The 57,671-nt window shown below is 34.0% G+C and carries 54 protein-coding genes and 1 riboswitch; of the genes, 19 read left to right on the forward strand and 35 right to left on the reverse strand.

All coding sequences use genetic code 11. The features are described 5' to 3' along the window. The first annotated feature begins 587 nt into the window (after positions 1 to 587). A complete protein-coding gene (locus tag BTJ66_RS05215; RefSeq protein WP_099089913.1) occupies positions 588 to 2,015 on the forward strand; it encodes an APC family permease in 1,428 nt (475 codons plus the stop codon). A 142-nt stretch (positions 2,016 to 2,157) separates the two neighbouring features. Here the strand turns inward: BTJ66_RS05215 and BTJ66_RS05220 are convergent, their stop codons facing one another. From BTJ66_RS05220 to yut, 8 genes are all read right to left on the reverse strand, one after another. Further along, a complete protein-coding gene (locus BTJ66_RS05220) occupies positions 2,158 to 2,574 on the reverse strand; it encodes a MarR family winged helix-turn-helix transcriptional regulator (RefSeq protein ID WP_099089914.1) in 417 nt (138 codons plus the stop codon). Between the two features lie 323 nt (positions 2,575 to 2,897). Continuing rightward, positions 2,898 to 3,809 carry an ABC transporter substrate-binding protein gene (locus tag BTJ66_RS05225; RefSeq protein WP_099089915.1) on the reverse strand — a complete coding sequence of 304 codons (912 nt, stop codon included), beginning with the start codon at positions 3,807 to 3,809 and terminating at the stop codon, positions 2,898 to 2,900. Positions 3,810 to 3,932: 123 nt separating this feature from the next. Next, the gene (locus BTJ66_RS05230) at positions 3,933 to 4,628 is read right to left on the reverse strand and encodes an ATP-binding cassette domain-containing protein (protein ID WP_099089916.1); all 696 of its coding nucleotides are present in this window, start codon (positions 4,626 to 4,628) and stop codon (positions 3,933 to 3,935) included. After that, entirely contained in the window at positions 4,621 to 5,400 is a 780-nt protein-coding gene (locus BTJ66_RS05235; RefSeq protein ID WP_099089917.1) for an ATP-binding cassette domain-containing protein, read from the reverse strand. The genes BTJ66_RS05230 and BTJ66_RS05235 overlap by 8 nt, the downstream gene beginning before the upstream one ends. Further along, positions 5,393 to 6,214, reverse strand: coding sequence for a nickel transporter permease (nikC, locus tag BTJ66_RS05240; RefSeq protein WP_099089918.1), 822 nt, complete (start codon positions 6,212 to 6,214; stop codon positions 5,393 to 5,395). Before nikC ends, BTJ66_RS05235 begins: the two co-directional genes overlap by 8 nt. Further along, positions 6,211 to 7,191 carry a nickel ABC transporter permease gene (gene nikB, locus BTJ66_RS05245; RefSeq protein WP_099089919.1) on the reverse strand — a complete coding sequence of 327 codons (981 nt, stop codon included), beginning with the start codon at positions 7,189 to 7,191 and terminating at the stop codon, positions 6,211 to 6,213. Before nikB ends, nikC begins: the two co-directional genes overlap by 4 nt. After that, the gene (nikA, locus tag BTJ66_RS05250; RefSeq protein ID WP_099089920.1) at positions 7,188 to 8,666 is read right to left on the reverse strand and encodes a nickel ABC transporter substrate-binding protein; all 1,479 of its coding nucleotides are present in this window, start codon (positions 8,664 to 8,666) and stop codon (positions 7,188 to 7,190) included. Before nikA ends, nikB begins: the two co-directional genes overlap by 4 nt. 106 nt (positions 8,667 to 8,772) lie before the next feature. Beyond that, on the reverse strand, positions 8,773 to 9,678 hold the full coding sequence (gene yut / locus BTJ66_RS05255; RefSeq protein WP_099089921.1) for an urea transporter: 906 nt from the start codon (positions 9,676 to 9,678) through the stop codon (positions 8,773 to 8,775). A 200-nt stretch (positions 9,679 to 9,878) separates the two neighbouring features. On the opposite strand from yut, the gene BTJ66_RS05260 reads away from it, so the two are divergent. From BTJ66_RS05260 to BTJ66_RS05290, 7 genes are read left to right on the forward strand one after another with little or no spacing between them, the layout of a single operon-like run. Beyond that, a complete protein-coding gene (locus tag BTJ66_RS05260) occupies positions 9,879 to 10,181 on the forward strand; it encodes an urease subunit gamma (protein ID WP_099089922.1) in 303 nt (100 codons plus the stop codon). A 14-nt stretch (positions 10,182 to 10,195) separates the two neighbouring features. Beyond that, on the forward strand, positions 10,196 to 10,591 hold the full coding sequence (locus BTJ66_RS05265) for an urease subunit beta (RefSeq protein WP_099089923.1): 396 nt from the start codon (positions 10,196 to 10,198) through the stop codon (positions 10,589 to 10,591). 18 nt (positions 10,592 to 10,609) lie between these two features. Then, positions 10,610 to 12,325 (forward strand): urease subunit alpha, encoded by a 1,716-nt coding sequence (ureC, locus tag BTJ66_RS05270; RefSeq protein ID WP_099089924.1) that lies wholly within the window; start codon positions 10,610 to 10,612, stop codon positions 12,323 to 12,325. A gap of 10 nt (positions 12,326 to 12,335) precedes the next feature. Next, complete coding sequence (gene ureE, locus BTJ66_RS05275) at positions 12,336 to 12,788, forward strand: urease accessory protein UreE (RefSeq protein ID WP_099089925.1); 453 nt, start codon at positions 12,336 to 12,338, stop codon at positions 12,786 to 12,788. Then, positions 12,781 to 13,470 carry an urease accessory protein UreF gene (locus BTJ66_RS05280; RefSeq protein ID WP_099089926.1) on the forward strand — a complete coding sequence of 230 codons (690 nt, stop codon included), beginning with the start codon at positions 12,781 to 12,783 and terminating at the stop codon, positions 13,468 to 13,470. Before ureE ends, BTJ66_RS05280 begins: the two co-directional genes overlap by 8 nt. A 13-nt stretch (positions 13,471 to 13,483) precedes the next feature. Continuing rightward, positions 13,484 to 14,098, forward strand: coding sequence for an urease accessory protein UreG (gene ureG, locus BTJ66_RS05285; protein ID WP_099089927.1), 615 nt, complete (start codon positions 13,484 to 13,486; stop codon positions 14,096 to 14,098). Next, the gene (locus BTJ66_RS05290) at positions 14,099 to 14,941 is read left to right on the forward strand and encodes an urease accessory protein UreD (RefSeq protein ID WP_099089928.1); all 843 of its coding nucleotides are present in this window, start codon (positions 14,099 to 14,101) and stop codon (positions 14,939 to 14,941) included. Between the two features lie 77 nt (positions 14,942 to 15,018). Here the strand turns inward: BTJ66_RS05290 and BTJ66_RS05295 are convergent, their stop codons facing one another. After that, positions 15,019 to 15,225: a hypothetical protein gene (locus BTJ66_RS05295; protein WP_099089929.1), complete on the reverse strand. Its 207-nt coding sequence runs from the start codon at positions 15,223 to 15,225 to the stop codon at positions 15,019 to 15,021. A gap of 179 nt (positions 15,226 to 15,404) precedes the next feature. On the opposite strand from BTJ66_RS05295, the gene BTJ66_RS05300 reads away from it, so the two are divergent. The 3 genes from BTJ66_RS05300 to BTJ66_RS05310 all read left to right on the forward strand — a co-directional run bounded on the left by BTJ66_RS05300 (position 15,405) and on the right by BTJ66_RS05310 (position 18,068). Then, complete coding sequence (locus BTJ66_RS05300; protein WP_099089930.1) at positions 15,405 to 15,875, forward strand: thioesterase family protein; 471 nt, start codon at positions 15,405 to 15,407, stop codon at positions 15,873 to 15,875. 215 nt (positions 15,876 to 16,090) lie between these two features. After that, complete coding sequence (locus BTJ66_RS05305; RefSeq protein ID WP_099089931.1) at positions 16,091 to 16,645, forward strand: TetR/AcrR family transcriptional regulator; 555 nt, start codon at positions 16,091 to 16,093, stop codon at positions 16,643 to 16,645. 142 nt (positions 16,646 to 16,787) lie between these two features. Next, positions 16,788 to 18,068, forward strand: coding sequence for an MFS transporter (locus tag BTJ66_RS05310; protein WP_099089932.1), 1,281 nt, complete (start codon positions 16,788 to 16,790; stop codon positions 18,066 to 18,068). Positions 18,069 to 18,153: 85 nt separating this feature from the next. Here BTJ66_RS05310 and BTJ66_RS05315 read toward each other — a convergent pair whose 3' ends face one another. Together BTJ66_RS05315 and BTJ66_RS05320 are read right to left on the reverse strand one after the other, a co-directional pair. Beyond that, positions 18,154 to 19,302 (reverse strand): bifunctional cystathionine gamma-lyase/homocysteine desulfhydrase, encoded by a 1,149-nt coding sequence (locus BTJ66_RS05315; protein ID WP_099089933.1) that lies wholly within the window; start codon positions 19,300 to 19,302, stop codon positions 18,154 to 18,156. Then, positions 19,299 to 20,201, reverse strand: a complete 903-nt coding sequence (locus BTJ66_RS05320) for a PLP-dependent cysteine synthase family protein (protein ID WP_099089934.1) — start codon at positions 20,199 to 20,201, stop codon at positions 19,299 to 19,301. Before BTJ66_RS05320 ends, BTJ66_RS05315 begins: the two co-directional genes overlap by 4 nt. 215 nt (positions 20,202 to 20,416) lie before the next feature. Here BTJ66_RS05320 and BTJ66_RS05325 point away from each other — a divergent pair, with 215 nt between their 5' ends. The 3 genes from BTJ66_RS05325 to BTJ66_RS05335 all read left to right on the forward strand — a co-directional run bounded on the left by BTJ66_RS05325 (position 20,417) and on the right by BTJ66_RS05335 (position 23,278). Beyond that, entirely contained in the window at positions 20,417 to 21,706 is a 1,290-nt protein-coding gene (locus tag BTJ66_RS05325) for a homocysteine synthase (RefSeq protein WP_099089935.1), read from the forward strand. A gap of 348 nt (positions 21,707 to 22,054) precedes the next feature. Beyond that, the gene (locus tag BTJ66_RS05330) at positions 22,055 to 22,807 is read left to right on the forward strand and encodes a threonine/serine exporter family protein (RefSeq protein WP_099089936.1); all 753 of its coding nucleotides are present in this window, start codon (positions 22,055 to 22,057) and stop codon (positions 22,805 to 22,807) included. A gap of 12 nt (positions 22,808 to 22,819) precedes the next feature. Continuing rightward, positions 22,820 to 23,278, forward strand: coding sequence for a threonine/serine exporter family protein (locus tag BTJ66_RS05335; protein WP_099089937.1), 459 nt, complete (start codon positions 22,820 to 22,822; stop codon positions 23,276 to 23,278). Between the two features lie 59 nt (positions 23,279 to 23,337). On the opposite strand, the gene BTJ66_RS05340 is transcribed toward BTJ66_RS05335, so the two are convergent. The 7 genes from BTJ66_RS05340 to BTJ66_RS05370 form a co-directional block, all read right to left on the reverse strand. Next, positions 23,338 to 24,231: an ROK family protein gene (locus BTJ66_RS05340; protein WP_099089938.1), complete on the reverse strand. Its 894-nt coding sequence runs from the start codon at positions 24,229 to 24,231 to the stop codon at positions 23,338 to 23,340. A gap of 191 nt (positions 24,232 to 24,422) precedes the next feature. After that, on the reverse strand, positions 24,423 to 25,358 hold the full coding sequence (gene manA / locus BTJ66_RS05345) for a mannose-6-phosphate isomerase, class I (RefSeq protein WP_099089939.1): 936 nt from the start codon (positions 25,356 to 25,358) through the stop codon (positions 24,423 to 24,425). A gap of 15 nt (positions 25,359 to 25,373) precedes the next feature. Further along, the gene (locus BTJ66_RS05350; protein WP_099089940.1) at positions 25,374 to 27,344 is read right to left on the reverse strand and encodes a fructose-specific PTS transporter subunit EIIC; all 1,971 of its coding nucleotides are present in this window, start codon (positions 27,342 to 27,344) and stop codon (positions 25,374 to 25,376) included. A gap of 81 nt (positions 27,345 to 27,425) precedes the next feature. Then, entirely contained in the window at positions 27,426 to 29,291 is a 1,866-nt protein-coding gene (locus BTJ66_RS05355; protein WP_099089941.1) for a BglG family transcription antiterminator, read from the reverse strand. Between the two features lie 167 nt (positions 29,292 to 29,458). After that, complete coding sequence (locus BTJ66_RS05360; protein WP_099089942.1) at positions 29,459 to 30,391, reverse strand: lactate/malate family dehydrogenase; 933 nt, start codon at positions 30,389 to 30,391, stop codon at positions 29,459 to 29,461. Between the two features lie 42 nt (positions 30,392 to 30,433). After that, positions 30,434 to 31,252 carry a MetQ/NlpA family ABC transporter substrate-binding protein gene (locus BTJ66_RS05365; protein ID WP_099089943.1) on the reverse strand — a complete coding sequence of 273 codons (819 nt, stop codon included), beginning with the start codon at positions 31,250 to 31,252 and terminating at the stop codon, positions 30,434 to 30,436. 90 nt (positions 31,253 to 31,342) lie between these two features. After that, positions 31,343 to 31,448, reverse strand: a riboswitch (SAM riboswitch). A gap of 157 nt (positions 31,449 to 31,605) precedes the next feature. Continuing rightward, positions 31,606 to 32,361, reverse strand: coding sequence for a CPBP family intramembrane glutamic endopeptidase (locus BTJ66_RS05370; protein ID WP_099089944.1), 756 nt, complete (start codon positions 32,359 to 32,361; stop codon positions 31,606 to 31,608). A gap of 212 nt (positions 32,362 to 32,573) precedes the next feature. On the opposite strand from BTJ66_RS05370, the gene panE reads away from it, so the two are divergent. Then, positions 32,574 to 33,491: a 2-dehydropantoate 2-reductase gene (gene panE / locus BTJ66_RS05375; RefSeq protein WP_099089945.1), complete on the forward strand. Its 918-nt coding sequence runs from the start codon at positions 32,574 to 32,576 to the stop codon at positions 33,489 to 33,491. Between the two features lie 276 nt (positions 33,492 to 33,767). Beyond that, on the forward strand, positions 33,768 to 34,577 hold the full coding sequence (locus tag BTJ66_RS05380; RefSeq protein WP_099089946.1) for an acyl-CoA thioesterase: 810 nt from the start codon (positions 33,768 to 33,770) through the stop codon (positions 34,575 to 34,577). 522 nt (positions 34,578 to 35,099) lie between these two features. Here BTJ66_RS05380 and BTJ66_RS05385 read toward each other — a convergent pair. The 11 genes from BTJ66_RS05385 to BTJ66_RS05435 form a co-directional block, all read right to left on the reverse strand. Then, on the reverse strand, positions 35,100 to 36,458 hold the full coding sequence (locus BTJ66_RS05385) for a PTS ascorbate transporter subunit IIC (RefSeq protein WP_099089947.1): 1,359 nt from the start codon (positions 36,456 to 36,458) through the stop codon (positions 35,100 to 35,102). 23 nt (positions 36,459 to 36,481) lie between these two features. After that, positions 36,482 to 36,766 (reverse strand): PTS sugar transporter subunit IIB, encoded by a 285-nt coding sequence (locus BTJ66_RS05390; RefSeq protein WP_099089948.1) that lies wholly within the window; start codon positions 36,764 to 36,766, stop codon positions 36,482 to 36,484. 5 nt (positions 36,767 to 36,771) lie between these two features. Beyond that, positions 36,772 to 37,212 (reverse strand): PTS sugar transporter subunit IIA, encoded by a 441-nt coding sequence (locus BTJ66_RS05395; RefSeq protein ID WP_099089949.1) that lies wholly within the window; start codon positions 37,210 to 37,212, stop codon positions 36,772 to 36,774. Positions 37,213 to 37,226: 14 nt separating this feature from the next. Then, a complete protein-coding gene (locus BTJ66_RS05400) occupies positions 37,227 to 39,170 on the reverse strand; it encodes a BglG family transcription antiterminator (protein WP_099089950.1) in 1,944 nt (647 codons plus the stop codon). A gap of 426 nt (positions 39,171 to 39,596) precedes the next feature. Then, a complete protein-coding gene (locus BTJ66_RS05405; protein WP_099089951.1) occupies positions 39,597 to 40,328 on the reverse strand; it encodes an amino acid ABC transporter ATP-binding protein in 732 nt (243 codons plus the stop codon). Further along, positions 40,325 to 41,044 (reverse strand): amino acid ABC transporter permease, encoded by a 720-nt coding sequence (locus BTJ66_RS05410; RefSeq protein WP_099089952.1) that lies wholly within the window; start codon positions 41,042 to 41,044, stop codon positions 40,325 to 40,327. The genes BTJ66_RS05405 and BTJ66_RS05410 overlap by 4 nt, the downstream gene beginning before the upstream one ends. Beyond that, the gene (locus tag BTJ66_RS05415; protein ID WP_099089953.1) at positions 41,028 to 41,822 is read right to left on the reverse strand and encodes an amino acid ABC transporter substrate-binding protein; all 795 of its coding nucleotides are present in this window, start codon (positions 41,820 to 41,822) and stop codon (positions 41,028 to 41,030) included. Before BTJ66_RS05415 ends, BTJ66_RS05410 begins: the two co-directional genes overlap by 17 nt. Positions 41,823 to 42,061: 239 nt before the next feature. Further along, on the reverse strand, positions 42,062 to 42,388 hold the full coding sequence (locus BTJ66_RS05420) for a PTS lactose/cellobiose transporter subunit IIA (RefSeq protein WP_099089954.1): 327 nt from the start codon (positions 42,386 to 42,388) through the stop codon (positions 42,062 to 42,064). Positions 42,389 to 42,398: 10 nt separating this feature from the next. Then, positions 42,399 to 42,719, reverse strand: coding sequence for a PTS sugar transporter subunit IIB (locus BTJ66_RS05425; protein ID WP_099089955.1), 321 nt, complete (start codon positions 42,717 to 42,719; stop codon positions 42,399 to 42,401). Positions 42,720 to 42,745: 26 nt separating this feature from the next. Next, entirely contained in the window at positions 42,746 to 43,642 is an 897-nt protein-coding gene (locus tag BTJ66_RS05430) for a DUF7916 family protein (RefSeq protein WP_099089956.1), read from the reverse strand. 23 nt (positions 43,643 to 43,665) lie between these two features. Next, positions 43,666 to 44,976, reverse strand: coding sequence for a PTS sugar transporter subunit IIC (locus BTJ66_RS05435; RefSeq protein WP_099089957.1), 1,311 nt, complete (start codon positions 44,974 to 44,976; stop codon positions 43,666 to 43,668). 434 nt (positions 44,977 to 45,410) lie between these two features. Between BTJ66_RS05435 and BTJ66_RS05440 the strand changes: the two genes are divergently transcribed. From BTJ66_RS05440 to BTJ66_RS05450, 3 genes are read left to right on the forward strand one after another with little or no spacing between them, the layout of a single operon-like run. After that, on the forward strand, positions 45,411 to 46,520 hold the full coding sequence (locus BTJ66_RS05440) for a carbohydrate kinase (RefSeq protein WP_099089958.1): 1,110 nt from the start codon (positions 45,411 to 45,413) through the stop codon (positions 46,518 to 46,520). Then, a complete protein-coding gene (locus tag BTJ66_RS05445) occupies positions 46,504 to 47,415 on the forward strand; it encodes a pseudouridine-5'-phosphate glycosidase (RefSeq protein WP_099089959.1) in 912 nt (303 codons plus the stop codon). The genes BTJ66_RS05440 and BTJ66_RS05445 overlap by 17 nt, the downstream gene beginning before the upstream one ends. Before the next feature lie 9 nt (positions 47,416 to 47,424). Continuing rightward, positions 47,425 to 48,648, forward strand: a complete 1,224-nt coding sequence (locus BTJ66_RS05450) for a NupC/NupG family nucleoside CNT transporter (RefSeq protein WP_099089960.1) — start codon at positions 47,425 to 47,427, stop codon at positions 48,646 to 48,648. Between the two features lie 94 nt (positions 48,649 to 48,742). Here BTJ66_RS05450 and BTJ66_RS05455 read toward each other — a convergent pair whose 3' ends face one another. The 6 genes from BTJ66_RS05455 to BTJ66_RS05485 form a co-directional block, all read right to left on the reverse strand. Further along, positions 48,743 to 49,873 (reverse strand): zinc-dependent alcohol dehydrogenase family protein, encoded by a 1,131-nt coding sequence (locus BTJ66_RS05455; RefSeq protein ID WP_099089961.1) that lies wholly within the window; start codon positions 49,871 to 49,873, stop codon positions 48,743 to 48,745. 55 nt (positions 49,874 to 49,928) lie between these two features. Further along, positions 49,929 to 50,777: an AhlS family quorum-quenching N-acyl homoserine lactonase gene (gene ahlS / locus BTJ66_RS05460; RefSeq protein ID WP_099089962.1), complete on the reverse strand. Its 849-nt coding sequence runs from the start codon at positions 50,775 to 50,777 to the stop codon at positions 49,929 to 49,931. A gap of 310 nt (positions 50,778 to 51,087) precedes the next feature. Then, positions 51,088 to 51,819, reverse strand: coding sequence for a glucosamine-6-phosphate deaminase (gene nagB, locus BTJ66_RS05465; RefSeq protein WP_099089963.1), 732 nt, complete (start codon positions 51,817 to 51,819; stop codon positions 51,088 to 51,090). A 79-nt stretch (positions 51,820 to 51,898) separates the two neighbouring features. Next, the gene (gene ptsG, locus BTJ66_RS05470; protein WP_099089964.1) at positions 51,899 to 53,437 is read right to left on the reverse strand and encodes a glucose-specific PTS transporter subunit IIBC; all 1,539 of its coding nucleotides are present in this window, start codon (positions 53,435 to 53,437) and stop codon (positions 51,899 to 51,901) included. Between the two features lie 862 nt (positions 53,438 to 54,299). Continuing rightward, positions 54,300 to 55,295, reverse strand: a complete 996-nt coding sequence (argF, locus tag BTJ66_RS05480) for an ornithine carbamoyltransferase (RefSeq protein ID WP_193433014.1) — start codon at positions 55,293 to 55,295, stop codon at positions 54,300 to 54,302. Positions 55,296 to 56,117: 822 nt separating this feature from the next. Next, positions 56,118 to 57,371, reverse strand: coding sequence for an MFS transporter (locus tag BTJ66_RS05485; RefSeq protein WP_099089967.1), 1,254 nt, complete (start codon positions 57,369 to 57,371; stop codon positions 56,118 to 56,120). Positions 57,372 to 57,671: the final 300 nt, after the last annotated feature.

Consider the following 57,671-nt stretch of genomic DNA (forward strand, 5'->3'; position numbering starts at 1 on the left):
AACAATCTCATTTACATATCGTGATATATCATTATTAGGTATTAAAATTGAAGTTTCCATTGGTAGTGTAATTTGAGTCATGTTATAATCTTTATACATAAGGCACCTCGTTAATTTAGTTTAGTAGTGTTTATTAAATTATACGAAAGGGCCTTATTTTTTTGAATAACAAAATGTATATTGTACCGATTTTGTAACGTGCTGACGCCTAGGGGAATAGTATGAGTGAGAGACTACAGGCTCGAACCATACCCCAGGCAAGCATGCACGGTCAAAATCGTAAGATTTTAAATATAAAGAGGACTAACCCATAAAGGATTAGCCCTCTTTTTTTGAGATTGGGTATTTATGTCCCGGACTCTTCCCTTTTATATCATTTCGAAAGGCTTTAAATTGGTTATCAAACATTTACATATACATTGAAGATGTGGTATAAGCTAAATAATTACACAATATTCACAAAGTGTAATTATACTTATTTTTATTTAAATTTTTCTGAATATTTAGATATATTTATGCTATGATATACATTATCATAAATTAGTTATAAAGTTTTACGATATAGTATTCATTGGGAGAGGTTCATTATGAAAGATTTTTTTAATAAGATTTTAAAAAGGGAAGACCCTTCAGTTTATCAAGTAAAGGATGCACATTTGAATAGAACATTACGTGTCAAAGATTTCCTAGCTTTAGGTGTTGGTACAATCGTTTCCACTTCTATTTTCACATTACCTGGTGTGGTAGCGGCGCAACATACAGGTCCAGCAGTTGCACTTTCATTTTTATTGGCTGCAGTTGTAGCTGGACTCGTTTCATTTGCTTATGCAGAAATGTCATCGGCAATGCCATTTGCTGGATCAGCCTACTCATGGATAAATGTTGTATTTGGTGAAGTATTTGGCTGGGTTGCAGGATGGGCATTATTAGCCGAATACTTTATAGCTGTAGCCTTTGTTGCATCTGGTTTTTCAGCAAATTTACGCGGGCTCTTTTCACCATTAGGTATTGAATTACCTAAATCTTTATCTAATACCTTAGGTACAGATGGCGGTGTCATTGATATCGTCGCCGCCGTAGTTATTTTACTTACTGCTTGTCTCTTATCTTATGGCGTATCCGCAGCTGCACGTATTGAAAATATCCTCGTTGTAATTAAAGTGCTTGCTGTATTACTATTTATTGTAGTGGGCTTAACAGCTATTGATTTAAGTAATTATGTACCTTTCATACCTGAACATAAAGTTACTGAGACTGGTTCATTTGGGGGTTGGCAAGGTATTTATGCAGGTGTATCAATGATTTTCTTAGCCTATATTGGATTTGACTCAATTGCAGCAAACTCTGCTGAAGCCATTAATCCACAAAAAACAATGCCTCGAGGAATCTTAGGTTCACTAGCGATAGCAGTGATTCTTTTTGTCGCAGTTTCACTTGTGCTTGTCGGTATGTTTACTTATTCAGCATATGCAGATAATGCTGAGCCTGTTGGATGGGCTTTAAGACAAAGTGGATTTGGTGTCATAGCGGCAATTGTTCAAGCCATTTCTGTCATCGGTATGTTCACTGCACTTATTGGTATGATGCTAGCAGGATCACGTCTATTGTATTCCTTTGGTCGTGACGGCTTATTACCTTCTTGGTTAGGTAAACTAAACAAGAAAAATTTACCCAACCGGTCATTAATCATTTTAACAGTCATTGCAGTGATTATTGGTTCCATGTTCCCCTTTGCTTTTCTTGCACAATTAATTTCGGCAGGAACATTGGTTGCCTTTATGTTTGTTTCAATCGGTATCTTTGGCCTACGTCCAAGAGAAGGAAAAGATATTCCACAGCCAGCATTTAAAATGCCATTCTATCCTGTTATGCCAATCATTACATTTATCAGTGTGGTTGTTGTATTTTGGGGATTAGGCGCTGAAGCAAAACTATACACACTTATTTGGTTTATTGTAGGAATACTCATTTACATTCTGTATGGTGTTAAACACTCTAAAAAAAGACATACTTAATATAATAAATAGAGAAATGGCTAAAACATCCTTACTTGTTTTAGCCATTTCTCTATTTATAAAACTGAATATCCCTTATACTTTGTCTTTCATTATCGTCTGCCTTCTTGTTCATAAAATAGTAACTGTTAAACTACCAAATTTATTTTTCTAAACGATCTATTTGAGAAAGTTCACGTATATTAGAAAAACTAACTTTTGAAATAAGACTATCATATGTATTTAAAGCTTGTTCAGTTACGCGCTGTCCCTCTTCAGTTAAATAAATATACATCGCACGTTGGTCTTCAAGACATTCTTGTCTCACGACTAAGGCCTTAGTTGGTTGTTCTATTCTTACAATTAAGCGCGACATCGCACTTTGACTTAAATCGACAATTTTAATTAAATCATTAATTTTATACTTTTTTCCTGTTGCTTTATAGATCTCATACAAAACATAAAACTCTTTCAAACTCAGATTATATGTTTGTTTCAATTTTTTCTCAATCATTGTATCAATATAGTGCACATACTTCGTTAACTGTATCCAATCATCAATTTTTTGTTGTTTTTTCATCATATCCTCCCAAAGATAGAAGCTTTTTTACTGTATTACGATTTTATTTAAGTAAATCATAACATTTATTTAATTAATTCTCTAAACTCATTTTTCTTAACTCCCTATATTATCATTCAATATATCATCACTGATATTTTATCACTAATGAATTAATTTTATAGCATCTTTATTTTTAAAATTATTATTTTTTATTACAATTTTTTCTGTATTTGCTCATTTACACTTGCACGCTCAACCACATAGAAAAACTGCCGCAAAGTGTAAAAAACACTTTGGCGACAGTCCTCTTTTAAGCCTTCTAACGGTATCAAATTAAATTATTAATGCTTTAATAACTTCTCTTTTAAATCTTTACGTTCATAGTCTAATGAGTAAGGATCATTCAACCAATAGATTCCTTCATCTACTTTAAATGTTTTTCCATTTTTAACTGCTTCTGTATTTTTCCAGATATCTTTGTCTTCAAATGATAAGTCTGAACCTTTTGCTACAGGTGTCACTACATAGTCTCCTGACATTTCAGGAATTTGCTCTTCTGATATATCAGCTAAATCATTTTTCTTAGTCGCTTTTTCTACTTTATCTGGCATCTTCAAACCAAATGAATCATATAAAATTTCACTACCATGACCATACGTTTTACCTAAAGCATAGATTTTTTTATCGAAATCTTTAATGATTGATACAGTCGTATCTTCTCCAATGGCATCTTTTATTTCTTTTCCATCATCTTTTGTTTTTTCTTCCCAATCTTTAATCCAATCTTCCGCTTTATCTTCTTTACCTACAATTTTACCCAACTCTTTATGTTGTTCTTTGTAATCATGCTTCATATAGTCAAACGCAACGGTTGGCGCAACTTTGTTTAATTTTTTTAAATTTTTGTCAGTATTATAAGTAATAATTAAATCTGGCTTAAGTTTCGCTACACTTTCAACATTCTCAGCGTCTACTTTATCAACATCTTTAAATTTGTCTTTCAATACTTTACTATCATCTACAATATTCGCTACTCCCACGATATTGGCATCTAATTGTTTCAAACCACCCGCGTATGTTGCACCTAATACAACAATACGTTTAGGTTTTTTTGGTATCTTTACTTTTTCCCCAGAATCTTGTGTATAGGTTGTTTTTTCTTCATCCTTTTTTGAAGCCTTGTCACTTGATCCATTGCCACATGCAGCTAATATTAACACGAACACGAGTAACGGTAATAATAATTTTTTCATTCATTTGTTCCCCTTTTCTCAATATATTCTCAATTATACATGATATTAGGTCAATCTCAATCATATTTCACACATTATTTTGAAGTATCAAAAATATTTAACTTTAGAATATATATAAAAACGTTACTTTCTAATAAATCGAAAGTACGTTTTTGTATATTCATGCCGGCGCTCGTTAAATAAGTCTTCGACCGCAAAATCATCTATGATTTCACCGTCTTTCATCACTATAAATCTATTAACTATTTGATTTAAAAACGCAAGATCATGTGATATAAGTATCATGCCATGATGTGTCGCTTCATAATAATGCTTTAAGATTCCAATCATACGTTGTTCTGCTATAACATCTAAACTCGCTGTTATTTCATCACAGATTAATATGTCTGGTTCCATCATCAATGTACGTATCGTGTTGAACCGCTGTAATTGGCCCCCACTCAATTCGTCGGGAAATCTGTTCATCAGTTTTTTATCTAATTGCATATCCCCCATTAAATCAGCTAAACGTTGTTTTAGCTCTTTTGATTCAAATAATCGTTGAAATTTAATTGGTTCTGACATAGATTTACTAATTTTAAATTTAGGGTTGAAGCTATCATATGCATGTTGAAATATTGGTAATATACGTTCATTATTTGTTGTAAAGTGGCCATGTGTTGGTTGTAGTATACCCAACATTATTTTCGCCAATGTTGTTTTACCGGAACCACTTTCACCAACTATACCAACAATTTCATCTGGTTGTATCGATAATTGAAGATGCTTTAATATAGATGCTTTTTTATAATTAAAGCTTACATCTATTAAATTAAGCATGATTATCCCCTTTCTGTAATTGACTTCGGGACTTAAATAATTTCAAACTATACGCTTTAACATCATTATTTTTAAAAGCATCCACATGCTTCGATTCGAGCATTTCACCATTTTTAATAACATGAATCCAATCACTAAACGCTAATACATGCGAAAGATTATGTGTGATCAATAGCAGCGTAACTTTATGCTCTTCAGTCAGATGTTTAATTAAATTCATAATATTAAAACCTGTTACCGCATCTAACGAAGCCATCGGTTCATCAGCGATAATCACTTTAGGATTAAGCATTAAAACACTAGCAATCTGAACACGTGCTAATTGTCCGCCAGAAAGACTAAAACAGTATCGTGCCATCACTTGATAAGGATTTAAATCTACCCAATTAATTGCTTGTTCCACAATTTTTTGTGCAGTTTCTTTATCTGTCTTATAGTGTTGTCTATATATAGAAATGAGTTGTTTCCCTAGCTTTGTATGATCGTTAAAACTGTGTGTGTAATTCTGCGAAATAAAGCCTATCTCTTTACCTAAAAGTTGGTGCATGTCTGATATATTCTGATTATTATAAGAGATTTGATCATATTGCATAGATAGCGTATTGGGTAACTGTTGAACCAATGCCTTAGCAGTTAAACTCTTACCCGAACCACTCTCGCCTACTAAGACATTCACTTTACTTTTTTTTAATCCTAAATCTACGTGATAAATCAGCCTATTACCGAAACTATCTTCTATTGATAAATTGCTTATTTCTAATATATTAGTCATGCATATCACGCTGTCCTTTCAATAGCTTATCCCTTAAAGCATCGCCGGCTAAGTTAAACAATAAAATTGTCAGTGTTATCAATCCTGCAGGTACAATCATTAATAAAGGATAAGCACTCAGATAATCTCTGCCTGCATTAAGCATAGCTCCCCATTCCGGAGAAGGCGGTTGTGCACCCAATCCTAAAAATGATAATGAAGATATATATAATATAATTTTGCCGAAGTCTACTGTCATCAAGACAATAATAGATGGCATAACTTGTGGCATGAAATGTTTAAACATGATGTTATGTGTCGGCACATTAAATAGTCTGGCCATTTGTACATAAGTTTTATTAATTTCGTTACTTACTACTGCACGCGTCAATCTAGTATAGGTCATCCATTTTATAATTGTAATTGCTATAACAAGATTCCAAATACTTGGTTTAAAAAAGCTTGCTAAAGCAATCATCAATACAAACTCAGGAATACTCAATCCAATATCAATCATACGCATAATGAACGCGTCTAACACACCTTTTTTATAACCAGCTATAAGTCCTAACGGTACCCCAATGAATACCGTAGCTAATAAAGTAATTAAACTTATAATCAACGTATATCTAGCACCAATAATGACCCTTGAGAACAAGTCACGTCCATAGTCATCTGTGCCTAACCAATGTGTTAGATTAGGTCTTTCCAAACTACTATCCAAGTTAACATCATAAGCGCTACCAGATGATACAAAGAACTGTGCAATAACAAGTACAAATAAGTAAACAACAAATATATATATAATAATATGACGTTGGTTTATCTGCTTCATAATGACTCACCATCCTGTCGATGCACTCGCTCAATGTTGTTAGATTTATTATATCGACGTTTGGGATCAATCCATAATAAAAGTAAATCACTCACTGTATTTGCTAATACTACAAAGAAACCAATCATGATTACAGCGCCTTGAACAACAGGATAATCTCGAGCTCTAATACTATCTACAAGGAAATGACCGATTCCCGGTATACCAAACAGATTTTCTATAACTACTGTGCCACCGATAAGACTGCCCACAGACATACCTAACACGGTGACGATAGGAATAATCGCTGGCTTAAACAAATCGTACCAAAGTATATAATGTTCAGACATACCTCTTAGTCTCGAGGCTTCAACTTCTTTAGATTGATAAAGTTCTACTAGATTTGAACGCATTAACCGTACATAATAGGCGCTCATGCCAATGCTTAATGCAATAACTGGCAATATATAACCTGCTATTGTATCTAAACCAGAGGAGGGCAATAGGTTTATTTTTTGAGCAAACACATAAATTAATATCGTTCCTAAGAAAAATGAAGGTATACTCACCGTAAAAGAAGTGACTGTTCTTATTAAAATATCTACCCATGTATGATAGCGTGTTGCTGCAAGTATACCTAAAGGAACAGCAACAACAAATACAACAATAATGGTCAGTACTGCAATCAATAGTGTAGGTGGTGTATAGTAAGCTAACTCATTGATTACTGGTTCACCCGTTTGATAGCTTGTCCCAAAATTCAATTGCACAATTTGTACAAGCCATTGGACATACTGAATAACGATAGGTTGATTCAAACCAAGTTTTGCTTTTGTTGCTTCAATTTGATCACTTGAAACATTCGCAACATCTAAATGCAATATTTTATCTACAGGATCCCCTGGCGTAAGTTTCATTAAAATAAACGTCACAGTAGAAAGAACAAACAATACAATGATCATTTGTCCGATTCTAGAGAGTATGTTTTTTAATATCATCCTTTTTTATCAACCTTATAATCAATTAGATAAATGCCTTCAGGTGTTGCTTTTAAGTTTTCCACTTGTTTATTCATCCCAACAATATTATCCATATATGTGAGATAGCTATTCGCCTTATCCTTATCCGTTATATCTATAATTTCATTTGTTAGACGGTTGCGTTCTTTTTTATCTACCGTTTTATTAAACTGATCTATCATTGCAGTAACTTTTTCATTGTTGTATCCACCAGCATTGATTGCGCCTTTGGGTTTATAAGCTTGGTTAAAGAAGTATCCTGTGTCACCTCGAGGAATCGTACCAAAGCTATACATGGAGGCATCCCACTGGTGCTTATCTTTAAGATATCCCTCAATATCATCCACGTTGCGAATGGTAATATCAATATGCGCTTTTTTAGCATCTGATTGAAAAACTTGAGCCATTTTTGGAAGTTCTGGACGTCCATTATAAGTTGACACTGTCAATTTTAATGGATGGTCCTTAGTGTATCCTTGAGCTTCCATCATTTTTTGGGCTTCATCGATGTCTTGCTTTTGCACCTGTTGCTTATCAATAAAATCTAATTTTGTATTAAACGGCCCTGTCGCAGGCGTAGCATGATGCTTGGAGACATTTTTAGCAATGCTTTCTCTATCTACGACTTTATCAAGTGCTTCACGAACCGGTTTTGTCATTTTTTCACTTGTGTGGTTATACATCACCAATGACGTTCTAAAACCTGAAACCGCCGAAGTTGTCGTTTGGTCACCTTTATTTAACGATTGCTCTTTCTCAACTGGAACATCCGTAATGACGTCTGCTTTGCCTGAACTTAAATCGCTCGTACGTGCGTGACCATCTTCTTGATATGTAACATTGACTTGCTTCAATTTTGGCTTGCCTTGCCAATACTCATTAAAACGATCTAGTTTAATATTCTGAGATTGTTTATAGTCTTTAATTTGATAAGGACCTGTACCAACAGGCGCTTTCGTTACATCCGTATCCGCATTTGTATCATATATAGCTGAAAAAGGACTTGCTAACTCAGATACTAATTCAGGGTATGCTTCTTTAGTAGTGATACTCATATGTTGTCCATTTACTTTAATATCTTTAATCGGCAATGAACCTTTAACCAGATCACTTTTGGCCATACTTTCTTCTAAACTCGCTTTTACAGCTTTACCAGTAACTTTTTTACCATTTTGAAATTTGATATCCTTTTTCAATTTCAAATCTAATTGTGTTGGTGATTTCTGTTTATATGTATCTACTAACAGTTTCTGTACTTTACCATCCGAACCTGCTTTAAATAGTGACTCTGCTGCCCCTATTTTAACAGGCACATCTGTTTCATAAGGTGCGATTGAAGTTGTCTTTAAAGGCAATTCAACATTCAAAGTATTACGCTTTGATTCACTACCTGATCCACTACAGCCTGCCAACACGATCGCTGTTGTTGCCAACAATGCACAGATTTTTTTCATTTATATTCCTTCTTCCTAACAAATTATTAATCAATTAGAAAAATGAACTTATAACTTCATGACAAGTACACTATATTCATTTTTGATAATACATCCAACTTATTTATTAATCAATTTCTTGCGGTTTCATTTGTTTACCTGCAAATAACATAATCCACGTTGCTATAATAAATGGGAGCGTAAAGACAGGTAAACCATAAGGCGTTAATAGCGTCGTCATGCCTGCATGAATTACGACCGTCAGCAATATACCTAATACAATGCTGATAGGTCGCTCTATTCTTGTACGAAACGCTATTCCAAGCGCTAACACGGTCAGTATCACATTATAACCGAACAAACCATCATTTATTTGATCATGGTTTGCACCCAATACGATAACGGCTGAAAACCCAATTAAATTGGCTACAATAGCATAAACACCTGCTTTTTTAGATGCTATAAATATACCAATTAATATTAAACAACCTGCTAAAACACTTTTCAATAAAAACACTTCACTAAATCCAGATAGAAAAGCATTTATAAACTGAATATGTCGTCCTGAATATTGGATTTCATGTATCTTATTAGGGAGAATATTGACATCTGCATTCACAAATTTAAATTGAAATGACATGAGCAATATCAACCAACTGACAAAAACATACGGCATCGTTAACATTGGCACATCAAATGGCTTAAAAAACGCTCTAAATGCTGAACCAATTGGCATAGTAATAACAATTGCGACAAAAATAATTATTAGACTATACCATTGTGGTACTAAAAATAGTGTCAATGCAATTGCGGTCAGTACTGGGTTAAATCCTGACAATCCAGTATTGATTTCTTCTTCTGAATAATTTGTCCTTTTTGCTAATAACAACGCAATGACGCTCGCTATGAATGCCATTACGCCTACTTTCCAGCTACCTATAAATAAGCCTAGCAAAATAAACAACCCTGTCCATGCGTTATTTAATAATAGTACTTGTGAAATATTCTTCAAGATAATTCGAATAGCATCCACATCGTCACCTGATTTCTATATACTCTAACTTATACAATAATATATTAGACTAACAAAAAATCAAAGCAATAAATATCAATTTTTTATAAAATTCGTGAACTACAAAGTGTTATTCTTGTAGTTAGCAATTAATAGTCATATCATAGATATGCACATATTTTTTATGTACATAATTCTATTTGTCGAAAGGTAGTGAGATTGTGCATTTTACACAACGAGAACAAGATAAACTTATGTTAGTGATTGCAGCAGATTTGGCTCGCAGACGTCAACAACGCGGTTTGAAATTAAATTATCCAGAAGCCGTAGCCATTATAAGTTTCGAATTACTAGAAGGTGCAAGAGATGGTAAGACCGTTGCCGAACTTATGAGTTATGGTAAACAAATATTAAATGAAGATGATGTGATGGAAGGTGTTGCCGATATGTTAACTGAAATGGAAGTTGAAGCAACCTTCCCCGATGGTACAAAATTGATTACCGTCCATCACCCAATTGTCTAAAGGAGGATTTAATTATGAAACCTGGTGAAATTATAGTGAAACGTACTGAAATCGAAGTCAATCAAGGACATAATGCGACGATTCTTAACGTTAAAAATACGGGTGATCGCCCAATTCAAGTTGGATCACATTATCATTTTTTCGAAGTGAATCCAGCTCTTCAATTTGATCATGAAAAAGCCTATGGCAAAAGAATAGATATTCCTGCTGGCGCGGCAGTTCGTTTTGAACCCGGTGATGAAAAAGATGTACAACTTGTAGAATTTAGTGGCAAGCGTAAAATTTATGGTTTCCATGGTGCCGTTAATGGATCTATTGATGAGTCCCGTGTTTATAAACCAGAAGATGATCGTACTGCAACAGAAATCATTGCAGAAGAAAACAAAACAAGTAAAAATGCTAATAAATAAAGGAAGAGGGTAAAAAGTATGAGCTTTAAAATGACGCAATCCCAGTATACAAGCCTTTATGGCCCAACTGTTGGTGATTCTGTAAGATTAGGCGATACAAACTTATTTGCTCGCGTAGAACGTGACTATGCTACATATGGAGATGAAGCTGCATTTGGCGGCGGTAAATCTATTCGTGATGGCATGGCCCAAAATCCAAATGTAACACGTGATGATAAACAAGTCGCGGACCTAGTCATCACAAATGCGATGATTATTGATTACAATAAAATTGTTAAAGGTGATATAGGTATTAAAAATGGCTATATTATGAAGATTGGTAAAGCTGGCAACCCAGACATCATGGATAATGTTGACATTATTATTGGTGCCACAACAGATATCATTTCTGCTGAAGGTAAAATTGTCACAGCTGGGGGCATAGACACACATGTCCATTTCATTAACCCTGAACAATCACAAGTAGCATTAGAAAGTGGTATCACTACGCATATTGGTGGCGGTACCGGGGCATCTGAAGGTGCTAAGGCTACAACAGTTACACCTGGACCATGGCACTTACATCGTATGTTGTTAGCTGCTGAATCATTACCTTTAAACATTGGTTTCACTGGTAAAGGACAAGCAGTCAATCATACAGCATTAGTCGAGCAAATTCATGCGGGTGCAATTGGTTTAAAAGTGCACGAAGACTGGGGCGCAACACCTTCCGCGCTCGACCACGCTTTACAAGTTGCGGATGATTATGATGTTCAAATCGCGTTACACGCAGACACATTGAATGAAGCTGGTTTTATGGAAGAAACAATGGCTGCTGTAAAAGATCGTGTCTTGCATATGTATCATACAGAAGGTGCAGGTGGTGGACACGCGCCAGATTTAATTAAATCTGCTGCCTATCCTAATATCCTACCTTCATCAACGAACCCAACCTTACCTTATACAGTCAACACGATTGATGAACATTTGGATATGGTTATGATTACCCACCATTTAAATGCATCAATTCCTGAAGATATCGCTTTTGCCGATTCACGTATTCGTAAAGAAACGATTGCTGCTGAAGACGTCTTACAAGATATGGGTGTATTTAGTATGGTTAGCTCAGATTCACAAGCAATGGGACGTGTTGGTGAAGTAATTACACGAACATGGCAAGTAGCTCATCGTATGAAAGAACAACGTGGCGCATTAGAAGGCGACAGTGAATACAATGACAATAATCGTATTAAGCGTTATATCGCTAAATATACGATTAATCCGGCCATTACACATGGCATTTCAGATTATGTAGGCTCAATTGACGAAGGTAAACTCGCAGATATCATCTTATGGGAACCAGCGTTCTTCGGAGTTAAACCTGATGTAATTGTTAAAGGTGGCATGATTAATACTGCAATTAACGGGGATGCCAATGGTTCTATCCCTACTTCCGAACCTTTAAAATATCGTAGAATGTATGGTCAATTAGGTGGAAATCTTCAAAGTACGTCTATGACATTCGTGTCTACAACTGCCTACGAAAATGATATCGGTAAGCTTTTAGGTTTAAAACGTAAACTAAGACCTGTTCACAACATACGTAAATTAAGTAAAAAAGACATGAAAAATAATAACGCAACCCCAGATTTAGATGTTGATCCGCAAACATATGAAGTATTTGTAGATGGCGAAAAAATCACTAGTGAACCTGCTACAGAACTACCATTAACACAACGCTATTTCTTATTCTAGGAGGTAAAAAATGATCATCGAAGAGATTGTAGGTAATATCGCTAACCTTTCAGATAGCGAAAAAGGTAAACACATGGAAAAGGTATACCTAGAAAATTCAGATTTAGTAAAAAGAATCCAACGTGTAACGACAGATCACGGGAACGAAATCGGTATTCGTTTGAAACAACCTATCGATTTACAATATGGAGATATTTTATATAAAGACGATAAAAACATAATTATCGTTGATGTTAATTCTGAAGATTTACTGGTCATTAAACCACGTACATTACAAGAAATGGGAGATATCGCTCATCAACTTGGAAATAGACATTTGCCAGCACAATTTACAGAAACTGAAATGCTTGTTCAATATGACTACTTGGTAGAATCATTATTACAAGACCTAGGTATACCTTATGAGCACGAAGACCGCAAAGTTAACAAAGCATTCAGACATATAGGACATGCTCATGATTGATCATGCACATTTACGCCTGTTTCAATTCTGTGATTCACAATTTCCAACAGGCGCGTTTAGTCATTCATTTGGACTTGAGACCTATATCCAGCGCGATGCAGTTCATGATGAAGAAAGCTTCCAGCAGTGGCTTGTTTTATTTTTAAACGAGCAGTTAACTTACGCCGATGGTTTAACGATGCGTCTAGTATACGAGGCTCTAAACAACAATGATACAAAAGCAATATTAAAATTAGACCGTATTCTGTTCGTTCAGAATTTGCCAAAAGAAACAAGACAAGGCTCTAAACAAATGGGCAATCGTATGGTCAAACTTGCTTCGGAACTTTATGATAGCGCGTGGATTAATTGGTACCAGACACAAATGAAAAATAAAAAAGCATCCTTGCATCCTGCAATATGCTTTACTATGTTGGGTCACCATCTCGGTGTCGATATCGAAACCATCATTGACTATTATTTATATCAGAATGTGTCAAGTCTTACTCAAAATGCAGTACGTGCAATTCCATTAGGACAAACTGCAGGACAGCGTATTGTTCATAAGATGATTCCAATCATGAAAGAAACACGAGATCACATCATGACAATCGATAAATCTCAACTAGGTATTACCGCTCCAGGTTTGGAAATCAATCAAATGGAACATGAAAACGTTAATGTAAGAATCTTTATATCTTAGGAGGACAAGCTTTATGACAGATACAATTAAAATAGGTGTGGGTGGCCCTGTTGGCGCAGGGAAAACGCAACTTATCGAAAAAATTGTAAAACGATTAGCAAAAGACATGAGTATTGGTGTTATTACTAATGATATCTATACTAAAGAAGATGAAAAAATATTAGTGAATTCAGGTGTCTTACCAGAAGATAGAATCATTGGTGTAGAGACTGGCGGTTGCCCACATACAGCTATACGGGAAGACGCATCTATGAACTTTGCAGCTATTGATGAATTAAAAGACCGCAATGATGATATTGAACTTATCTTCATAGAATCAGGTGGCGACAACTTGGCGGCGACTTTCAGTCCTGAACTTGTTGATTTTTCAATTTATATTATCGATGTTGCCCAAGGGGAAAAAATCCCTCGTAAAGGTGGACAAGGTATGATTAAATCAGACTTTTTCGTTATTAACAAAACAGATTTAGCACCTTACGTTGGCGCATCTTTAGAACGTATGGCAGAAGATACTAAAGCTTTCCGTGGTAATCGACCTTTTACTTTCACTAACCTTAAAACTGACGAAGGCTTGGATGAAGTCATTCATTGGATTGAACAAGATGTATTTCTTAAAGGATTAGCATAGATGTCTAATAACAAATCAGCATGGACAGGTCAATTAGATTTATCCGTTTTTAATAATGGGAAAAAGTCTGTCGCTCGAGATATCTTTTTTGAAAAAGCTTTAAAAGTGATGCGCCCAGTCTATTTAAATCATTCTGATATTCCTACATTCTATATCGTCAATGTAGGCGGTGGTTACTTAGATGGTGACCGCTATACGATGAATTTTAATATAGATTCAGACGCTAAAGTTATTTTAACTTCACAAGGTGCAACAAAAATTTACAAAACATTAAACGATCATGTTGAGCAATATCAAACTTTTAACATAAAAAATAAGGGCTATGCTGAATATGTTGGAGATCCAATTATCGCATTTGAAAATGCAAAGTTTTATCAACACAATGTGTTTAATTTGGAAGCTTCAGCCGCCCTATTCTATACGGATATTTTAACGCCAGGCTATTCCAAATCAGATAAACGCTTTAGTTATACGTATATGCATTTACTCAATGAAATATATGTAGATGAGACGTTAGTCGCCTTCGATAATATGTTACTCGATCCAACAAAGAATAAAGTGGATGGCCTCGGGTATATGGAAGCATACACACATTTAGGTTCTTGCTATTTCATTCATCCTGAGGTGAATCAAAAGTTTATCGATCAAGTTTACGAGGAAATTAAACATTACCAACAAACATTTGACTGTCGCTTTGGTATTACACAATTACCAACACATGGCTTCAGCCTTCGTATCTTATCAAATAAAACACAAGTCATTGAAAAAATCATAACTACCGTACAATGTTATGTCGTTAAAGAAATTTTTAATCGTGATGTAGATTTTTTACGTAAATATTGATGAAAACAAAGGGCCTGGAAAACATTTCCAGACCCTTTTGTGTGTCGATGACAGCTCAGTGTTATTGATTTTAAACTTTAAATCATATTAAGTAACCAAATCAGACTTACTACAAATAATACGATGGTAATAAGATAGATAGTTAACTTTTGAGCTTTGTTTAAAGCTTTTTGTTCTTTTGTAAACAAACTAAACATGGTCCCATCTTTGCCCATTAATAAGGTAATTGAAAAAATAAGTAAGACAATAGAAATAATGAACAATATTAAAGCGATAAATACCATATGTGTACTCCTTTTCCAGTTGTGCATTTTACTAACAAACTAAATATCATACTATCTTACATTATCCATTTTATAAAGAATTATCTGATTTAAGACAAATAAAACAAAAACTTAACTCTGCTTATACTTTATTGATACAATGGTACAAGCTCATATTAAATAAACTAAGGAGTGATTTTGTGACAGAGGAATATATCTACAAAAACACTGTACAACCATCCTGGATAGACAATAACAATCATATGCATGATGCACAATATTATTCCATTTTCAGTGATGCAGTCGTTGGTTTCTTTGAATCTGTTGACTTTTCTACGGATTATCGACACAGTCAAGATGTCACAATGTTCAGCGTAGAAGCACATATTTCATTTTTGAAAGAACTTTTACTTAATGAATCATTTTATATCAAAGTACACATCTACGATTATGATGCCAAAAGAGTTCATTTATTCTTAACAATGTATAATAGTAAAGATGAACGCAACGCAACATATGAAGCCATCATGATGGGTGTTGGCAATGAAACAAGACGAAGTATGGACTTTCCAATGCCTATCCAAGAAAAAATCAAAAATTATTATGACCAACAACAAACATTCGAACCACCACAACAACTTGGACATGTCATCGGTATTCCAAAGAAGTAATTACAATATAGTAGTAACATGGTGCCATAAATATATGATGCCAAACTAACTTCAATTATTATTTTCTACTAAAATATTTTATCAAATTGTAGCAGTAAGTAGTCACACGGTAAATAATTAATTAGCGCGTGGCTACTTACTCTTTTTGACATTCTAGCCACCTATTGCTAAAATCAAAAATAGAATGACCATTCTATTTTGAAAGTGTGAGACACATGTCACAAAAGAAACAAGATATCTTAAGTGTAGCAGAACGATTATTTTATGAACATGGCTTTAAAGGTGTAGGCTTAAAACAAATTATACAAGAAGCCAACGTCGCAACAATGACACTATATAATCATTTTGAATCCAAAGATAATTTAGTGGCTCAAGTGCTAAAACAGCGTGAAATACGTTATTGGCACTATCTAGACAGTCATGTAGAACAGCATCCTGATAAACCTTTTATATCTGCAGTTACAGCACATTGTCAATGGTTGAATGATTACTCATATAAAGGTGATATGTTTATGCGTGCCATCGAAGACTACGCGGACACTGACAATGATATTGAAAATACTGCTAGAGGCCACAAAGAACGACTTTTACATTATTTAGAAAAACTAGCTGATGATGCCGGTATCGAAAATGGTTATGATTTAGCTGTTCAATATACATTACTTTTAGAAGGTACAACGTCTATGACTGCTTTATTAGGTTCTAAGAATGCCACTTCGCATGCCATCACGATGGCGAAGTTATTATTGAACGAAGCACATAATCAATAATTCCAAACGAGTTAGAGCTATTTTTCGATATATTAATGCTCTTTCTCGTTATTTTTCAACACTAATATAGAATGAACATTCTACCTATTTTTTTATTTGTAATTAGAATGAACATTCTATCTATAAGAGGAGGTTATAAAATATGAAATTTTCAAAACTTGTATTCCCTGGTATTGCTATGATTGCAACTACTTATGGATTAGGTCGCTTTAGTTTTGGATTATTTTTACCAGAAGTCACTAGCGATTTGGCATTAACTCTATCCCAGTCCGGCATGATTTCATCTTTATTTTATTTAGCTTATTGTTTTACAATTATTTATTCTACCCTACAAACTGACACAATTGGTCCAAAACGAATGATTATATTAGCGGGGGTATCTGTATTAATAGGCTTACTTACTATAGGCATATCAACGAATGCTATTATTTTATCTATAGGGGTTATGTTTGCAGGTGCAAGTACCGGTCTTGTATCACCACCGTATGGTTATACAATTTCATTGTGGATTAATCTTCAAGATCAAGGTAAAGCGAATACTTGGATTAATTCAGGAACAAGTATGGGATTGATGTTCACTGGCATAACAGCTATGCTCATATTTTTAGATTGGCGAGCAACTTATTTATTGTATGCGTTAATCGCGCTAATCGTTTTAATTTGGAATTATATCGTCATTCCAAAACTTCAACAAGATATTAAAATTAATACAGGTAGTCTCAATATTAGAGACATATCTGCCAGTAAGCGTATAGTAATCGCTTCTATATTGTTAGGTATATCTACTGCACCATTTTGGACGTTTTCAAAATCTTTTGTACAACTGACAGGTAATTATTCCGATATCGCACTTTCTATTTTTTGGATTTTAATCGGTGTGTTTGGGGTAATTGGTGGTATATCTGGTTCAATCATCGATAAAAGAGGCATTCATTACGCATTTAATTTCGGTGTAATTGCTTTAGCATGTGCTACTGTATTATTGGCATTTACTCCTAACATTTGGTTTTTACCTTTCATTTCGTCTTCATTATTTGGTATGAGCTATATTTTCTTAACAGGCGTTTTACTTGTTTGGGGAATTAAATTATTCGTCAAAAATGCTTCGCTAGGAATAGGTATTCCATTTTTACTTTTAGCAGTTGGACAGGTTATCGGTTCTTCTGTCGCTGGTATTGTGATTGATATGCTAAATTACGAATACACATTCATTATTTACGGCATTATTGGTCTCATTCCATTATTAATTTATCCTAAAGTAGAAGTAGCAGAAAACAAAGTACCTAAAGGTTATTACAGTAAATTACAAAAAAACAATCTAGACTTAATCAACAATGAAGATTCACCTGATAATCGTTTTCTTCAGACAGCGACGAATATAACCAAATATAAAACAAAGGATGAGACTAAAATCAATCATTAAACATTGACCTCGTCTCATCCTCTATTTATATATATGCTTTAATATTAGCGATACAGTATGGTTAAATTTCTATTTTACAATTAAATTAGTTATCTAATGCATTCAATGACTGCTCTAGGTCTTCAACTAAATCTTGTGTATCTTCAATACCCACTGATAAACGGATAAGTCCATCAGCAATACCTTCTTTTTCACGGACATCTTTTGGAATTGAAGCATGCGTCATCAATGCAGGAACTGAAATTAAACTTTCAACTGCACCTAAACTCTCAGCCAGTGTGAAATATTGTGATTTACTAATCACTTTTTTGGCATGTGCTATATCAGCCACTTCAAAAGCAACAACGCCTGTATGTCCATCAGATTGTGCCTCGTGGATATCGTGATTTAAATGATCGACGATGCTTGGGTGAAATACCTGTTTCACTGCTTTATGCTGTTGTAACATCTCTATAATTGCTAGTGTATTACGCTGAATTTGTTCCATACGTAATCCGAGTGTTTTAATTCCACGAACTAATAAATAACTATCTTGTGGACCAAGAACGCCTCCTGTCGAGTTCTGTATAAAGCCTAAACGCTCTGCTAAATTGGCATCACTTGTCACAACTAATCCAGAAACTACATCACTATGGCCACCAAGATATTTTGTTGCAGAATGTAATACGATATCCATACCAAATGTTAACGGATTTTGGAAATAGGGTGTCATAAACGTATTATCAACCACAGAGATTAAGTTGTGTTTTTGTGCGATTTCGGAAGCACGCTTTATATCTGTAACACGTAACAACGGATTTGACGGTGTTTCAATAAATAACATTTTAGTCTCTGGTTTAATATATTGCTCTATTGCGTCTATATTAGTTGTATCGATAAAATCTGCTTTAATTCCAAATCTTGTAAATACTTTCGTTAATGCTCTATATGTACCACCATAAACGTCTGAATTAATAAGCAAATGATCATCTTTATCTAACAGCATCATTACTGCTGAAATTGCAGCCATTCCAGAACCAAAAGCAAAACCGTATGAGCCTTGTTCTAAATCAGCAATTAAACCCTCTAATGCACTACGTGTTGGATTTGCTGTACGTGAATATTCATAGCCTTGTCTCAATTCTCCTATTTCATCTTGCATATATGTGCTTGTTTGATAAATTGGTGTTGTCACAGCACCAGTATATGCGTCTGTCGTTTGTCCACCATGAATTAACTGTGTTTTTTTATTCATTTATTAATCTCCTTATAATGTAAAATTTGTTTTGACATATATCGATCACTGCCATCAGGGAAAATCGTTACGATAATACCTTTGTTAATATGTTTCTTTATTTCCAAAGCTCCCTGCAATGCTGCCCCCGACGAACTTCCTACTAAAAGCCCTTCTTGTTGGGCTAATAATTTAACATTTTCAAATGCATCCGCATCACTCACTTTTATAATGTCCGACACCAAGTTTTTAGGAAGAAACCTCGGCCATAATTCTGACCCAATACCTTCAATATCATGTCTATGTGCATTGCCGCCGCTTAAAACAGAGCCTTCTGGTTCAACGATGACACTTTCGATATTGTAAGAAGCTAAATGTTCAGCTACACCTGTAAAAGTACCGCCGGAACCTACACCACTAACGAAATAATCAATATTTTTAAGTTTTTCAGTGATTTCTTTACCCATTGTAGATTTATATGCGCCAGGATTATGATAAGATTCGAATTGATTTAAATAATATGCGCCCGTTCGTGATTCATAATCTTTAGCAGCTCTCTGTGCACCTGCCATGCCTAACGCTTGATTTGTCTTAATTACCTCAGCACCTAAAGCCTTAATAATTGCTATTTTTTCTTCAGAAAAACCATCAGGTGTAAAAATAACAGTACGAACACCATAATGATTAGCAGCAATAGCTACACCAATACCTGTATTTCCTGCTGATGCTTCAACGACGACATCACCTTTTTGAATTTTATTGTCTATTAATGCTTTTTCGATTAAATATTTTCCTAAACGATCTTTAACGCTACCACCAGGATTAAATTGTTCCAACTTTGCATAAATTTGAATATCTTTATTACTAAAAGACTGTAAAAGTACTAACGGCGTATTTCCGATCAAATCAAAAGCAATCATTATTTCCTCCCACAATACTTTATTCCCTACCATATCTTACTATAACGATAAGAATTATATATTCTTTTTTTGCTATTTGCAATCATTAAAATTTATAAGGTTATTTACATCGTAAATTTAATTCCTATCTTTTTAGTAAGAATACTTGAAATGAGCAATTTCCTCTTGTATAGTTATAATTATCAGAAAATTCAGAATTATAGGAGGGTTATATGATGACTCAAAATCATTGGCATTTAGATACTTTATCTATCCATGGTGGACAAGTAGTAGATAATTTTTCAAAATCACGTGCTGTTCCAATTTATCAGACATCTAGTTATGTATTTGATGATACTGATCATGCAAGAAAGCTATTTGCGTTAGAAGAAGATGGGAATATTTATACTAGAATTATGAATCCTACTCAAAACGTTTTTGAAGAACGAATTGCAGCATTAGAAGGAGGCGTCGGTGCCTTAGCAACTTCTTCTGGGCAAGCAGCAATACATTTATCACTTTTAAATATTGTAGAAAGTGGCGATGAAATCGTTGCTTCTTCAAACCTATACGGTGGTACCTATAACCTTTTAAATATTACATTTAAAAAGTTAGGTATTAAAGTTCATTTCGTAGATTCTAGTAACCCTGAAAACTTCAAAAATGCACTGACAGATAAAACAAAAGCTGTTTATGCAGAAACAATTGGTAACCCACGTATTGATGTGTTAGATATAGAAGCCGTGGCCGATATTGCACATAGTCATAATGTTCCTTTAATTGTAGATAACACATTCCCAACACCTTACTTATTACGTCCTTTTGAATTTGGTGCAGATATCATTGTACATTCAGCAACAAAATTCATAGGTGGGCATGGCACATCTATCGGTGGCATTATCGTAGATAGTGGAAAATTCAATTGGGATAATGGGAAATTTCCAGGCCTAGTTGAACCAGATGAAAGCTATCATGGTATTTCTTATGCCAAAGATGTTGGTGAAGCAGCCTATATTACCAAAGCACGTGTACAATTGCTACGTGATTTAGGTTCTGCTGTATCACCTTTTAATGTTCATGAATTTTTAATTGGATTAGAAACGTTACACTTACGCCTAGAACGTCATTCAGAAAATGCATTACGCGTTGCGCAATATCTAGAACAACATCCGAAAGTAACTTGGGTTAACTACCCTGGCTTAGAAAGTAATACTTATAATCAATTAGCTCAAAAATATTTACCGGATGGTCAAGGTGCCATACTTACCTTTGGTATAGATGGTACTGTTGAAGATATAGCCGAATTTGTTGATGGTCTACAGCTGTTTTCACATTTAGCAAACGTTGGAGATTCCAAATCATTGATAATTCATCCTGCTAGTACAACACATTTACAGTTATCGCCTGAAGAACAAGAAGCTTCCGGTGTTGTGCCAGAGCTTGTAAGACTTTCCGTTGGCACCGAAAACATTAACGATATTATTGCTGACCTCGACAACGCCTTTAAAGCATCACTTGGAAATTAATGCAAAAATTTCCTTAGTGATGCTTATACAAAAGTATTACTTTTGTATTCCTTTATTCACTTGGAAATTAATGTAAAAAATTTCCTTAGTGATGCTTATGCAAAACTTACATTAGTATATTAGTAAGCCTGTTGATTAATATAAAATATCTAAAAGCGTCCGCTCTCTTGTATCGGACGCTTTTAGACTATTTGTAATACTGACCTCACACAAACCTAAGACTCCCGCCAGTATAAAAACATTAATTTTATTATCTATTATATCTTTATTATTAAAAATATACTTTGAATTTGCAAAGTAATATTGGGATAATAGCGATAATTATTTAATTATGATGGAGGTGTACATTTGAATCAGCATCAAGATAAATTAACAGTGAGCGTCATATTGCTAGCCGGTAAAATACTACTCGCTTCCGGCGCCGAAGTATCAAGAGTTGAAGATACCATGCGTCGCATTGCAATTTGTATGGGCTATTATAATAGTCAAGGTTATGTGATTAATGTATTTATCAATTTCTCTTTAAGTGAAGAACACGATACTCGAATTCTACGTATCAATAAAAATATCACAAATTTATTAAAAATATTCCAAGTGAATGCGATATCTCGCAAACTTGCTAGTAATCAACTGTCAATAGACCAAGCTTATATTCTTTTAAAAAATATTGATCGAACAAACCTAAGTATTCCTTTATGGAAAAAAGTTAGTGCTGCAGGATTAATATCATTAAGTTTCTTATATTTACAAGGCGGCACGTGGTCAGATGCTGTCACTACAATTGTAGCTGGTGCAACTGGTTTTTTAATCGTTGAATACATGCAAAGTAAATCATTAACGATGTTTATACCAGAATTTGTAGGTTCGTTTGTACTTGGTACTATCGTAATCTTTGGCTCATCTTTATTTAAAGTCAATGACATGTTCGGCCCGGCAATGATTGCTTCAGTTATGCCAATTGTACCCGGTGTACTGATCACTACAGCTATACAAGATTTATTTGGCAGACACATGTTAATGTTCACCGCAAAATTCTTAGAAGCTTTAGTGATTGCTTTCGCCATTGGTTCAGGTATTGCAATCGCTTATTTAATTTTTTAAGGAGGCATCGTAATGACTATTTTATTTACTTTTCTATGTAGCTGTAGTGCGTCTTGTTTTTTCAGCGTTATTTATGATGCTCCTAGAAAATTATTCTTACCCGCTGGATTAGCTGGCGCAATGGGTTATTCTGTGAGTTTTATCTTAGGTGAAAACTTTCATATGGATGGTATTTACACTAGTTTACTAGGAAGTTTAACCCTTGGTTTAATCGCTCACATTATGAGTCGTGTATATAAAGCACCTGTCGTACTTTTTATGATACCCGGAATTATTCCACTTGTACCTGGCAGCATCGCTTTTAGAGCAACTCAACAACTTGTGACATTAAATTTTACTGACGCGACAAATACATTTATTCGTGCCATACTTATTGCTGGCTCTATCGCCTTAGGATTATTACTATCGGACCAATTATCAAAAACACTTAATATCCACAAGTTAATATTAATTAAAAGAAACCGCCTTTAAAAAAGGCTTTACAATTTTTGTCATATAATACAAGACAGCGATTGTAAGGCCTTTTATTTTCATTCATTTATATAATATAATCCAGTTAACACATTAGCATCTAAATCACTTATCTTCACTTTCAGTGTACTATTTGGAATTAAATAATGTTGTTCTGCATATGCTTCAATGCTTGTCTTATAAGGTAACGCACTTTGAGTGACGCCTCCCCCTAAGACAATATCGTTAACATTAAATATACTAAATAAATTTGTACATAGCTGTTGAGTTAATGTTAATACTTCTTCTATCATCGCAGTCACTTCACTCTGCGAACCTTTGACATATATCTCTATAGCTTCTTTAGTGCTTACTTGCCTATTTAAAATGGCACTTGCTTTCCTACTGATTGCTAAACCTGAAATTTCATTTTCTACACAACCATATTGTTTACACACTGGACATTGATAGTCACTATCATTTTTGATAATTGTATGACCTACTTCTCCTAAATTTCCATCCACACCAGAAATAAGTTCACCCTTTCTTACAAAAGCCATACCTACTCCTGTACTAATGGTTAAATATATAAAATTCTCTGTTTGATGCTTAATATATTGATATTCAGCTAAAATGGCAGCATCGGTATCATTAACGAAATAGGGTTCAAAGGTGCTTTGGTTTTCAATATATTCTCCAGCATTAAATCCATTATATGTTTGTAAATTGGGAGGGTTTAGAAATAAACCTTGCGTATAATCACAGGGCCCCGGCATTGCAATATTCAAAGATATCTGATCAACATTCTCAAAATGATTCGTATAGTATTTGGCAATATTAATAATTTCTGTAAATTCTTGAATGGGATCTTCTTTAAAAGTCTCAAATTTCCGACTTTCTATAATCTCTAATTGGTCATTTATAAGTCCTACTATGGTTTTTGTACCACCGATGTCTGCACAAATTTTTAGCATATACTACCATCTCCATAACTATTATTACTTCATCATGAGCAAAAAAGGTATGAGTGACAAAGCATTTGTCATACACATTCATACAACCTTGCTTATGAACAAAAATAAATTTCCATAAACAAGGATAATTAAAAAAATATTTTCAATTTGTGTTAGGCTTTCATTTGTCTTCAGTCATTTATGTCATTATCTTACACATAACTTATGATAAGTGTCATTTCGCCATCAAACACAACGTCTTGATCCTCAGTTGTTAATATAAAGTGGGTTCCTTTATTTAACTCATACGTGTTGTGATCAGTCTCTATTTTACCGCTACCTTCTACTACTGATACTAAACAATATGATTGTTGCATGTCATAATTTAGCTTACCTTCTATTATCCATCGCTCAACTGTAAAAAATTCATTTGATACAAATTGCGTGTATGACTGTTCTTGTATTGTTTCATGTTTTGGTGTTGAATTGCTTGATTGAGATGAAAGGTTTATAACAGCCTTACTTTGTTCTAAATGCAATTCACGTTGCTCACCATTTTTATCTTTACGCTCATAATCATAAATACGATATGTTGTATCTGATGATTGTTGCGTTTCTAATATTAAAATCCCTTCTCCAATCGCATGCACAGTCCCTGCTGGAACGTAAAAGAAATCACCAGCTTTTACTTTTACTTTGTTAAACAAAGAATCAAATTGTTTATGATCAATCATATGATTTAATTCTTTCTGATCTTGCGCTTTTACACCATAGATAATCTCTGCGTCTTCTTTAGCATCTAAAATGTACCAACACTCCGTCTTCCCAAATTCACCTTCATGTTGCAGAGCGTAATTGTCATTTGGATGAACTTGCACCGATAATTTATCATTCGCATCTAAAATTTTTGTAAGCAATGGAAAGTTTTTATCACTATCTACACCAAAAAGTGCTTTATCCTGTGCCCAAACCGTCTCTAACGATTTACCTTTGTACTTTCCATTTTCAATTGTGTTAGGAGCATTTGGATGCGCAGATATCGCCCAACATTCTCCTGTATAATCGTTAGGTATATTGTAATTAAATGTTTCTAGTGCACGTCCACCCCAAATACGTTCTTTAAATACCGGTTGTAAAAATAATGGCATTTGTTATACCCCCATTTAAATTTCTTTAAGTATATCGTATATTTCATTTGTTTGCGTTGCGTTAATTAAATTTTGACGCAGATCATCATCCATTAATGCTCGTGATAACCTTTGTAACAGCTTCAAATGTGTTTCACTATTATCACTAGGTACAGCAATTAAAAAGACAATCTTAGGTAATGTGCCATCAATGCTATCCCAATTAACACCTGCTTTATTATTCAAAACAGCGACAATTGGTTTCTTCACTGCTACTGATTTTGCATGTGGTATTGCAACATTCATACCTATGGCCGTAGTAGATTGTGCTTCACGTTTAAGCACATCATCTTTAAGTTTTAATTTATCAGAAATGTAATGATAATTGTCTAATTGGTTTACCATTTGGTCAATCGCTTGATCTCTAGTCAATTTTGTATCTATGATTTCAATAACTTTTTTATCAAACACACCTACTTCGACATCTGAATATTCATCTTTATTTGTCACTTTTGATATCGAAGTATCCTTAGTCTCCTGTGAACCTTTTTCTTGTATGTCTTTCATACCAGTCTCTACATTATTCGTATTTACTGCCAAGGCTGGCGCGTTTTTTCTTAATAATAATACGGTTGACATCGTTACTATACTACCAATGATAACTGCAATAAAGAACCATAATATCTGATCAATACCACCTAATACTGCAACGATTGGTCCACCATGAGCAACACGGTCACCCACGCCCCCAATGGCTGCTATAACCGCTGCAATCATTGCGCCTATCATATTTGATGGTATAATGCGCAGAGGATCTTGTGCTGCAAATGGAATTGCACCTTCAGTAATTCCAAATAATCCCATTGTAAATGAGGCTTTCCCCATTTCCACTTCACCTTTATTAAACTTACGCTTATTGATAAAAGTAGCAAGACCTAATCCAATTGGTGGTGTACATACTGCAACTGCTACCATACCCATAACCGCGTAATTTCCTTCAGCTATTAGCGCTGAACCAAATAAAAAGGCTACTTTATTCACAGGTCCGCCCATGTCAAATGCAATCATTGCCCCAATAATCAAAGCGAGTATTACGATATTCGTACCTTGCATACCTTTTAACCAAGTTGTCAATGCTTCAAAGATGCTCGCTATTGGTGCACCAATTAAAAATATAAAAATAAGTCCAACAATTAATGAAGAAATGATAGGTATAATAATAATCGGCATAATCGGTGCCATTACTTTTGGCATTTTAATATTTTTAATCCATTTTGCTATATAGCCTGCTATAAATCCTGCAACAATACCACCCAAGAAACCAGCACCTGCATCACTACCATAAAAACTACCATCTGCTGCAATAGCACCACCAATCATTCCTGGAACCAACCCTGGTTTGTCCGCAATACTAACAGCTATGTAACCTGCTAGAATTGGCACCATGAAGCTGAATGCTAAACTACCGATATTCTCAATTGATTTCCAAAACGAATCATCTGGAATAACCAGACCTTCTGATGTAGCTTTTCCACCTAATGTAAGTGCAATTGCCATGAGTAAGCCACCTACAACAATAAAGGGCACCATAAACGATACACCATTCATTAAATGTTGATAAATCATTTGCATGCCACTTTTTTGTTCTTCATCATCTTTCGTTGACTGATTTTCACTACTATGCTTGGTATTATGATAAATATGAGCATCTCTATCAATAATACGTTGAATTAGTACTTGCGGTTTATGAATACCTTCACGCACACTCTCATTAATCAATAATTTCCCATCAAATCTAGACAAGTCTACTTGACGATCAGCGGCAATAATAATTCCATCCGCTTCTCTAATTTCTTTTGAAGTTAAAACATTTTCTGCATCGACGCCACCTTGAGTCTCTACCTTGATGTCAATGCCCATTTCTTGTGCAGCTTGCTCAAGTTTTTCTTGAGCCATATACGTGTGCGCAATCCCATTTGGACACGACGTAATTGCTAAAATTTTCATAATGTTCATCCTCTCCTCAACGTTTATTGTAAGCGCATACAACACAAAATTAAAAAACATAATTGCCGTTACTAGTGGCAATTATGCTTTCATTAAATGGATAATTTGTTCTTTTAGTTTTTGATCTTCTAGTAATAACAGTTGATCTATATCGTTTGTGTTCAGTTTTGCGATTTTATGAATTATCTTTTTCATCACAGGTATATCTTGCTTTGTTATTGCTAGGAAAAATACAAGTTTCGCCTTATTTTGTTTCCAAATAAAACCTTGAGTATTTTTAAAAATAATGACATGAGATTTGAGCACTTTTTCAGGATCACCATGAGGCATACATATAGCCTTACCTATAAACGTAGAAGAAAATCTTTCTCTCTCTAACGCACTTTTAATATAATCTGTTGTTACCGAATGTTGGCCCTCTAAAATATGCTGGGCCTGTTCAAATACATATGAAGCCGTTCTTGATTCTTGTTTATTTGAATGCACATCAAATTGAACACTTGCTAATTCATTTTGATATAAAACTGGATTTTGTTTATAGTGAATGGCTGATAAAATTTTATTCTCATCTTCTTCTGAAAATAATGGTGTCACTTCTATTATTTTTAACGTCTTGGGCAATCCTTTAGGTTCAATAGGGTGTGTAGTAATTAACGCATCTATATCTGAAAAGTGATAACCTTCTAACTGTTCCGTGTTTAGTGTATCTACAATTTGTATGCAATCATTTAAATTTGTCAGTTTTGCTTCTAATAAACTTGAAATGCCTAATCCATAATAACAAGTAATCACAATATTGAAACTATCTTTTTTATTTCGATCGATTGAGGATTGAAAATGCAACGCTAAAAATGCTATTTCATCTTCAACTAAACTAATTTCAACATCTTTAGCTAAATGATTCACCGTTTCATATAGCGCATTAAATACAAAAGGATAATGTTGCTTTATATCACTTGTCAGTGGATTATTAATATATACGTTTTTGGCAATTCTCATATATGTTCTACTAAAATGTTCATAAATGTTTTCTCTTAAAAGCTGATCTTTAGAAAATGCAACGCCTACATGTTTTTCCATTTGAAAAATCATACGTTCAATATAGCTTTTAACAAAGACCTTTTCGAGCCCCAAATCATAACTATTAAAATAATAACTTATAAAAAATGAGAATAATTTCGCTGTATTATCACTTAGACTATATCCTAATGTGTCATTAATTTCTTTAATACATTGATGTGCAATTTGATATGAAACATTATCGACAACCCATGATTGTCCATCATCATTTTGTCTTTTAAATATAATAATAAGGTGTATTAGCAATTGTCTTATTCGCATTTTGGAAGTGTTAATATGCTGTTTTTTTAAATTCGATTCTATAATCTGGTTTATCGTACCGATATGTGCCTTAGGAATTTCATTTAAAATAAAGCCATCAACTGTTTGGACATTGTCAGAAAGTTGGTTTAAATGCAATATTGCATTTCTAATATTCATTTCACTTCCATGGACTGTGACACCTTTTTTTTGGGTTATTTTAATATTAACTTCAAATGAAGTACACCATGCTTTAATTTTATTCAAACAATCATTGACTTCTACTTTTGTTAAATAGAATGATTTTTCTAAATATTCCACAGTAACTGGCTGTTGATACATTAATAGTTGGTAACCCATTTTGATAAGTATTTCACCTTGCTTATTTGTAAAATCATTAACGAGTTCTTCTATTTGTTCTACAGTGTATGAAGCTTGGTTCAATTTATAGCCGCGTCCTTTTACACTTACTATAAGCTTATCTAATAGCTCGCTATTGATATACTTTATGTCATTTCTCGTTGTCCTATTGGAAACAGTTAAGTAATTTGCAATTTCATCTGCACTTAAAAAATGATTACGATTGGCTAACAATAATCTGATGAGCTTCATGTGTCTTTCTATCATCACTCCACCACACTTTCTCTTACGTTTTCCTTATCCCTATATTTAAATATATTGTAGCTATTGCTTCATATATAAGCAAGAAGCCCGCAAGTGATAATTAAAACTATAAAAAAAACACTCATTTATCAGAATTTTTCTAATAAATAAGTGTTTGATATTGGTTGTCTTTATTTTTGAGCACTCTGAATGGTTTGTCGAATATAGTCATATGCAACTTTAAGTTGGTCTTGCTCTTCAGCATCTAATGTAATTGCAAACCTTTGAACAATGCCATTTTTATCAATTAATGTGGGTAAACTATATGCACCATCTTCAAAATCATATTCGCTACTAAGTGATGTCAATGGTGTAATCGTTTTCTGATTTAGTGCCATTGACTGTATCAAAAATGCAACTACTCTTGATATGGCAGCATTTGTCCAGCCTTTTTGATGAAAAACATCCATCGATACTTCGTTGATAATAGATGTTATATGATCCTTATCAATGATTGGACTATGACTTAGCGTCTCAAACTCAGACAACGCCATGCCATGAATGCGAACCTTACTCCACACTGGTATTGCATGTTGCCCATGCTCACCTATAACAAAAGCCTCTACATTATTTGGATCAATTTGATAATTATTGGCGATAATTGTTTTAAATCTTGAAGTTTCTAACGCTGTGCCTGTACCAATTATTTTATGTGTTGGATAATCTATCTGATTTGCAAAATAGACCATAGTATCCACAGGATTAGATATTAGAAACACAATAGCATCCTGAGTCACTTCTGAAATTTGAGTCATAATCGCCTTAATTATACTGTAATTCCCCTGCGCTAATAAAGTACGATCGCCATTATTTTTATCAGTCGGCTCACTCGCAGCTATAACGATAAAATCAGCATCTTTTAAATCCTGATAGTTACCACTACTAATGTTAATATGTGCTGTATTGATTAATCCTTGTGAATGATTATGATCAAGTGCTTCACCACTTGCTACGCTGTCTTTTTCATCAATTAAAATAATCTCCGAAAATAAGTTCAACTGTTGTACATCAGTCAGTACTTGTGTGCCAACTTTTCCTAATCCAATGATCCCTAGTTTAGACATAATGTTAACACCTATCCTTTCGTTTATATGCTATAAAGACCTTTATTTTTCGTAAGGAATGACGTCTTGTCCATATTTCTTAGTTATAAATTGTTTCATATCTTTAGATTGTAATACTTTTATGAGTTCTTGATATTTTTTATCATCCTTGTGTCCTTTTTGTACTGCAACAATATTAGCAAATGGGGATGATTTACCTTCTATAGCAATTGCATCTTTATGGGGGGTTAAGCCATTATCAATCGCATAATTAGAGTTCATTATAACTGCTGCGCCTTCTTTACTATTGTATGTTTTAGGTAAGAACTCAGCGCCTTGTTTATTATTAAATTTTAAGTCCTTTTTATTTTCTACAATATCATCAAACTTAGCATCTTCAATACTGACACCTTTTTTGATTTTGATTAATCCTTTATCAACAAAGAATGATAAGAAACGCCCTTCTTCTGCCGGATTATTCGAAACATAAATTGTTGAACCCTTTGGTATATCTTTGATATCTTTGTATTTTTTACTATAAACGCCCATTGGTGTGGTGAACACTTTACCAACTTCTTCAATATTATAGTTATGATCTTTCTTCTCCGCTTTAAGGTATGGTGTATGCTGGAAGAAGTTAGCATCAACGTCTCCTTTATCCAGTAACTTATTTGGCACTTTATAATCATTCACTGTTTTAATTTCTAAATCATAGCCTTTTTCTTTCATTTTTTCTTTTGCATGTTCTAGCACTTCTCCGTGTGGTGCCGGAGATGCGGCAATTGTGATTTTCTTATTTTCACCTTTATTATTTGAATTGCCACATGCTGCAAGAACAATTGTTAATACAAGTAATGAACCTAATAATAATAATTTCTTCATGACACCTTCACTCCTCAATCATTTGTCTTAGTATATCGATATGTAATAAAAAAACTTTCTCTTATTAGTTAAAGAGAAAGTTTACACTTTCCCTTATCTTCAAAAGTTAACTAACTTTTTGTGAATTAGCACCATTTCGTTAAACGACGGTTGCTGGGCTTCATCGGGCACATCCCTCCACCTCTCTTGATAAGAGTAATTTATATGCAATTTATAATGATTTAATCCTAGCATTACGCTCAAGATTAGTCAATCTATTATTAGAAAATTCTAAATTATTATTTTTTGAATAAACAAACTTGGAAGTGGAACAGAATTAATTCGTACCACTCCGTTTACTTTGTATTATGTAATCACATGATGACCATAAAAAGATAAGCTAGAAAATTATTTAAAGCATGGAGTGTCATAGCCACAGCTAAACTGCGCTGAGATTTCAAATATACGTAAACAATACCCACGGCAATTGCAATGTACATAACAATTTCTAATGGGGACTTAGCTTCAGTCACATGTAAAGAGGCAAACACAATCACTGAAATAACAGACATAACATAGAAATTTAATTTCTTACCTAACTCTCCTATGAGTAAATGTCTAAATAAGAACTCTTCAGTCATTGGTGCAATTATCACGATTGAGAAAAATGCTAATACAGTAGATATTGGCGTATCGAACATACCTTCAATGATTTTGTCATTTTGCGTTTCTTCAAATTTCCATTGCTCTGGCGCAAAAGCATCAACCAGATAAGGATAAATTTCTTTAAATGCTAATATAACCACAAATGTAATGATAATTAACTTCCAGTGCTGTTTGATATTTTGAATACCTAATCTCCACTCTTGCTTAAATGTATGTCTATGAAATAATATCCATAAGCCCATGATAATAACAAATCCAACTATCTCCAATATAATAGCTGGTGTGCCTGAAGTATTAACTTCGAAGCTAGACGTACCTTTCCCCTGTGTACTATTAACTACGATCATCATAGTTATGACTAATATAGATATACAAAAATTACCTACAATATAAATAAGAGGAAGAAAAAAATCTCTACCTTGCACATCTTTCCATTGATACTTTTGTTCATTTCTTAACGACATTTAATAACCTCCATTCTTATAATGCATTCACACTCTTTATATTGCACAGATAACATTATTTTAAAACATTTATTATTTTTAAAAATAAATAGCATTATTGGATTGCTTGATAGTTTGAAATTTAATTTCACATGCGTATAAATCTATTAAACGTGGTATATATACATAAATTGTTAAATCAATCATACATAGTGTATAAGGAGTTGTTTTTAATGCGTATTTTAGTATTAGGTGCTGGCGGAATCGGTGGCTATTTTGGTGGTAGATTGGCTGAAAGCGGACAGAACGTCACATTCTTAGTAAGACCGAAGCGCAAGTCATTTATAGAAAGACATGGCCTAACCATCCATAGTGAGCACGGTGACTACCAATTCAATCCACAACTCATTACAAAAGAGGACCATGAAGCATCTTTCGATGTCGTTTTGCTTTCTTCTAAATCTTATCATTTAGAACAAGCAATTGAAGATTTAAAACCTTTCATTGATAATACTACTGCCATTATCCCTTTATTAAATGGTATCGCACATGTACCTAAATTACAGTCTGTTTTCGGTAAAGACAAAATTATGGGCGGCTATTGTGTTATTGAGACGACATTAGATAGCACAGGAAAAATCATCCAGACGAGTCCTTTTGACAAGCTCTATTTTGGAGAATTAGATGGGCGTACAAGTGAGCGTGCGCAAAGTATTGCACAGGCATTTTCAGGGACAAAAGCAGAATTTAAATTAGATTCTAATATTGAACAAGGTATGTGGCATAAATATCTAATGATTACTGTATTATCAAGTGTCACAACACTCATGCATGCACCTATTGGCCCTATTCGAGATAGTGAAGGCGGTATTAACTTTGTCCGTTCTTTATACAATGAAGTCGCTTCTATCATACATGCACACCAGGCACCGCTTGCAAATGATATCGTGTCGCAATATATGGATGCATTTAATCAATTATCATACCATTTCAAAACGTCTATGCAACGTGATATGGAAAAAGGATTAAATATTGAAACAGACCATTTACAGGGCTATTTATTAAATTTGGCTGACACATATCATATCGATACGCCTATACTTAGATGTGTTTACCAAAACCATAAAGTTTATAAAGAAATGTTACAATAGCGTAATTGATTCACTGAGCATACACAAGGGCATTTCGCCTAATCGTCTTAGGTGAGATGCCCTTGTGTATGCTCACACTAGCAAATTCATTTCAAACATATACCTTACGTTATTTCATATTTCTAGACTATTTTAATAATACTTGTAATTGTTACATACCAAATCTATAATTATTGATTAAAACTATTAAATAACTTTAAATCATCTACAACGATGTAAGCGTTTTACTATTTTAGGGTATAGTCTTATATTAGTCTAAAAATGGAGGAGTTAATAATGTCACCTAAACATAATTTTGATATAGCTACCGAACTTACAAAACATTCACCAGGTGTCTATAGTGGGCAAACATCTGAAGCCTACGCAAATATGGTAGGCCCTTTTGGTGGTGTAATTGCTTCCACCTTGTTACGAGCTGTTTTAGATCATGATGAAAGAATAGGAAACCCTATCTCTTTGACCATTAATTATGCCGCACCAGTAGCGAACGGTAACTTTAATTTGTTTGCATCACCCACGAGAACCAATCGCTCAACGCAACACTGGTATATAGAGTTGACACAGAACAAAGAAGTAGTCATCAGTGGTACTGCAGTTACAGCGAAACGACGTGACACTTGGTCTTCTACAGAGTCACTATATCCCGATGTCCCAAGCCCAGAACAAATTAAACCAACACCATTAGACAGCGCACCACCATGGGCGCAAAATTATGAAATACGAATGATTAAAGGGGCACCACTTGCCTTAACACCAAACGATAACCCTGATTCAATCACTTTACAATGGATACGAGATTATCCAGATAGAAACTTGGATTTTTTATCTCTTGCTGCCATTTGTGATGCTTTTTTCCCTAGAATTTATGTACGTCGACAAGAATTTGTTCCAATAGGCACAATCTCATTGACAATTTATTTTCATGCTAATGAACAAAATCTAGCAACTAATGGCAATCATTCCGTGCTAGGTCATACACGTGCACTGAAATTCTTTAATGGCTATTTCGATCAAACAGGTGAAATATGGAGCCATGATGGCACCTTATTAGCAACAACAAGTCAACTTGTATATTACAAAGAATAAAGTATCATAAGTGTAAAGAGATGAATCCTACGACAAATGTAACAGTGCTTACCTTAAATTAGACAGTCGAGATGGCATGTCGAACAATACTAATTTTTATCCTTTGCTTTAACACAATGTTTTGAACTCACATGCAGTTCTTATTTATAAAAGAACCTACGAAACACCTCGTAGTTATTGCTAAAGTGTTAGATATGGTAAAACTACGATGAATGCTTAAAGACAAGACTTAGTTTCCTACGTAATAGGTGCTTATCCGCACATATCGTCGTTATGTTTATTGGCTACCGTAACAATAGCTATTAAAAATAATCGCTTTCTGGAATGAATTCTATATAAAGTGAATATGGTCCATACATATTCATTGGCACTTGGTGCTCCATACAATAAACGCCCGAAACATATCTGTCTCGGGCGTTTAGTTATACGAACATTAGCTCATATTAAATTTTAAACATATGCTTTCGCCGCATCACTATAATGCGTTTACGGTTCATCAATTTAAAGCTTGTATATTATTATTTAATGTTCTTTTACTTCTTTATCATTTGCACGTTTTTGTAAAATAATCGCTAGTGTTGCAACTACAATAGCTAAAATAATAACACCAATTAACCCAAGGAATTTCGCCACATTACCAAAGATAACTCCTACAACTAAGAAATCCGTATCTGAAAATGTTGTTGCTGCGCCACCTAAATCTCCAAGGAATGGCAAGAATAACAAAGGCAAGAATGTGATTAATATTCCATTTAACGCAGAGCCAGCTACAGCACCTTTAATACCACCTCTCGCATTACCAAATACACCTGCAGTAGCTCCAAGGAAGAAGTGAGCAACAACGCCAGGAAGTATTACCACCCCACCAAATAAGAATAGGATGAACATACCAATAACACCAACAATAAAGCTGACAAAAAAGCCGATGAGCACAGCATTTTGTGCATATGGGAAAACAATTGGACAGTCTAAAGCTGGTTTTGTATTGGGGACTAATTTTTCGGAGATACCTTTAAAGGCTGGTACAATTTCAGCTAAAATCAATCTCACTCCAGTTAAAATAATAAATACCCCTGCAGCAAAAGTAACCCCTTGTATAAGAGAAAAAACAATAAAGTTTTGCCCATGGCTAATTTCACTATGTACATAGTGTGGACCTGCAAACAGTGCAGCAACAAAATATAATAAGGTCATTGTTAATGAAATACTAATTGTACTTTCTCTTAAAAAACTAAGCCCTTTAGGAAAATTAATCTCTTCGGTTGATTTTGATTTACCTTTAAAGTATTTCCCTACTTCACCAGCCGCCCAGTAACTTATTGTACCAAAGTGTCCTAACGCTACTTGATTGTTACCTGTTATCTTTTTCATTGTGGGTTGTGCTAATGCAGGTAATATTGCCATAATTAAGCCTAATATGATAGCGCCAATGATTACGGTTAATGTACCTGTTATATTGCCTACGGATAATAGTATTGCTAAAAAGGCAGCCATATAAAACGTATGATGACCAGTTAAAAATATATATTTCAGATTCGTAATGCGCGCAATCATGATATTAACAATCATACCAAACACCATGATTAATGCCGCAGTGGTACCATATTGTTCTAACGCTATTGAAATAATTGCTTCATTATTAGGTACTACACCCTGAACGCCGAATGCATGTTGAAATATTTTTCCAAAGGGTTCTAATGATTGGGTAACTACATTCGCTCCAGCACTCATTACTAAAAATCCAAGTATTGTTTTAATCGTACCCGATGTAATATCTGTTGCCGATTTTTTCTGCATAATTAATCCTATAAATGCAATCAAAGCAACTAATATTGCAGGTTGACTTAAAATATCAACAATAAAATCTAGAATGGGTTTCATTGTATTACCTCCTTATACTTCATTTATAAAATATTCAACTCGCTTAGCTTTTCACCTAATTTATTTTGAAGTTCTTCTTTATCTAAAATATTATCTAAGACAATCACGTCACCTAAATTTTTAGTGTTTTCTTCTAAATCTCTACCACAAATAAATAAATCTGCCATTTCAGGGCTAGCACTCATAACATCGCTATGTTCAACCTTTATATCAGTTGGTGCATTTAAATTTTTCAACGCTTCTTGTGCATTCATTTCTACCATAAAACTGCTTCCTAAACCGTGACCACATACTACTAAAATTTTCATTTTCCTCATTCTCCTTTAAATATATTTAATATTTCATTTACTTTCTGTGCATTCAATATTTCATTTACAACCTCTTGATCACCTAACGTCATAGCTAAATGTCTTAATATTTCGAGATGCCCTTCGTTGTCTACTGCACTCAATACAAATATGAGCGAAGCATAGTGACCGTCTTCTGAGAAGTTAATGTGCCTATTTAGTTTTAGTAAGCTGAGCCCTATTTTTTTCACTCCATCATTTGGCCTAGCATGTGCTATTGCTATTTCTGGTGCAATAACAATATAAGGACCTAATTCTTTTACACTGTCTATCATTGAAGTAATGTAAGTTTGCTCAAAGTAACCTTGACTCAACAATGGTTGTGCTGCTAAAGTAATCCCTTGTTCCCAATCATCTACCTGCTCTTTTATTTGAATTTTGTCGGCTGACAGAATTTCCAAACTCATTCTTGAACACCTCCTTAATTTTGACTCACTTTATTAATAGACTTCATAATTGCTTGCATATCTCCTGAAAACATTGCTGTTCTATTTGCCTCATTCATTATTAATTCACTAAACTGACGTAACGCATTTAAATGAATTTGAGGATGTTCTGTTGCCAAAGTAATAATTATGAAAACAGGATCATACGTATCATGAGAAAAACAGATACCTTCTTTATAGTGTATAAGGCTAAACCCTACTGGTTGTTTAACATAATCATGTTTAGCATGAATGAGTGCAATATGCGGACTAACAACCATGTAAGGTCCAAATGCATCCAACTGCTTGATAATGTCTATAGCATATGCTGATTCAACCACCCCGTCTTCGACTAACAATGAAACACTTTGTTTAATTGCATCATCTCTATCTCTAGACCTCTGCTGTGTCAACACTCTCGATTGAGGAAGCACTTGCTCTAATGTCGGACCTAAACCGCGCACCTCGCTCACATATTTTTCTCTGGAATGATTAATAATTGTGTTTAATTGTTTCCGGTCACTTTCATTTATAAATGGCGATACTTGTACGACTGGCACTACAGTTTGTTTAAAAGGTACCGTCGAGATAATATAATCTACGCCTTCATGCTTTAACAATGTTTCATCAACTTCATATATTGAATAGGCGTCTACAATTTCTAACTCTGGATAGATATGACTTATTTTACTTCTTAATAATTGAGAGGTTCCGACCCCAGACCCACAAAGTAATACGACTTTAATTTTGTTTGTCTTAATTGTTGATATCCTTTCAATTGCAGATGCAAAATGCAATATAATATAGGTCAATTCATCATCATTAAAAGAAATATTATAATTTTCTTCGATGCCCCAAATATGCTTTCTAATTTCGTCTATTAATTGAGGATATTGTTTTATAATTTCATGTTTCAATGGATTTTTATGTGTCATATCAAACTTCAACCTATGAATCGCTGGTCTCAAGTGTACAATCAAACCGTTCAATAATTTAATGTCGGACATTAAATCAAGGCCTAAGGCACCGCTCATGCGTTCAATAAGTTGTTCTGTCAGAACTTCTAACTCATCCATTTGATGATTTAATTGATTGATTTCTGAAGTTTTAGCACCTAATAAATGTAGTGTGATGAACGCTGCTTCACTTTTTGGAAAATAAATTTGAAACTGTTCTTCAAGTCTTTTTTGGATTTGAAGCGCAATTTGAAATTGTTCCGTTTCTTTTAATTTTTTATACTCTTTATCAGGAATTTCAAAAACAAAATCCTCGTTTACTCGATGTATAGAAATTAAAATATGATAAATCAATCCATCTATTGCACTTTGCACTAATTGGTAATTAGAATTTCTCAACACGGTTGTCACACTTAAACGAATTTGCTCTAATTCTTTATTCGAAAATAAATCATGGCCCATTTCATGTGTATACATTTTAAAATATTCACGTACCATTTCTGCATACGCTTTGCGATATGCGTTTTCAGTACCTTGAATGATGAACCCTTTATTTTTCATATATTCAAGCTGCAATTCGTGTTGTTCTAACCATCTTTGAACACCTTTTAGGTCTTCTACTATAGTTCTCCTTGTAACTGCAACCATTGTCGCGAGTTCTTGAGATGAAGTCGGTGTATTAGCTTCAAATAGTTTTAATATTATATACAAGTTGCGTTCTTCCTTAGAGTAATGTATAGCATTGGATGTATACTTGGGCGCTAATTCTTTTGAATATTTTAGTGTCGACGAGATTTTGATCCCCTCATTTTTATTTCTTTGAATATTTAAGCCTAGTTTATTTGCCATATCTTCGATGTATTCAAGATCATACTGGATAGTTCTTTCTGATACATTGAATTGCGTTGCTAAATAATGAATTGGCACAAAAGTTTCGCGTTCAAGTATGAACGTTAATATATAATACTGTCTCTTGCTTAACATATTAGCAACCTCCTTACACTATTATTGTAAACGCTTTCTAATGACTGTAGATGTGTAATTCTTTTCGTCTTTCAATACGAAAAGTTGCACATCAAATAAAAAAGCATTATATTCTCAAATTATAGTGTTCGTTACGCATATTTCATATAGCTTTATAAAAAAACTTTTCATAAAAATAAGGATGGAATGGAAATCTTATTGATTTCATCTTCCCACCCTCAAGAAGTGATTCTAATAGTTCAACTGAGCTATAGTGCATGTATGAATCTCACTATCTTAAAATATTAAAATACTGTCATTATAAAGAACAGAGGCTGAGACACTTTATTTGTCTCAGCCTCTGTTACTCATATAGACAATAGCTCATACGCATAAAAACGCGTGGCTATTAAATGTTTAACGTACTATTTCTAATAAACTTACACATCATACTTCACGAATCATATTTAAAAATCTTTGTAATTCAGCTGTTTGTGGATGATTAAATATTTGTTCTGGAGGACCTGATTCACCCACAACACCATCATGAATAAAAAGAATTTTGTTAGACACTTCTTTTGCAAAACGCATTTCATGTGTCACAATAATCATTGTCATACCTTCATTTGCCAAATCTTTAATAACACGAAGGACATCGTTTACTAATTCTGGATCTAATGCAGAGGTTGGTTCATCAAACAACATGACTTTTGGATTCATTGCTAGCGCTCTCGCTATAGCAACACGTTGTTGTTGACCTCCCGATAAAGCATTAGGTCTTTGATCTTTTACAGCTGTCAAATCTACTTTTTCCAACAAAGCCAAAGCTTGTTGCTTAGCTTCATCTTTTTTGGCTTTTTTAACTGTGATTAAGCCTTCCATGACATTTTCAAGTGCTGTCTTATGCGGAAATAAATTGTAACTTTGAAATACCATGCCGGATTGTTTCCGTACTTTTATTTGTGATTTCTTATCTGTATTACTATACGTTTCTCCGTTAACGTATACAGCCCCCTCTGTAGGTAACTCTAAAGCATTAATCATACGTAATAAGGTCGTCTTCCCTGAGCCTGAACGTCCAATAAATGTAATAACTTCTCCTTGTCCTACTTTTAAATCAATACCTTTAATGACTGCTTTATCATCAAATGACTTTTTAATATTTTTGAGTTCAATCATGAGCGATACCCTCTTTCAAGATAAGATTCATAGAAGTTTTGAACAATTGAAATGATAAAGCAAACCACCCAGTACATAAGCGCTACGAGAAGATATATTGTTAAATACTCATAGGTCGTAGAAGCAACTTCTTGTGCCTTTCTAAACATTTCAGCCACTAAAATAAACCCTAAAAGTGATGTATCTTTAATTAAACTTAAGAATGTATTACCTAATGCTGGTACAGATACTCTAATAGCTTGAGGTAAAATAATACGTTGAATTGTTTGTCTGTAATTCATACCAATTGAATATGCTGCTTCCGTCTGACCTTTAGGTATAGACATAATACCACCACGAATAATTTCAGAAGCATAAGCCCCTACGTTTAACGATAAACCAATAATGGCTGCTATTACTGGCGCTAAGGTCCATTGATTTTCAGAGTTATTGGTCAATAATCTGCCGAGTTCAGGAATACCGTAAAAGATAATGAATAATTGAACAATCATCGGTGTACCTCTAATGATTGAAATATAAAAGCGCGCAATCCCTCTTAATACACGGCTTGTTGATATACGCATTAACGCGGTGAGTAGTGCAATAACCAAACCCAATACGAAAGTCACTAACGTAATTGGAATAGAAAATTTCACTAGTCCTTCAAGCATCGGTGCAAATGCCTGACCAGCTGCGTCTAATGCATGTTGCTGCTCTGAATTAAGATTTAGAAACATCGTCGCCGAACCATTTTTTACTTATTTTTGTTAATTCACCATTATCTTTTAATTTTTTCATTGCTTTATTTACTTTTTTAATTGTTTCATCGTCTTCTTTTTTATTAAATGCTAATGCAGATTGACTCTTTTCGGCATTACCTTCAATCACTTTGACATCTGCGTTAGGTTTCTGTTTTTTATAATCTAAGTATGAAATATTATCATTAAACGTACCTTCAACTCTATTAGATTGTAATAAATCCATAGCTTGATTGAAACCGTCTACTTTCGTTAATTCTGCGCCTTTAGATTTTGCTAATTTACCATAATTAGATGTAAATGTTTGTGCTAATTTCTTACCTTTAACGTCATCAAATGATTTAATATCTTTGTTATCTTTGTTAACGACTAATACCGCTTCTGAAAACGTATATGGTTCAGAGAATTTATATTTTTCTTTACGTTCATCATTAATACCTACTTGGTTAGCTACGACATTAAATCTACCAGAGTCTAATCCTGCAAACATAGAATCCCATTGTGTTTCCTTAAATTTAACTTTATAATCCATCTCTTTGGCTACTGCTTTCATTACATCGATATCGTAACCTGTTAGTTTGTCTTTTTTATCATGAAACGAGAATGGTGCATATGTTCCTTCAGTTCCTACAACAAATGTTTTACTCTCACTAGCTGTTTTATTTTTACTATCACTGTCTTTTTTGTCAGAGTTACCACATGCTGCAAGTCCTACAACTATGAGTAGTGTCAGTATACTTAATATTAATTTTTTCATTTTTCGCCCTCTATTCTTATTATTCTCATCGGATTAAAAACATTCTATGCCTATCCCTCCATTTAGTCAATAACTTTTTTATCCTAATATGAATTTATTTTTTAATTATAATGAATTAACATATCTTACAATTTAATTGAGTCCTTTATTTATCTCATGTTTTTCAGCTTATAAACTTAAAAGAGCACATCTTCAACTATTTTGAAAATGTGCTTAAACTACTAAATCACTCAATTTAATTATGAGATTGACTCAATTTTTCTATATAAATCAATCATTTCTTCAGCCATATCTTTGAAAGAAATTGCTGTCATTAAATGATCCTGACTATGAATGGTTAATAGGGACATTTTTATTTCATCACCTTGCGCTTCTTTTGTTAACATGTTCGTTTGAATATGATGCGCTTCTAACAAAGCATCTTCAGCATGCTTTAATTTCGTTTCAGCATCTTCAAATGCGTGTTTCTTTGCAGCATAAATTGCTTCCATTGCATGACTTTTAGCATCGCCACTATAAGCAATGAGTGACATAGCAAATTCTAAACTTTTATCTACTTCTGACATTGAACCACCTCTACTTTGTCATCAATTGTTCAGCTGTCTTTAATACACGTTCACCATTCATCGTTCCATAGTCTCTCATTTCAATCACTTCCACAGGAATTTGTTTTTCTAAACATTTTTTTGTATATTCATCTTTTTTAAATCTTACTTGAGGTCCTAGCAATAAAATATCAATATTATCATTTTCAATTTTTTGATCTGCTTCTGTAGTAGAAACAGCAAAAATTTCTCTATCGAGGTTTTGTTTTTCTGCTGCTTCTTGCATTTTCTGAACTAACATACTCGTACTCATCCCTGCTGCACACACCAACATAATTGTTTTTTCTGACATCAAAATCCCTCCCAGTAGTATTAAGGTTATCGTTGTATTGATCGCGCTATCATCGATAAGGTATGTCTTTCCCCTCTAATAGCTTTGCTTAATTCAAATATATTATTAACTGGCGCTAGCCCACAATGTCCAGCATCACCTATATGCTGCATATCAACGCCACATATTTTGTTTCGTATAGCAAAATCTCTTATAGTGCTTGGGTCGGAACTTTCTTGGCTTGTACCAATTGCAGACATGACTAAACCGTCACGACGGTGTACTGCTTTAACAATTCCTTTCAGTTGTTCCTCATCAAATCCTGGTACGGTTCCTATAGCTGGAACAAGAATAATATCTGCGCCTGCTTCTATAAATTTATCAACATAAGCTTTGGTTATGACCGGTTCATCTACGCCAGCACTATGCATTTTCCCTGCTATAATAAGACCTGTAAAATTCGCTCTTGTCTCAGAAATAGCACTGACAATTTTTTCATTCGTCACACCAGTTCCAGGGTTTCCTGTCATACATATAAAATTAACGCCCAATTTTTCTAATGCCATTACAGTTCTTGCGCTTGCTTGACGACCTTCCACAATGTTCAACTTTTCTTCTGCCATTGCCGCTGTTTCATCTACCGGTTCTAAATTTACTCCAATAGGTCGACCAACAAGACGTCTTAATTCTTTTATGACATGCTTATCTTCATCAACATTGACTACCTTTGGATCAAAGGCATCTAAACCATTTAATAAAATTAAATCGGCACCATATGCTCGGGCAAGTTCAGCATTGGTGATATCCGGTATCACCGGCGTACGTGTTACTACATTTTCAGATAGTACGATCCGACCATCACTTGCTTTAATACTTTGCTTTAATTCCGAAGCTGTCATTTTCACAATTTCAGATGCATTGGCACTTAATAATCTTTTTACCATGATTGATTCTCCTTTAACTATATTTATTTTGTGTCATTTGCTTCCTTTTGTTCTAGTTGTAAATTATATTTCTCCATCGTCCTATAAAATGGATAATATAATAGAATATCAACCACAATACACACCATTTGTACTAATGAACCACTGATATGACCCGTTGCTAAAAAGCCACTAATCACCGGTGGTATGGTCCAGGGCATCGCAGTTCCATTCGTTAAATGAACAAGACCACTTGCCATTGCAAAATAAGTAATCGTTGCATTTATCATCGGCGCCAATATAAATGGCACAATCAATTTCACATTTAAGACCACTGGCAAACCAAATAATGTTGGTTCATTAATGTTAAATATACCGGGCATTAGAGTCAGTGGTGCCATGGTTTTCGTAATTTTACTTGAACGTTTTTTAAAAGCTAAAATGGCAATAACAATAACTAGACCAATCGTGGAACCACCACCGCCCATAAATACAAAGTTATCGATAAAAGGTTGGGTGATAATATGTGGTAAATCACCATGAGGATTTGCTTGGTAGGCAATACGGTTTTCGTCGATATTTTTAAGCCAAATCGGTTGCATTACTGCATTCACAACATTTGCACCATGAATACCAACGAACCAAAAAGCACTATTTAGACCCACTAATATAATCGTACCTATTAAAGTGCCTCCCATGAGGCTTAAAGGAACGCCTAAAGTATTAACAATAAGCTCATGTATGTTACCAAATGGTAAATGATCTAGCGCAACATAAATCATAAGCCAAAGTAATATAATGGCCGCGCCAGGTATTAATGCACTGAAACTTTTCGCTACTGCAGGTGGTACTTGATCTGGCATTTTAATACGTATGTTTCTATTAATAAACCATTGGAATATCAAGCCAGAAAAAATTCCAATAATCAATGCCACGAAGAGCCCCTGACTCCCCATATACATCTGCGGTATGGCTTCTTCTGGTGTCTTTCCACCAGTCATAACATTAGGGGTTACAACTAAAAAGGCAGCCATTGAAATAATACCTGCCGAAACACCATCTGTATCATACTGTCGTGCAATGCTATGGGCTACTCCAAAACTAGCAACCAATCCCATTAAACCAAAAGTACCATTTACTGCTTTCATTAAATATGGTTGTATCCCCTGCGACTCCAACCATTCAATCCATCCAGGTATGGCAATTCCACTAATAACAAGAAACAGGGAACCAATAATAATCAATGGCATTGCAACAATAATCCCATCCCTCAATGAAATTAAAATTTTATTAGATCCCAATTTAGACGCTACTGGCAACAAATACTTTTCTAATGTGTCATTAAAATTACTCACATGAACACCCCATTGTATTTTAATTGTAAACGCTTACATTGTTTAATTCATTATATTTTACAATTAATTCAATGTCAATATAATTAGTAGTTTCAATTATTTATAGAAATATAAAAACATTTTTAAATATGGTGAATATCGTAGACAAATCAAAATGAATATGATGAAAGACTTGTTTTACCAGGTTTACTATCCCATATATACGATATTCATCTTTATACATTTAACTTATTCAAATTATGGTAAGACTTCAAATAGCACTAGTCACACTGCATTATAATTGTTGAATTTTGTTCAATAAGAATTTACAAATTTTAAAACTTTATTATGTAAGCGTATCCAAATGTAAAATTACATGCTAAGCTCTGATTGAAATCAAACAAAAGTTTGAAAATAAACAATTGTTTGAAGTTTATTTATAAAGGAGGGGTTTTATGAATAATAATGAAAGAGAGGTTTTGAAACGCATCCAAGATAATCCATTTATTTCACAACAAGAACTTGCACAATCCATCGGCTTATCTAGACCTACTGTTGCCAACATCATTTCTGGATTAATTCGTAAAGAGTATGTGCTGGGTAAAGCGTATGTGTTAAATGAAAATTATCCAATCGTTTGTATTGGGGCTGCAAATTTAGATAGAAAATTTTATGTCCATTCAACATTACAATCAGAGACTTCAAATCCCGTTACTTCTACTAGATCTATTGGCGGCGTTGCAAGAAACATAGCAGAAAATTTAGGACGTATGGGAGAAACAGTTGCCTTTCTATCTACGAGTGGTAACGATAGTGAGTGGGACATGATTCACAAACTATCTAGTCCATTTATGAATTTGGATCATGTTCAACAAATTGAAAATGCTAATACCGGTTCGTATACAGCACTAATTAATGAAAATGGTGATATGGCCTATGGATTAGCAGATATGGAAGTTTATGACTATATAACACCTGAATTTTTAATTAAACGTACGCATCTCTTAATCAAAGCGAAATGTATTATTGTAGATTTGAATTTGAGTAAAAATGCAATCGATTTTCTCTGTGCTTACTCAGAAAAACACAACATCAAACTTGTAGTCATACCAGTGTCATCACCAAAAATGAAACATATGCCTGATTCATTACATGCGATAGATTGGCTTATCATCAACCGAGATGAAACGGAAACTTATTTCAACATGAGCATAAATACGATTGATGATATGAAGCAAGCTGCTCAAAAATGGATAGCATTAGGTGTTTCCAATGTTGTTATTACAAATGGCGTTAAAGAACTTGTATTTAAAAATAATGAAACTGAAATAATACAACCCATCATACCATCAAATAATGTAATAGATGTAACTGGGGCTGGAGACTCATTTTCTAGTGCAGTGGTGTTCAGTTGGCTAAACAATTTGAATATTGACGACATACTTACTGCTGGAATGATTAATGCTCGCAAAACAATCGAAACCAATTACACAGTTAGACAAAACTTAGATAAACAACAATTATATCGAGACTTGGAGGAATATAGAAATGCAAAAATATATTGAATTTTCAAAAGAAGTCGCACAAGGTAAAGCTGAAGACAAACCTATCGTTGCTTTAGAATCTACAATTATTTCACATGGCATGCCATATCCCCAAAATGTTGAAATGGCTCAAAATGTTGAACAAATCATTAGAAATCATGGCGCTATTCCTGCAACGATTGCAATTATTGATGGAAAAATCAAAATTGGTTTAGAAGCAAATGAGTTAGACTTGCTTGCAACAAGCGATGATGTGGCTAAGGTATCACGCCGAGATTTAGCTGAAATCATTGCAACTAAACGTATTGGTGCAACAACAGTTGCCTCTACCATGATTTGTGCAGAATTAGCTGATATTAAATTCTTTGTTACTGGTGGTATTGGAGGCGTACATAGAGGTGTTGCGCAAACAATGGATATCTCTGCAGATTTAGAAGAATTAAGTCAAACCAATGTAACTGTCATTTGTGCAGGTGCAAAGTCAATATTAGACTTACCAAAAACATTGGAATACCTTGAAACAAATGGCGTTCCCGTCATCGGTTATCAAACTGATGAACTTCCTGCGTTTTTCACTCCAGAAAGTGGCATCAAATTAAACAGCTCAGCAGACACCCCCGAAGCAATTGCGCGTATCTGCAAGACTAAAAACGAATTAGCGCTCAATGGTGGTATCGTGGTGGCTAATCCTGTTCCACAAGCAGATGCACTATCTAAAGCCTACATTGACCAAATAATAGAAGATGCAGTCAAAGAAGCAGACGACAAAGGGATTAGTGGTAAAGATGCTACGCCATTCTTACTCGGTAAAATTGTAGATAAATCTGATGGAAAAAGTTTAAAAACAAATATAAAACTTGTTGAAAACAATGCAGTTTTAGGAGCTAAAATAGCTGTTGCTTTCACTCAATTGTAGGTGATCTTTATGTCCATTTTATTTGGCTTTACTGGTATTATTTTCGCATTGTTCATAGCGTTTCTCTTTAGCTTCAATCGCAAAGATATTAATATTAAAAAGCCACTCATCATGCTCATTATTCAAATAATTATTGTCCTCTTCATGATGAATACGACTATCGGCTTAACCATTTTAACTGGCCTAGGAGCATTTTTCGAGAAGCTAATTAACATTAGTCATGCAGGTATAGATTTTGTGTTTGGTGATATTGAAAATAAAGGCGGCTCTACGTTTTTCTTAAACGTATTACTTCCTTTAGTATTTATTTCTGTACTGATCGGCATACTAAACTACTTAAACATACTTCCCTTCATAATCAAATATGTTGGGCTTATTATTAATAAAGTTACACGTATGGGTAGATTAGAAAGTTATTTTGCAATTTCCACTTCAATGTTGGGGCAACCTGAAGTATTTCTTACAATAAAAAACATAATTCCAAAGTTATCACGTGCAAAACTTTATACTATTGCTACCTCTGCTATGAGTGCTGTAAGTATGGCAATGCTTGGTTCTTATATGCAAATGATTGAACCTAAATATGTTGTGACGGCAGTTATGCTTAATATCTTCAGCGCGCTTATAGTTGCAAGCATTATTAATCCTTATCAAGCCAATAAAAGTGATGTTGAAATATCTAATTTAATTGGCAACACAAACAATCTGCAATCTACAAATAAGAGAAAAGCGCAGTCTAAAAAGATTCCATTTTTCCAAATGATAGGTGATAGCGCCATAGACGGATTCAAAATAGCAATCACTGTAGGCGTAATGCTACTTGCTTTTATTTCTTTAATGGAAGCTATTACTATCCTATTTGATTTAGTGGGGCTTAACTTCAAACAGCTAATTGGCTATATTTTTGCACCTATCGCATTTATTATAGGTATTCCATGGAGTGAGACCGTCCACGCAGGGTCAATTATGGCAACAAAACTAATTACTAATGAATTTGTTGCTATGCTAGATTTTCAAAAATTAGCTGGAGATTTATCCTCACGCACACAAGGCATACTTTCCGTGTATCTTGTAAGCTTTGCTAATTTTGGTACAGTCGGCATTATTGTCGGAGCCATTAAAGGGATAAGTAGTGAGCAAGGTAATAACATTGCTTCATTTGCTCTACGTTTATTACTCGGTGCTACTTTAGCTTCAATCATCTCTGCTTCTATAATTGGATTAGTACTGTAAATCGACGATGCTATTACACACGCTGTCTAGCTAATATTAACTTAAAAAGCTATGCGTTCAAAAAATTGAGCGCATAGCTTATGTTTATTGTCATTTAATTCATTTTCACTACTAAACGTGCCGCTTCACCACGCGCTAAACGATCAAATCCTTCATTAATCTTTTCTAATGGTAACGTGTCAGTGAGCAGTTCATTTACCGGTAAACGTCCTTGATTATATAAATTTATAAAGCGTGGTATATCTCTGTCTGGTACACAACTTCCTACATATGAGCCTTTAACCGTTCTTTCTTCAGCAGCTAATGTTACTTGAGGAAAGGAAAATTTATGCTTTGGATCTGGCAATCCCGTGGTCGTGGTCATTCCACCCCGCCGCGTAATTTGATATGCTACATCCATTGCTGGCACAACACCTGCTGTCTCAAATGCATAATCCACACCACCATTTGTATGTTGTTTAACCGCCTCTACAACATGCTCGTCACCAGAATTAAATACTGCAGTTGCACCCAATGATTTAGCCAAGTCAAATTTTTCTTCCTTAATATCTAAAGCTATAATTTCACTAGCACCTGCAAGTCGCGCTCCAAGAATAGCATTAAGTCCAATACCTCCAAGTCCTACGACTGCTACAGTACTACCTGCATTGATACGTGCGGTGTTAATCACTGCACCTATTCCTGTAATAACAGCGCAACCAAAAATGGCTACTTTTTCAAAAGGTATATTTTTATCTACTTTGACAATAGAATTCGTAGAAACAACAGCATAATCTGCAAATCCTGATACACCTAAATGATGATGTATCGTTTTACCATTAACAGATTGATAACGAAATCCCCCTTCTAACATTTCTCCTTTTTCATTCGCAGCCGCTCCATTTTCACATAATGCAGGTCTGCCTTCACGACATGGAATACAATGACCACAACTTGGTATAAACGTACAAACAATATGATCACCTACTTCAAACCCCGAGACACCTTCGCCTAACTCAATAATTTCCCCCGCGGCTTCATGTCCCAAAACCATAGGCATTGGACGTGGACGGCTTCCATTAATCACAGATAAATCAGAGTGACATAAACCTACTGCCCCTATTTTTATAAGTACTTCATTGGCTTCAGGTTCATTCAGTTCTAAAGTTTCTATTGCTAAAGGTTTACTTTCCGCATATGGGGCATCTTTACCCATTTCACTTAATACTGCAGCTCTTGTCTTCATAACAAACGCTCCTCATTCATCAAAATTATTCACAGTTACTTTGATACAGTTGGCATTATTCATAATAGCCTTCCGTTGATTTTCTAAAACCTTCAAACTGTTCTCCATCATGACCAAACCAAATTTGAGCATTTCTTTCTTCTGCTAATCTTTTTATTTTTTCTACTGATTTTGTCCATCCAATTGAATCATATAAAATACCTGGTGGTTTTAAAGTATCTTCTATACTTTCTTTTGTGTATATTGCATCTGAAGCCAATATAATCGTACCTAATTCAGCACTTTCGATTTCTAAACCGATAATGCCCCATGCATGACCACTACCATAATTTAATATGCGTATACCATCTACCAGTTTCAAATTGTCTTCTTCTTTTTTAATTGTTCTCCATTTTAAATTATTTTTAATCCAAGCATCTATATCTGCCCAAATATACGCACCTTCTTGCTGGTTTCGTGCATAGGTTTTCATTGCGCCACTCAACTCATCATCATGTACGATAATTGTAGCATTAGTGAAATATTCTAAACATCCTGCATGATCTAAATGTAAGTGCGAAGCAATGACAAAATCAACTTCTTTAGGATCCACATTTATTTGTTCTAATCTATGGGGTAGATGACATGATTCATCTGCAAAGTAAGGAAATGCCTTTTGTGTTGCACTAATCCATCTACCATTATCTCCCATAGCATTTGGGTTACACGCTGTATCAAACAGTATTTTAGCATCAGGATGGTCTATAAACACAGTATATATTGGGAACTCATGCATTTCGTTATGCGCTTTTGGGTCATCTAGTGTCGCTTGATTTGAATTGGCAATCATTAAATTCTTATCCATTTTCATACGTCCGTTGTCTAAAACATATATTTTCATGCGCTCTTTTTTCACATTAACCATAAATACACACCCCTTTAAATTGTATAATTACATTATAATTGTAAACGATTACAAAAATCAATTTTTTATTATTTATAATTCATACGTTAGGCATTCAATTATGTGTGTGTATGATAGCAAAATCATGCAAGTCTTATCACATTAAAATTTTGATATAAAGTTCTTTTCGTAATATCCAAAACTATCCAAAATAATAGGAGTGGGATAGAAATCACATTTTATTAAACAGATTTCATCGTCCCACCCCAGCAAGATGACTTTATGAAAGTAAACTAGGCATAATCATTTATGTTTCAGAGTAGTTATAATTTCATAGGATTGATGTAAAGATGTCATCATCAATGATCACCTCTACATTTGGATGTTTGTGCAAAATTGAAGCCGGCAAAACTTCTGATATTTCACCTTTTAGCAATTGATTTATAGCTTGTTGTTTGTTCTTGCCGAACGCTATTAATATGATACGTTTTGCACGCATAATCGATGACAATCCCATTGAAATTGCCTGTTTTGGGACATCTTCAATCCTTTCAAAATGTTGACGATTCGCATGAATTGTTGAAGGTGTCAAATCAACAACTCTTGTTACACTGGCAAATGATGAGTGAGGCTCATTAAAACCAATGTGCCCATTTTCACCTATTCCTAATATTTGGATATCTGCCGGACCTATCTCACTTAAACATTTTTCATAATTTTCACTTTCATATTCGACGTTTATAGCATCACCTACAGGTAAATGAAGATGCGCTTTGTTCCACGTGTCATTATTGTTAAATAAGTGCTCATGCATATATACATGATAGCTTTGCTTATGCTCTGCTGATAAACCTACGTATTCATCTAAATTAAAAGTTACAACATTTGATAAGTCTATTTTATTAATATTTAATAGTTCTGATAAGTGTTTATACACGTCCACCATTGTATTGCCAGTGGCCAATCCAAGCACGGCATCAGGTTTGATGATAAGTTGTTTAAGTATTTCTGTCGCGACATACTGACTCCCAATAGTACGATTTTTTAAATTTATTACATTCATCTTTTCACCATTTCTTTCTCTTTCCTATTAATAATTCGTTAATTTAAAAAGTTAATCTTTATATGCGTTACTGTTGGATTTAGTTTGTTTCATTTTCTAAAAGTTCTTCTACTTCATTCTTAATAGTAGTGACATGTGGTCCATAAATGACTTGTACGCCGTTCCCTTTTTGAATCACACCACGTGCTTCTGTGGATGCTAGCATGGTTTTATCAACTTCTTTATCTGTATTTAACGTTACCCTTAATCTAGTAGCACAACAATCAACGACATCGATATTTCCTTTACCCCCAAGTGCTTCAATGATTGTCTTAGCACGATCTGTTACTGCTACAGTGTCTGTTGCTGCTTCATCTTCACGTCCAGGTGTTTTAAAATTAAATTTCATAATTAAACATCTAAATATGCCATAATATAAAATAAACCAAACAATACCTATGGGGATAACCCATAAAAAATTCGTCTTATCATTACCTTGTAAGACACCAAATAATAAATAATCTATAAAACCACCACTAAATGTTTGACCCACTGTTATATTGAAGATATCAGCCATCATAAATGCGAAACCATCTAAAATTGCATGAATAACATATAGTACGGGAGCAACAAATAGGAAACTAAATTCTAAAGGTTCAGTAATTCCTGTTAAGAAGGACGTTAATGCTGCAGATAACATTAATCCGCCAACTACTTTTTTTCGTTCAGGTTTCGCAGTATGATAAATCGCCAACGCTGCCCCGCAAAGACCGAACATCATTGTTATAAATCTTCCAGACATATATCGTGAAACACCTGTATAGTATTTCGTCACATCAGGGTCGCCTAATTGTGCAAAGAATATATTCTGTGTACCTTGAACCATGTGCCCTTTAACTTCTAGTGAACCTCCCAATGCCGTTTGCCAAAAAGGTAAATAAAAAATATGGTGTAAACCAAATGGTCCTAATAATCGCAATATGAATCCAAAGAAAAATGTACCAATTACACCTGTTTTATCAACAATACTGCCAACACCAAATATCCATCCTTGAACGGTTGGCCAAACAAAGAACATCACAACACCTAATACAATTGAAGACACTGCTGTAATGATTGGTACAAAGCGCGATCCACCGAAGAATCCTAGATATGCCGGAAGTGATATCTTATGGAACTTATTATGTAAAAGCGCTGTCATTATACCAGTGATAATTCCCCCAAACACACCTGTTTCTACAGTTTGTATGCCGAGGACCATACTTTGACCCTCTTCTGCCAAGTTCACCTTTGCTAATGTACCCGTAATCGTTAATAATCCATTCATTGATGCATTCATAATTAAAAATCCAAGCATAGCTGCTAGGCCAGCAGTTCCTTTATCGCTTTTGGCTAAACCTAATGCCACACCCACCGCAAAAATAACCGGTAAATTTTGAAAAACGATATTTCCTGCTGCAGACATTAGAATAAATATATTTTGTAAAAAAGTAATATCTAGTACTGGATATGCTTTGATTGTGTTCGGATTACTTAATGCACCACCGATACCGAGTAATAATCCTGCCGCAGGTAAAATTGCAATTGGCAACATAAATGACTTTCCAAATTGTTGTGCTTTTTCAAACAATTTACTCATATTTTATTACCTCCTAATTAACATAAATATACAGTTAAAGAAAATATTAATCAATATAATTCATTATATTGAAAATTATTTTCATAATTAGGTAATATCTTGCCCGTTATAGGTTTGCAAGTATAGTTTTACAATCAATTGTTACCATATCTATTTTCATTTTATTTCTCTACTTTATTACTGAAACTATTTTACAAACGCCATCCAAAGTATTAATCATTAAGATCTTAGTAGTCGCTTATTTTGAGCAATTAAACTACATAAATTACTAACATAATAAATTTCATCTGCTTATATAGCTAATGATAAAAAATATGTGCAAAAAGATAATCACAGGCACTTCGATGAAATTGTTCAACCTATATTAGGTCTAAAAAATATATTGATTTTACTTTACTGGCTAATTTATGTAAATATATAAGAAGGATTTTATACGAGGAGCGATGTTAAATGAGCGCATGGAACAACTATCAAAAAGTTCTATTTGGACTAAGTGCCGTTTTTTTCTTCGGATATCTATTAGATTTAATTAATGTTTTTACATTTGGTGAAACTTTTAGATTGCTAATGCTTTTAGGCTTTACGCTTTTGACATCAATTTATCTTTTTGAGCGAGAAAAAGTCGCTTCGCTTTTATTTATGCTTACCTCCCTTTTAATATTAATTTCATTAATTTTTTAAATAAAAATAGAGGGGGATATCCCCCCTCTATTAGATGAGAGCGGAACAGAAATCTAATTTTCTTAAATAGATTTCGTCGCCCCGCCCCGATAAGTATGGCTAGAACTGATAATATAAACTGAGACTGGAACGAACCTAATTTGTCCCAGTCTCAGTTTATAAATAAAAATATCTTTTTTATTTAAAATAGGTCACCTAACGTGACTGCCATAATTGCTTTAATTGAGTGTAATCTGTTCTCTGCTTGGTTAAAAATAACAGCATGCTTACCTTTAAATACATCATCCGTGATTTCCATTTCAGTTAAACCATATGTTTCATATATTTGCTGCCCTACTTGGGTATTTACATCATGAAATGCTGGTAAACAATGTAATACAATCACTTCTGGATTCATCGTATTTATCAACATCTGCTCATTCACTTGATAGGGTAATAACTGATTAATACGTGATTCAAGTACTGAGTGATCTTCACCCATAGAGAACCAAACATCTGTATAAATCGCATCGGTATGATATATGGCTTGAGCTACATCATCAGTAATCAATAAATCACTTTGATGCTGAGCTGCATATTGTTTAGCTAATGCTTGTATTTCCTCGTTAGGTTGTAATGATTTAGGTGCACAAATATGCACGTTAACACCTAAAATTGCACCTGTGACTAGCAAATCATGGGCGACATTATTTCTCGCATCACCAATATACGTTAATGTTTTACCTTCTAATATCCCCCAGTTTTCTTTTAATGTATAAAAATCTGCAATCATTTGTGTGGGATGCCACTCATTAGTTAAGCCATTCCATATTGGTACATTGGCATTTTCAGCTAATGTCTCTACATCTTTTTGATGGTATCCTCTAAACTCTATGCCGTCATACATACTTCCTAACACTTTTGCAGTATCTTCAGTGGATTCTTTAACACCTAAATGTATATCGCCTTGTCCAAAATATTCCGGATATGCGCCTAGATCATAGGCTGCCACGCTAAATGCCGAACGTGTTCTTGTTGAAGGTTTTTCAAATAAAAATGCTAAATTTTTCCCTTTTAAATAGGGATGCGGAATGCCACGCTTTTTCTTCTCCTTTAATTCACCTGTAAAATCAATTAAAGTATGTAACTCTTCTGCTGAAAAATCACATGTCTTCAAAAAATGTCTACCTTTGAACAAAGCTAAATTATTTAATGCTGTTGTGTACGCCCCATTTTCATCACTCCAATATTTTTATAAGATTTATATACATAATAAAGGTATTCCTACTATAAATCAAGTATATTTATACTAAATAATGCATATTTTTAAAATAAAAATTATTTTGCGTCAATTTCTATGTGCAATCCTTATAACTTGTTGTAAACAACAATGATGAAATCTTCATCGTTTAAGCAATAAAAATTTCTGACAACAAACAGTTTTGAAGTCTAAAGCACGAGTTATGCGTTACGCCACTTTTAATGGTTATATTATTGTACATTGATACTGTAATCATCAATTTCTTGGAGGTGAATTGTTATGTTTAAAGATATTATTGCTGTAATCAAACAAATCGTTGCTCAATTTGTTTCAGGCGGTTTTCAAGAAAAATAATTCAACCATTTCCACTCCACCTCAAAAATAATTCCATAATAACCCTTTTAATTAAAAAATGAATTTTAGTATCCATTGTCGATCATTAATTCATTCAAAAGCCTATTAGCCCCCCTGATATCTAATAGGCTTTTGATTTGGTTTATACATTCAATTATTTAGAGGTGTTTTAATATTGTTTCGATGCTTGTTGTCCTTATGTTTTTAATGTATATCACCCGCATCTAATAATAAAATATTAAATATGTCACTTCTATATTAGAAATAAAACCATTACTAATGCTGTAAAACTACTTATTTTCAAGCTAATCATCTTCTGTTTATTCAAAAAAAGCCTAAGACTTTCTATTGAAATCTTAGACTTTTAAAACGTAGTTATTAACTTGTGTTGTACATGTAGCCTGATTACGTTACTTCTTTATGACTCAATATGCCACGTTCCTCTGGTGTTTTTAAGAAACGTGTCATAATAGCGCTAGCTACATAGAGCCCGAAGATGAGATACATCATACCTTTTACACCAATGCTATCATAAAATAATGCAACTAAACCTGGTCCAGCAAATACACATAAACCCGCACCTAAGTTTAAAATTGCCATTGCAGGTCCTTTGTCGCCATCATGTACAAGTGAAGGTACAAGTGCTGATATTGGTACGAAACCAGCCAAACACATCCCCCATAAAAACCCTACTGTTCCAACAACAAATACATTCCCTGTAAATAGTTCTGGAATAAAGTACAGACCTAACGTAAATAGGGCACAGCCAATACCACCAATATATGAAATCGTATTTTTCCAACCAATTTTATCACTTAATGCACCGAAAATAAGATTAAAAATAATATTGGCTATAAAAATAGTACCCCAAATATTCAACCATGTTGTTGTAGCTATCCCTTTAGTAGATAAATATATAGGAAGGAATAATGGAAATGCATATTGTGCAGCTTGGTTAATAATCCTTACAATACAAGCTACTGCTACTCGAGGTTCTCTTTTTAATATTGTTATACCAGCACCTAAGTCTTTCAGATGTGCTTTAAAGCCATTCCCCTTGTTCTCAATTTCAAATTTATCACGATTTACAACAACAGCTAAAAATGTTCCAATAAGCACCCATATAATAGCTGTCCACAACGTAAATAGATGACCAAATAATTGAATTGTCATTGAAGAATAAAATGAACCTAATACACTCAGACCGCCTGTAAATACAAACCAAAACCATCCTACTGCAGCACCTAAGCGTTTTTGGGGAGAACGATATGCTACCCAAACCAAGAATGAGTATGCAAATAATGGATAACCAAACCCTCTAATAGCATAAGACGGTATCATTAATGCGTAATTCATAGAAGGAACAGCAAAGCCCACAAATATCATGTGACCAATAATATATAATATGGTTCCTAACAACATCACTTTTCGTGGACCAATAATTTCTACTAATACACCTGAAAGCCATGATCCAATAGCAATCGTCACACCATAAAAAGTGGTTAATATCGCCGTTTGATGTATGGAAAGCCCATGATCATTTAAATATGGGCTGATCCACGCTAACTCTAATCCATCCCCCATCATAAAGATAAGCACCCCAATATATCCCCACAACAACGATGGTGGCATTCCCATTTTAGCTAATTTTTTATTCATGTATAACACCCCTATATCAATAAATTTCATTCCTAACACGAGCTACTTTTACAAAGTTGCCTTAACACAATGTGACTTTCTTTTATCTAAATTTAAGAAAACGCTTTCATAAATTTCTATTATCTTATTTGATTTTTTTAATTATAGCAAATTTATTTTCGTTTCTTTTTATTTATTTTCATTTATTGCTTTGCTTTTTAAATTTGTTTTACTCTCAAATCACTTTAAGTATGGCTTTTTACAAGTGTATTTTTAAAAATAAATAATCTTTTTCTGAATGTAATATTTTATTTATTGAAG

The organism is Staphylococcus edaphicus (genome assembly GCF_002614725.1).
Taxonomy (GTDB): domain Bacteria; phylum Bacillota; class Bacilli; order Staphylococcales; family Staphylococcaceae; genus Staphylococcus; species Staphylococcus edaphicus.

Bases quoted from the DNA above. Each gene is read 5' to 3' on its own strand.
- BTJ66_RS05415 (WP_099089953.1), bottom strand. From the start codon at position 41,822: ATGAAAAAATTAATATTAAGTATACTGACACTACTCATAGTTGTAGGA.
- BTJ66_RS05430 (WP_099089956.1), bottom strand. From the start codon at position 43,642: ATGGTAAAAAGATTATTAAGTGCCAATGCATCTGAAATTGTGAAAATG.
- BTJ66_RS05440 (WP_099089958.1), top strand. From the start codon at position 45,411: ATGAATAATAATGAAAGAGAGGTTTTGAAACGCATCCAAGATAATCCA.
- BTJ66_RS05420 (WP_099089954.1), bottom strand. From the start codon at position 42,388: ATGTCAGAAGTAGATAAAAGTTTAGAATTTGCTATGTCACTCATTGCT.
- nikB (WP_099089919.1), bottom strand. From the start codon at position 7,191: ATGATATTAAAAAACATACTCTCTAGAATCGGACAAATGATCATTGTA.
- ureC (WP_099089924.1), top strand. From the start codon at position 10,610: ATGAGCTTTAAAATGACGCAATCCCAGTATACAAGCCTTTATGGCCCA.
- BTJ66_RS05225 (WP_099089915.1), bottom strand. From the start codon at position 3,809: ATGAAAAAATTATTATTACCGTTACTCGTGTTCGTGTTAATATTAGCT.
- BTJ66_RS05395 (WP_099089949.1), bottom strand. From the start codon at position 37,212: ATGAGTTTGGAAATTCTGTCAGCCGACAAAATTCAAATAAAAGAGCAG.
- BTJ66_RS05230 (WP_099089916.1), bottom strand. From the start codon at position 4,628: ATGCTTAATTTAATAGATGTAAGCTTTAATTATAAAAAAGCATCTATA.
- BTJ66_RS05400 (WP_099089950.1), bottom strand. From the start codon at position 39,170: ATGTTAAGCAAGAGACAGTATTATATATTAACGTTCATACTTGAACGC.
- BTJ66_RS05385 (WP_099089947.1), bottom strand. From the start codon at position 36,458: ATGAAACCCATTCTAGATTTTATTGTTGATATTTTAAGTCAACCTGCA.
- BTJ66_RS05360 (WP_099089942.1), bottom strand. From the start codon at position 30,391: ATGTCTAAACTAGGGATCATTGGATTAGGAAAAGTTGGCACACAAGTA.
- BTJ66_RS05305 (WP_099089931.1), top strand. From the start codon at position 16,091: ATGTCACAAAAGAAACAAGATATCTTAAGTGTAGCAGAACGATTATTT.
- BTJ66_RS05390 (WP_099089948.1), bottom strand. From the start codon at position 36,766: ATGAAAATTTTAGTAGTATGTGGTCACGGTTTAGGAAGCAGTTTTATG.
- ahlS (WP_099089962.1), bottom strand. From the start codon at position 50,777: ATGGTTAATGTGAAAAAAGAGCGCATGAAAATATATGTTTTAGACAAC.
- BTJ66_RS05445 (WP_099089959.1), top strand. From the start codon at position 46,504: ATGCAAAAATATATTGAATTTTCAAAAGAAGTCGCACAAGGTAAAGCT.
- nikA (WP_099089920.1), bottom strand. From the start codon at position 8,666: ATGAAAAAAATCTGTGCATTGTTGGCAACAACAGCGATCGTGTTGGCA.
- BTJ66_RS05485 (WP_099089967.1), bottom strand. From the start codon at position 57,371: ATGAATAAAAAATTAGCTAAAATGGGAATGCCACCATCGTTGTTGTGG.
- BTJ66_RS05350 (WP_099089940.1), bottom strand. From the start codon at position 27,344: ATGAAAATTTTAGCAATTACGTCGTGTCCAAATGGGATTGCGCACACG.
- BTJ66_RS05370 (WP_099089944.1), bottom strand. From the start codon at position 32,361: ATGTCGTTAAGAAATGAACAAAAGTATCAATGGAAAGATGTGCAAGGT.
- BTJ66_RS05320 (WP_099089934.1), bottom strand. From the start codon at position 20,201: ATGATTGCTTTTGATTTGATCGGAAATACGCCGTTAGTACTTTTACAG.
- BTJ66_RS05310 (WP_099089932.1), top strand. From the start codon at position 16,788: ATGAAATTTTCAAAACTTGTATTCCCTGGTATTGCTATGATTGCAACT.
- BTJ66_RS05325 (WP_099089935.1), top strand. From the start codon at position 20,417: ATGACTCAAAATCATTGGCATTTAGATACTTTATCTATCCATGGTGGA.
- nikC (WP_099089918.1), bottom strand. From the start codon at position 6,214: ATGAAGCAGATAAACCAACGTCATATTATTATATATATATTTGTTGTT.
- BTJ66_RS05295 (WP_099089929.1), bottom strand. From the start codon at position 15,225: ATGGTATTTATCGCTTTAATATTGTTCATTATTTCTATTGTCTTACTT.
- BTJ66_RS05405 (WP_099089951.1), bottom strand. From the start codon at position 40,328: ATGATTGAACTCAAAAATATTAAAAAGTCATTTGATGATAAAGCAGTC.
- BTJ66_RS05450 (WP_099089960.1), top strand. From the start codon at position 47,425: ATGTCCATTTTATTTGGCTTTACTGGTATTATTTTCGCATTGTTCATA.
- ureE (WP_099089925.1), top strand. From the start codon at position 12,336: ATGATCATCGAAGAGATTGTAGGTAATATCGCTAACCTTTCAGATAGC.
- BTJ66_RS05280 (WP_099089926.1), top strand. From the start codon at position 12,781: ATGATTGATCATGCACATTTACGCCTGTTTCAATTCTGTGATTCACAA.
- BTJ66_RS05215 (WP_099089913.1), top strand. From the start codon at position 588: ATGAAAGATTTTTTTAATAAGATTTTAAAAAGGGAAGACCCTTCAGTT.
- BTJ66_RS05290 (WP_099089928.1), top strand. From the start codon at position 14,099: ATGTCTAATAACAAATCAGCATGGACAGGTCAATTAGATTTATCCGTT.
- BTJ66_RS05265 (WP_099089923.1), top strand. From the start codon at position 10,196: ATGAAACCTGGTGAAATTATAGTGAAACGTACTGAAATCGAAGTCAAT.
- BTJ66_RS05380 (WP_099089946.1), top strand. From the start codon at position 33,768: ATGTCACCTAAACATAATTTTGATATAGCTACCGAACTTACAAAACAT.
- BTJ66_RS05340 (WP_099089938.1), bottom strand. From the start codon at position 24,231: ATGCTAAAAATTTGTGCAGACATCGGTGGTACAAAAACCATAGTAGGA.
- BTJ66_RS05365 (WP_099089943.1), bottom strand. From the start codon at position 31,252: ATGAAGAAATTATTATTATTAGGTTCATTACTTGTATTAACAATTGTT.
- panE (WP_099089945.1), top strand. From the start codon at position 32,574: ATGCGTATTTTAGTATTAGGTGCTGGCGGAATCGGTGGCTATTTTGGT.
- ptsG (WP_099089964.1), bottom strand. From the start codon at position 53,437: ATGAGTAAATTGTTTGAAAAAGCACAACAATTTGGAAAGTCATTTATG.
- BTJ66_RS05410 (WP_099089952.1), bottom strand. From the start codon at position 41,044: ATGTTTCTAAATCTTAATTCAGAGCAGCAACATGCATTAGACGCAGCT.
- BTJ66_RS05355 (WP_099089941.1), bottom strand. From the start codon at position 29,291: ATGATAGAAAGACACATGAAGCTCATCAGATTATTGTTAGCCAATCGT.
- manA (WP_099089939.1), bottom strand. From the start codon at position 25,358: ATGCCATTATTTTTACAACCGGTATTTAAAGAACGTATTTGGGGTGGA.
- BTJ66_RS05455 (WP_099089961.1), bottom strand. From the start codon at position 49,873: ATGAAGACAAGAGCTGCAGTATTAAGTGAAATGGGTAAAGATGCCCCA.
- BTJ66_RS05235 (WP_099089917.1), bottom strand. From the start codon at position 5,400: ATGACTAATATATTAGAAATAAGCAATTTATCAATAGAAGATAGTTTC.
- BTJ66_RS05425 (WP_099089955.1), bottom strand. From the start codon at position 42,719: ATGTCAGAAAAAACAATTATGTTGGTGTGTGCAGCAGGGATGAGTACG.
- nagB (WP_099089963.1), bottom strand. From the start codon at position 51,819: ATGAATGTAATAAATTTAAAAAATCGTACTATTGGGAGTCAGTATGTC.
- BTJ66_RS05315 (WP_099089933.1), bottom strand. From the start codon at position 19,302: ATGAATAAAAAAACACAGTTAATTCATGGTGGACAAACGACAGACGCA.
- ureG (WP_099089927.1), top strand. From the start codon at position 13,484: ATGACAGATACAATTAAAATAGGTGTGGGTGGCCCTGTTGGCGCAGGG.
- BTJ66_RS05220 (WP_099089914.1), bottom strand. From the start codon at position 2,574: ATGAAAAAACAACAAAAAATTGATGATTGGATACAGTTAACGAAGTAT.
- BTJ66_RS05335 (WP_099089937.1), top strand. From the start codon at position 22,820: ATGACTATTTTATTTACTTTTCTATGTAGCTGTAGTGCGTCTTGTTTT.